The organism is Streptomyces sp. CA-146814 (assembly GCF_050942385.1).
In the GTDB taxonomy this organism is placed as follows: Bacteria; Actinomycetota; Actinomycetes; order Streptomycetales; family Streptomycetaceae; genus Streptomyces.
Genome location: NZ_CP192068.1, coordinates 458031 through 513003, shown reverse-complemented (window position 1 = coordinate 513003; position 54973 = coordinate 458031). Strand labels below are relative to the sequence as shown.

The window sequence follows — 54973 nt, the reverse complement described above, 5'->3', positions numbered from 1 at the left end:
CTGGCCGACAGCACCGCACCGGTACGTCTCCGCCTCCGCCTGCTGTGGTGCGCGCTGCGGCTGTGCCCGGCTCCGTGGACGGCCGACGAGGTGGCGGTCCTCGGGCGGTACGCGGGGACGGTGGCCGAGGCGCTCGAGGAGGCCGTGGGCGGCGAGGGGCCCGAGGAGTGCGCGGTGGAGCTGCTCGACGCGGTGGACGCGGTCGAGCCGGCGCTGTCCGCCGTGCAGCGCTTCACCGTAGTGGAGCAGCTGCGTGCGCTCTGGCGCGTGTCGCCCGTCTCTCCGGCCCTGACGCTCTCCCTGCTCCGCCGGTGCGGGGCGGTACTGGTCCGGGCCGACGTCGAGCGGGCGCTCGCCGCCGCCCATCTCGGCCCCGACCCCTGGCGGACCGCGCCGGACGTGCTGCGCGAGGCCTTCGGCGTACCGGAGGCGGCGGCCGGGGTGCCGGCCGACGGGCGCGAGGCGTTGCGGGAGGCCGTGCGGACGTCCGGTGCGCTGGCGGAGCTCCGGCGGAGCGGCGTCGACGGCGTTTTCCGGGGTGCCACCGGCCTGCCCCGCTCCCGGCAGTTGTTGCACGCGCTCATCGCGGCTTACCCGGCCGCCGGGCCCGACGTACGCGGTCCGGTCCTCGACTGGATGACCGCACTCCAGCCCCTCGGAGCGCCGCCGTGGACCGTCGCCGAGACCCATGCGGCCTCAACTCCTCTCGTACCGAAGGTTGTTCGGCTCGGCGATCCGGACCAGCCGCACTCGTCCGCCCGGCAGGAACGGCTTCTGGCCATGCTGGAGGCCGACGATCCGGACCGCCGGAACGCCGCCGCCCGGATCCTGGCCGGTCGGCCCGAGCCGGAGGTGGCGCTGGCCGTGGTCCGCGCGTACCTGCGCGGCCGCGTCGACGGGGTTCCCGACGCCGCTGTCGACCGCCTTGCTCGTACGCCGGCGGGCCTGGACGCGGTGGAACTGTGCGCCGAAGAGGTGCTGCCGGAGCGGGCGTTGCGGTGTGCGGGGCGGCTGCGGCCGTGGGACCTGCCGCCGCTCGTCCCGATGCTGCTGGACCGGTGGCAGCACGGTCCGCCCGCCGCGCACGCGGCCGCCCGTACGGTGCTGGACCGGGTGCCCGCCGACGCCTTGGCGCAGGTGCTCGGCCCGCGCGTCGAGGCGGGTGACCACGGCCTCCTGGACCTGCTGGCGGGCCGCCCTCTGCTGCGTACACCCGAACTCGACCGCGTACGACGGCGGTTGCGCGACGAGGGCCGTGACGCCCTGGCCGACCGCCTCGTCCTCGTGGCCGGACCCCTGCGCGGGCCGGACGCCGAGGCCGAGGACGCCGCCGCGCTGAACGCCCTGCGTGCCCCCGCTCCGGCCGTCCCGGCGGTCCACCGCCCGGCCCTGCCGGAGCTGCTCGACCTGGCCCGCACGGGCGCGCCCGAGCAGGTCCGCCGTGCGCTCGGCCGCCTCGTCGAGGAGCGCACACCGGCGCCCGGCGGCGCGTCGGACCCGGCGCTGCACGCGGTGATCGAGGAGCTGCTGCGCCACCCGCGAGCCGGCGTGCGCCTGCACGCCCACCGGGCCTCGCGCGTCCTCCTGGACCGGGCCGACCACGCCCGGTCGACGGTGATCCTGCTCTCCGACCCGCTCCCGGACGTGGTGCGCATGGCGGCGCGGACCCTTGGCCGCGCGGCGTGGGAGCCCGCGCTGCCGGAGTTGGTCCGGCTCCTCGGCCATCCGAAACCGGTGGTCCGCACCGCAGCGCGGGAGGCGGTCACCGGCTTCGGCCCGGCGGCTCTCCCCGCACTGCGCCGGGCCGCGTCGCACGCCCGTCCCGACCGGCGCCCGCTCTACACGGACCTCCTGGCCCAGCTGGCGGACCCCGATGCCAACCCGGGAGCGTAGACGGGAAAACGTACCGCTCGGTCCTCAGCTCCCGTCACCCCGTGCCGCCGCCACCGCCACCTGGTGCAGCGTCCGTCCCGTACGCGCCGATCTGGCGTGGTACGGATCCGGCGAGCCCGGCCGGTCGCGTACGGCGAGGCGGTCGTTGGCCTTGATCAGCAGCCACGCCTCCTGGCCGCCGCTCTCCGGCTCGTCGCCCACCCGGAAGCGGGTCAGCGCGAACTCGCCGTGCAGTTTGGACCCGTGGAGCCAGAACGTGGCATGGCCGAGAGCGAGCGACTCCGCGAAGGGGACCGCGTCCCCCTCTCCGTCGTGGCCGAGCGGCTCGTAGGTGCCCTGGTCCCAGACGATGACCGTGCCGCTGCCGGACTCGCCCCGCGGAATGACCCCTTCGAACTCGCGGTACTCCAGCGGGTGGTCCTCCGTCTCCACGGCGAGGCGGCGGTCGCTCGGATTCTCCGACGGGCCGCGTGGAACCGCCCAGGACTTGAGTACGCCGTCGACCTCCAGCCGGAAGTCGAAGTGCAGGCGTCGCGCGTCATGGATCTGCACGACGAAATGAGGCCGTGGCACGCCGTCGAAACGGGGTCCCGGTACGCCGTCGTTCCGCATGCCGTGCTCCCTCCGCCGGACCGCCCGGTTCCGCGGCGCTGTCCGGTGCGGCTCGGCCGCGCCGCCGGGTCGGTATCTCCACTCTGCCGCTGCCCGGAGGGAACCGCACGGCGGAGCCCGCCGCGTTCAGATGCATACGCCAGAGGCATGGTCCGTTCGCCCTCCGGTCTGGACCAGGATATTGACGGCTCCTGCGGCACTCCCTTAAATCAAGAAGTGAAATATGCGCCCGAGGTGTTCGCCCCAACCGTTCACCTCTCGGTGTCGATCTGTCATGCACATGTCCCCCCACGAAGCGATGTGATGATCTTGCGCCACCCGCACAAAGCCGTGCCCGCCCGCTCCCGGCGCCGCCGCACCGTCCTCTACGCGGCCTCCCTGCTCTGCTGCTCCGCCCTCCTCGCCACCCTGCCCGGCGGGGCCTCCGCGGCGCCCGGATCCGCCGCCGCGCCCGGCCCGGCCGCCGTCACCTTCGAGGACACCTTCGACGGGCCGGCCGGCTCGGCGGTCGACGGCTCGAAGTGGCAGCTGGAGACCGGCGACAACGTCAACAACCACGAGCGCCAGTACTACACCGGCGGCAACAGCAACGCCGCCCTCGACGGCCAGGGCAACCTGGTGATCACCGCCCGCAAGGAGAACCCCGGCAACTACCAGTGCTGGTACGGCACCTGCGAGTACACCTCCGCCCGGCTGAACACGGCCGGCAAGTTCGCCGCGGCCTACGGGCACGTCGAGGCCCGGGTCAAGGTCCCGCGCGGCCAGGGCATGTGGCCCGCGTTCTGGATGCTGGGCGACGACTTCGGCAATGTCGGCTGGCCGCAGAGCGGCGAGATCGACGTGATGGAGAACGTCGGCTTCGAACCCGGCACCGTCCACGGCACCCTGCACGGACCGGGCTACTCCGGCGCCGAGGGCATCGGCGCCGGCTACACGCTGCCGAACGGTGAGGCCTTCGCCGACGACTTCCACACCTTCGCCGTCGACTGGGCACCCGACTCCATCACCTGGTCCGTCGACGGCAACGTCTTCCAGCGGCGCACCCCCGCCGACCTCGGCGGCAAGGAGTGGGTGTTCAACAAGCCCTTCTTCCTCATCCTCAACCTCGCGGTCGGCGGCTTCTGGCCCGGTGACCCCGACGGCTCCACGCCCTTCCCGTCGCAGCTCGTCGTCGACCACGTCCGCGTGACCACCAGCGACTGACCGCGAGACGGCCGTCGGTGGCCCGCACGGACGAGGGGCGCGGCCCGCCGGCCGCGGTGAACCAGCAGCCCCGGTGCCTGTGCGCGGGGTCCTCCACGCACAGGCACCGGCCCCCACCCCGCTCGGCCTGATCCCCGGCCCGCCCGCCCGAGGGCGGCCCACGGACGGTGGACGGCGGCAGAGGTGCTCCTGCCGCCGCCCACCACTCTTCGCGGGAGAAGCGGAATAACATGATCCTCATGGAACAGCGCACACTCGGCAGGACCGGCCGTGACGTCTCGGTCGTCGGACAGGGCACCTGGCAGCTCGGAGGCGACTGGGGAGAGGTCCAGGAGAGCGACGCCTTCGACGTCCTCGACGCGGCCGTCGACTCCGGCGTCACCTTCTTCGACACCGCGGACGTGTACGGAGACGGCCGCAGCGAACAGCTCATCGGCCGCTACCTCAAGAACCGCCCGGACGCGGACGTCTTCGTCGCCACCAAGATGGGCCGACGCGCCGACCAGCTCCCGGAGAACTACGTCCTGGACAACTTCCTTACCTGGAACGACCGTTCCCGCGCCAACCTCGGCGTCGACACGCTCGACCTCGTACAACTGCACTGCCCGCCCACCGCCGTCTACTCCTCCGACGCCGTCTACGACGCCCTGGACACCCTGGTCGACGAGCAGCGGATCGCCGCCTACGCGGTGAGCGTGGAGACCTGCGCCGAGGCGCTGACCGCCATCGCCCGGCCGGGCGTCGCGAGCGTGCAGATCATCCTCAACCCGTTCCGCCTCAAGCCCCTGGACGAGGTCCTTCCGGCGGCCGCCGCCGCGGGCGTCGGCATCATCGCGCGGGTCCCGCTCGCCTCCGGACTGCTCTCCGGCAAGTACACCAAGGACACGGTCTTCGGCCCCGACGACCACCGCACGTACAACCGGCACGGCGAGGCGTTCGACCAGGGCGAGACGTTCTCCGGTGTCGATTACGCGACCGGGATCGCGGCCGCCGCCGAGTTCGCCGAACTGGCCCCCGAGGGCGCCACTCCGGCGCAGACCGCGCTGCGCTGGATCATCCAGCAGCCCGCCGTGACCAGCGTGATCCCCGGCGCACGCTCGGTGGAACAGGCCCGCGCCAATGCGGCGGCCGCCGCTCTGCCGCCGCTGCCGCAGACCACGCTGGACGCCGTACGGGAGCTGTACGACCGGTCGATCCGCCCGGCGGTCCACGACCGCTGGTGACCGAATGAGGGGCGGGCGGGACTCAGTCGTCCTGCTCGTCGTCCTCTTCCCGCTGCTGCCCCTGTTCCTGCCCCTGCCCCTGTTCCTGCCCCTGCTCCGGCTGCTGTCCGCCGTTCTGGACCTCCTGCGAGGCCGGTCCGGAGGGGGAGGGGCCGGGGGTGTCGGCCGAGCTGGATTCCGGCGAGAACAGGATCATCCCGAGGTAGACGGCCGCCAGGAACGTCGCCGTACCCGCGATGGCGCTCGCCACCCTCGGCCGCCGCCGGATCGCCTCCCGCGTACTGCGGCGACGGGCCGGCGCGGACCGGGAGGCGGCGGACCGGACCGTGGTGGAGCGGGACGTGGTGGAGCGTCTTCGGCCGGTGGGCTGCGGCAGCCGGTACGTCGACGGGCCCGCGGGCGCCGCCGGTGCGGACGGCGAAGGGGCGGCGGAGGGCGCGGCGCGGCGGGAGGCGGGCTTCGGCAGGACCTCCGGGCGGCCGCGCCAGGCGTCGGTACGGAACCAGTCGGAGACCTGCTGCGCGGTGGGCCGCTCCTCGGGCTTCTTGGCCAGCAGGCCGAGGAGGTACGCGTCGAAGGCGGCCGAGATGTCGACGCCGCGCTGCCGTAGCGGGACCGGCGGGGTGTCGACATGCTGGTACAACGTGGCGGTCGCGGTGTCCGACGTGAACGGCGGCTGTCCGAGCAGCAGTTGGTAGACGACGCAGCCCAGCGAGTACATGTCGGACGCGGAGTCCGCCGTACGTCCCAGAGCCCGCTCGGGCGCCAGATAGAGGCTGGTGCCGACGATGTGACCGGCCGTCGTCAGCGCGGTCGACGGGTCGTCGACGAACTGGGCGATGCCGAAGTCGCCGATCTTCACCGAACCGTCCGCGTCCAGCATCAGGTTGCCCGGCTTGATGTCCCGGTGGACGATGCCCTGGCGGTGCGCGGCGGCGAGACCGGCCGCCGCCTCACCGGCGATCCGCGCGACCTGCTCGGGGTGGACGCGCTCCTGGGCGGCGAGCAGATCACCGAGGCTCTGCCCCTCGACCAGCTCCATCACCAGGAAGAACCGGTCCTCCCAGGCCCCGAAGTCGAAGACGGCCACCAGGTGCGGGTGGCTGAGGCGGGCGGCGGTCTGGGCCTCCAGCCGGAACCGGGCGGTCGACGAGGCGTCCGCCTGGTCCCCCAGCAGCAGCTTCACGGCCACGGCGCGGCCCAGCACCTCGTCCGCGGCGCGCCATACCTCGCCCATGCCGCCACGGCCGATGGGGGATATCAACCGGTACCGACCAGCTACCAGCACCTGTTCACCTAACTCGAATCGTGGCCCGCTCCGACTGCCGGTCCATCGCGCGGCGGCCTGCCCCCGGAAGGGCGCTGCACGGCGGAGTGAACGACATGATCAGGATATCGGTCCGCGGAGCCGCCGGTGGCCGACGGCCCTGTGCCGAGGCCCGGCTGACGGCCCGGCACCTTCAGGTTCCGCTCCCCGGTCCGGCCCCGCCGAGCAGCCAGTCGTACGCGGCATCCGCCGTGAAAGCCGGCGGGCCCTCCGCGAAGAGCAGATCCGCTCCCTTGAACGCCGGGTCGGAGGCGGTGGCGGGCACATAGGGGATCGCGATGCACCGCATCCCGGCAGCGTGCGCGGCCGCGGCCCCGGGCGGAGCGTCCTCCAGCACCACGCACCGCGCCGGCTCCGCCCCCAGCCGCCGGGCCGCCTCCAGGAACACGTCCGGCTCCGGCTTCCCGTGCGCGACCTCCTCGGCGGAGACGTACAGCGGGACGTACGCCTCCAGCCCCGTGACCGCGAGCACCGCCGCGATCGCGGCCCTGGACGAGCCGGAGGCCACCGCCATCGGCACCCCGGCGGCGTGCAGGCGCTCCACGAGGACCCGCATCTGCCCGAACACCTCGGTGCCGGCCCCGGCCAGCTCCAGGTACAGCGCGTTCTTCCCGGTGAGCAGTTCGTCGACCGGGGCGTCGATCCCGTACTCGGAGCGCAGAGCGGTGAGGGTCTCGCGGGTGCCGATCCCGATGAAGCGGGTGTGGTCCTCCCAGCCGAAGTCGTGCACCCCGTACCGGGCGAGCAGCCGACGCCCCGCCTCGTAGTAGTTCGGTTCGCTGTCCACCAGCGTGCCGTCGAGGTCGAAGATCACATGGAGGCCGGATCGCGAGGTCATGGCCTCCAGCATGCCGCAGCCGACGCGGCGGGCCGCCTCACGCGCCGGTCCGGCCGCCCGCCGTCCGCCCCACGGATTCGACCAGCGGCAGCACCCGGTGCGCCACCCGCTCGCGCAGCGCCACGTCCGTCCGCGTCCGGACCACGCCCGGCAGCTGGATCAGCCGCTGGATCACGTCCTCCAGATGCCCGTTGTCCCGCGCCACCACCCGGGTCAGCAGATCCCCGCCGCCGGTGGTCGAGAACGCCTCGATGATCTCGGGCACGGCCGCCAGCGCGTCGCCGACCTCCACCAGGTGCCCCTGCGTGACCTCCAGGTGGACGAAGGCGAGGACGGGGTGGCCGAGGGCGGCGGGGGAGAGGGTCGGCCCGGTGCCGGTGATGACCCCGTCCCGCTCCAGCCGGTCGAGCCGGGCCTGCAGGGTGCCGCGGGCCACCCCGAGGATGCGCGCGTACTCCCGCACGCTGGTACGCGGCTGCTCGATCAGCAGGCGCAGGATCCGGGTGTCGAGAGCGTCCACGGCCATGGCCCGTCGGCCTCCTTCTGGTCCGAGTGGTCCGTTGGCCTCCCTGTGGCCCACTGATCCAGGGAAGAACTATGCCATTGGACCACTGCATTCGGCCTCGTTTGATCCATGGAACCTCAGGATGCTCTGATACTCATGTCGATGGCGCTGCGGACTTCCGCGGCGCCTTTTTCATGCCGAGCGCGCGGAACCCACCGGTACCCGGGGGACGCGGAAGGGGAGCAGTGTGCTGAAGCGGGTGTTCGTGGCGCCGGACCCGGGCCGGGTGCGGCTGCGGTTCGCGAGCCGGGCCGTCCTCGGGATCACGCTCGCGGTCGCGCTGTGCGGACTCGTCGGGCATTCGCTCGTCGCCGCCATCACCGGCGGCCTCGCCGCGCTGCTCGCCCTCTTCACGGTCACCGACGCCACGGTGCGGCAGCAGGCCGTCACCACCGCGCTGCTCCCCGTCGCCGGGCTCCCGGTCCTCGCCGTCGCCGCCGTCCTGCACGACCAGCCCGTCGCCCGCGACCTCGTTTTCCTCGCCGTCATGGGCGCGGGCGTCTTCGCGCGGCGCTGGGGCCCGCGGGGGCACTCGCTCGGTGTCTTCGCGTTCATGACCTTCTTCGCCGCCCAGTTCCTGCACACGGTGCCGCAGCAGCTGCCCGAGCTGTACGCCGCCGTCCTGCTGTCCGTCGCCGCCTCCTCCACCGTCCGCTTCGGCCTGTGGTGCTACGAGCGGCGGCTGCCCGCCGTGGCCGTGCCCACCGCCCCGGAGGGGCGGGGGCTGGCCCGCGTCACCACCCGGCAGGCGGTCCAGGCCACCGTGGGCGGCGCCTTCGCGCTGGGTCTCGGCCAGGTCCTCTCCGACCAGCGCTGGTACTGGGCGGTCGGCGCCACCTGGTGGGTGTTCGTCAACACCACCTCACGCGGCGAGACCCTCGTACGCGGCTTCCGCCGGGTGCTGGGGACCGTGATCGGTATCGCGGCCGGATTCTTCGTCGCCATCCCGTTGGAGGGTGCCGGGGCGCCGACCGCCGGCATCGTCGCGGTCTGCGTCTTCGGGATCTTCTACACGGCGGCGGTCTCGTACAGCTGGATGATGTTCTTCGTGACCGTCATGGTCGGCGTGCTCTACGGCGTCCTGGGCGTCCTGGACGCCTCCCTGCTCTGGCTGCGGGTGGCCGAGACGGCCGTCGGCGCGCTCGGTGCGGTGCTCGCGGTGCTGGTGATCCTGCCCGTGACGACCCACGCCGTCACCGACGCGTGGATCCGCAAGGCCCTGCGGTGCGTCCACGCCTGCGCGGCCGAGGCCGCCGAGCGCCTGGCCGGCTCGCTCACCGCCGACCCCGGACCCCGGGTCGCCGAGCTGGAGGTGCTGCTCGGCCGGGTCCGGCTCTCGCTCGCCCCGCTGGTGCACCCGCTGAGCCCGCTGAAGGCCCGTAAGACGCGGGCGCGCCAGGTGCTGGCCCTGCTCGACGACTGCGTACGGGAGGTGCGCGGCCTGGCCTCCATCGCCGCGGACCCGGCCGCCTCGCACGACGCCCGGCTCTCGGCCGCCTGCTCCCGGGTGGAGGAGGCGGTGGAGGAGCTGCTGCGCCAGGAGAGCCGGGAGGAGCGGGGAGCCGTGCGCGCGGGCGTACAGCCGGGGGCCGCCGTGGACCACCCGGCCCTGGCCCACCTGCACGGCCTGGAACGGGCGCTGGCCGACCTCGCCACACCGCTGCACAGCTCGCCCCGGGCCCCGATCGCCGCCTGAGTCCTCGGTGACCACCTTGCAGATTGGTCCAGACCTGAGGTGGGCTGCCTGCTACCGTCGGCCGGAAGATCACGGCGACGGTGAAGTGGGGTAGTGCGATGGGCGGCAGCAGCACCGGGCGGGCATTCATGGGGTCGTTCACCTCGGCGGGCGGCCTCGGCGTCACCGTCGCGGAGGTGGACCGGAACACCGGGGCGCTGACCGTGCTCGGTTCCTCCGACGCCGTGCCGGACCCCTCGTTCCTCGCGCTCGGACCGGGCGGAGAGGTCTTGTACGCGGTCGGCGAGTCCGCCCCGGGCTCCGCGGCCGCCTTCGACGTCAGCGGCGACGTACCGGCCCTTCTCGGCCCCGTACGGCCGGTCCGGGCGGACGGCCCCACCCACCTCGCGCTCGCCGCGGGCCACCTGCTCACCGCCAACTACGGATCCGGCAGCGTCACCGCCCTGCCCGTCCTCGCCGACGGAACGCTCGGCGAGGTCTCCTCGGTCGTCCGGCACGAGGGCGGCGGCCCCGACAGCGAACGCCAGGAGGGCCCGCACGCCCACCAGGTGCTGCCCGACCCCTCCGGCCGCTGGGTGGTCAGCGTGGACCTCGGCACCGACTCCGTACGCGTCAACGCCCTGGACCCCGCCACCGGTGCCCTGGAACCGCACGGCGAGACCGCCCTGCGCGTGGGCACCGGCCCGCGCCACCTGGCCTTCCACCCCTCGGGCCGCTACGCCTACGTGCTGAACGAGCTGGTACCGACCCTCACCGTCTGCCGGTGGGACGCGGAGGCGGGCCGGATGGAGCCGCTGGGGGAGGTTCCGGTGCTGCCCGAGGGTGATCCCGACGGCTCCGTGCGGGCCTACCCGTCCGAGGTGGTCGTCGCGCACGACGGGCGCTTCCTGTGGACCGCCACCCGGGGCCACGACAGCATCTCGGTCCTCACTCTCGACGAGACCGGCGAGAAGGCCGCTCTGGTGGCCACGGTCGGCTGCGGCGGCCGCTGGCCCCGCGACCTCACCCTCGACCCGAGCGGCCAGTGGCTGTACGCGGCCAACGAGCACTCCGGGAACGTCAGCTGGTTCGCCGTGGACGCCGGGACGGGCGTCCCGCAGCACGCGGGCTCGGTGGAGGTCCCGGCGGTCTCCTGCGTCGTCTTCGGCTGACGGGGAGCCGTGCCCGGAGACGCGCTGCCCGCAGACGCGCTGACCGGAGACGTATCGGGGGCCGTACCCGCAGACGCGCGGAGGCCGCGGCCCGGAACGGGGAATCCTCCGTTCCGGGCCGCGGCCTCCGTACGTCGCTGCCGCCTCCGTGGGCCCGCGTCAGTGCGCCTGGGCGCCCTGCGGGGTCGCGGGCGTGATGCCGAGCGCCGTGGCGTACAGCGACAGCACGAGCTTGCCGATCGCCGGGTAGGCGCCCAGCGGCTCGGCGGTCGCGCAGCCCGCCTCCTTGGCGGCGGCGTCCAGCAGACCGGGGTCGACCTCCGGGCCCACCAGGTACGGCGCCAGCGCGAGCTGCGCCGAGCCGGAGCCCTGGAGCTGCTGCGCGATCGAGGCGACCGAGCCGTCCACGTCCAGCGCGGCGGCCATCACCGGCACGGCGAGCCGGGCGGCCAGCAGCATGCCGGTGATCCCGGCGGCCTGCACGGCCTCCTCGCCGCCCACCGTGGCCAGCACGATGCCGTCGGCGGCGGTGGCGACGGTGAAGAGCCGGGCCCGGTCGGCGCGCGCCAGTCCGGCCTCCGACAGCCGTACGTGGAGGGCCTCGGCGAGCAGCGGATGCGGACCGAGCACGTCGGTCAGCTCCACCTGCGTACCGCTGTCCATCACGGCCTGCCGTATCCGCCGGATCAGCGAGGCGTCCGGGCCCGCGAGCAGCGGGACCACGACGGAGGCGGGACCGGTGGGCTCGGCAACCTCCCGGCCGACGGCGACGGCCTGCTCGTAGCGCTGGACGCGCTCGGCGGCGGAGTGGGTGAGAACGGTGGCCAGGGACGGGTACTCGGCGTCGTCCCCGTCGAGATAGCCGATCCGGGCGTTGAGGCCGGGCAGCTCGGAACGGGCGATGCTGATCACCTCTTCGGCCAGAGCGCGCGAGGCCGAGGAGGGGGTACCGGGAACGGCGAGAACGAGCGCGGCAGCGCCCTCAGGTGCGACCACGGGCTCCGGGCGGCGGTGCCGTCCGGACTGGCGAGGTCGCGGCATTCGTACAGGCAGGCCGGAAGCGGGCCCAGTGGGGGTGCTCATGGCGCCGCATGCTACTGGTTTTGGATGCCCCTCTGTTCGGGGAGGGTCCGGTCGAGCGTTAACTATCCGCTTATGTCCGATGAGTGGCGTACCGGTGAAGTGTCCCTGTCTGTCGGCCTGTCCGCCGCCCCGCTCGCCGTCCTGTCCGCCGGTACGGAGCCGGGTCCGGGCTCCCCGTCCCGTACCGCTGCTCCCAGGCTCCCGGAAGGCTCGCCTCCGGTCTCCACGAACAGCATCGTCGGGTGGTGCGGCAGCCGCAGACCGTCCCGGGCCAGAGCGCGCGCGATCCGGAGTGCGCCGGTCAGCGGATCGCCCGTCCCGGTGGTCACCCGCGCCGACGGAACCAGCCGCGCCAACTCCTCGCGCACCGGCCCGACCAGTGGCTCGCCCATCCGGAACAGCCCACCGGTGAGGGCCACTTCGCAACCGCCGTCGGCCTCGGCCCCGGCCGCCGGACAGACGGCCGCCGCCGCTTCGGCGATACGGATGCCCGCCTCCCGCAGAATGCCCGCCGCGACCTCGTCCGCTCCGGCGCACGCCGCCACCTCCGGGGCGAACGAGGCGAGCACGGCCGGGCGGTCGGAGCGCGGGTAGAGCAGTCCGGGCAGCCCCTCGGCGGGACCGAACACGGCGTGCAGCCGGGCCAGCAGAGCGGCGGAACCGCCGCGCCGACCGTCATGGGCGCGCATCGCCGCTTCGAGCCCCGCCCGGCCGATCCACGCGCCGCCGCCGCTGTCACCCAGAAGATGACCCCAGCCGTCGGCCCGCTGCCATGCCGTGAGGTCCGTACCGAGCGCGATCAGGCCCGTGCCACCCGCGACGACCGCCCCGGGACGCTGTCCCACCGCGCCCGCGTACGCCGTCACCGCGTCGGCGGCCAGCGCCATCCGGCGGACCCCCAGCGCCGCCGCGAGCGCGCCGGGCAGCTCCGCCCGCAACCGTCCGCCGAGCGTGGCCATTCCGGCGGCCCCGATCGCCAGCGAGCCGATCGCCGATGGGCCCTCGCCCGGTCGCTCACCACCGGCCCGCTCCAGCAACGCCGCCGCCGCGGGCAGCAGTTGCTCCAGCAGATGGGCCGCGTCGATCCCTCCGGCCCCCGTCCGCACCGGCTCGGCGCAGACGGCCGTGAACAGCGGCCCGTCCACGTCCACCCGGCCCAGCGCCACCCGCAGCCCCGACCCGCCGGAGTCGACCCCGAGGACGTACTCCTCGGAGGTGGTCGCCGGGGGCGGGCCGTCCGTCACGGCAGGCGCCAGTCGACCGGCTGCGCTCCCTGGCGCTCCAGCAGCTCGTTGACGCGGCTGAACGGCCGCGAGCCGAAGAACCCGCGGTCGGCCGACATCGGCGAGGGGTGCGAGGACTCGATTGCGGGGAAGTTGCCCAGCTGCGGTCGGAGATTGCGGGCGTCGCGCCCCCACAGGACCGACACCAGCGGCGTGCCCCGGGCCACCAGCGCCTTGATCGCCTGCTCGGTCACCTCTTCCCAGCCCTTGCCCCGGTGCGCGGCGGGCCGCCGGGGCGCGGTGGTCAGCGCCCTGTTCAGCAGCAGCACCCCCTGCTGGGTCCACGGCGTGAGGTCCCCGTTGGACGGGCGGGGCAGGCCGAGGTCCGCGTGCAGCTCCCGGAAGATGTTCTCCAGGCTGCCCGGCAGCGGCCGGACATCGGGCGCCACGGCGAAGCTCAGACCGATCGCGTGCCCGGGGGTCGGATACGGATCCTGGCCGACGACGAGGACCCGCACCTCCTCGAACGGCTGTTGGAACGCCCGCAGTACGTTGGCCCCGGAGGGCAGGTACGTACGTCCTGCGGCGATCTCCGCGCGGAGGAAGTCGCCCATAGCGGCGATGCGTTCAGCGACGGGTTCGAGGGCATCGGCCCACCCCGGGTCCATGATTTCTTTCAACGGTCGTGCTGCCACCCGCCGCACTCTACTGGTGATACGACCACTCCGATCAACTGCCGTCGGCCGAGAGCCGGAGCCCCTGCCCGGCCGCTCAGCCGAGGGCCACCGCCCTCACACAGAGCACGTCCGGCAGATGCGAGGCGAGCAGCTGCCAGCTGTCGCCGTCGTCCGCGCTCGCGTACAACTCGCCGTTGCGGTTGCCGAAATAGATCCCGGCCGGGTCCGCGTCGTCCGTACAGAGCGCGTCACGCAGCACCGTGCCGTAGTGCTCCCCGCCCGGCAGGCCCACGGTGAGCGGTTCCCAGGTGCGCCCCGCGTCGCGCGTCCGGAAGACCCGGCAGCGGTGCTCCGCCGGGACCCGGTCGGCGTCCGCGTTGATCGGGAAGACATAGGCCGTGTCGCCGCGGTGCGGGTGCGCCACGGCGGCGAAGCCGAAGTCGGACGGCAGGCCCGCGCCGATGTCGCTCCAGCTGTCGCCGCCGTCGTCGCTGCGGAAGACGCCCCAGTGGTTCTGGAGGTAGAGCCGGTCCGGGTCGGCCGCGTCCCGGGTGACCTTGTGGACGCACTGGCCGAACTCCGGGTCCGGATCCGGCAGGAAGACCGCCGAGACGCCCTTGTTCGCCGGCTCCCAGCTCTCCCCGCCGTCCTTCGTCCGGAACACGCCCGCCGTCGACACCGCGACCGTCACCGCACGCGGGTCCCGCCGGTCGGTGAGGACGGTGTGCAGCCCCTCCCCGCCGCCGCCCGGCTCCCACTTCGACCGCGTCGGGTGCTCCCAGAGCGGGCGGACCAGCTCGAAGGACTCGCCCCGGTCCTCGGAGCGGAACAGCGCGGCCGGCTCGGTGCCCGCGTAGACCACGTCCGGCGCCTCCGGCCCGGCCGGCTGCAACTGCCAGACGCGCTCCAGCGAGGCCCCGGTGAACTCGGGGAACTTCACCGCCGGCCGCTGCGGCTCGACCCAGCTCTCGCCCAGGTCGTCGGAGTGGAAGACGGACGGCCCCCAGTGCGCGCTGTCGCCGCCCGCCAGCAGCCGGGGCGTGGCCCCGCGGGTGTCGATGGCGACCGAATAGATCGCCTGCGCGTTGAAGTGCGGCCCCTCGATCTTCCAGTTCCCCTCGTGCCTGCGGCCGATGAAGAGACCCTTGCGGGTGCCCACGGTGAGGAGTACGTCGGTCATGGTCGAGACCTCCCGAAACGCCGTTGTGCCGGATGTGAGCCAGTCTGCACCCGACCACTGACAGTGGCTCGCGCACGCGCCCGGCGCGGCCGCCGACCGACCCGGAGAGCGTCCGGGCGCCGACAGCTCCCTTGACCGTCGTCCGGCGGCGGCTCTAGCGTTCACCTGCCGTAGAAAGCGCTTACGGTCTTCTGCCGCGCCCCGCGACCTTGGAGCACCCGTGGTGACCTTCGAAGGACTGCCCGGCGCCGTCGCCGTCTCCCACCTGACCGTCTACGACTGGCCCGCCGCCGACGGCCTGCGCGGCGGCACCCCGCACCTGCACCTCACCTGCTCCGAGGGGTACGTGGTGGTCGGCGGCAGCGGCTCCGTACAGACCCTCACCGCCACCGGCTTCCGGCAGACGCCGCTGGCGCCCGGAGCGCTCGTCTGGTTCACACCGGGCACCATCCACCGGCTGGTCAACGAGGACGGGCTGCGCGTCGTCGTCCTCATGCAGAACAGCGGGCTGCCGGAGGCCGGTGACGCCGTCCTCACGCTGCCGCCCGCCCTCCTAGCCGACCCGGACGCCTACCGCGCGGCCGCCGCGCTGCCACCGGACGGTACGGAGGCAGCGCGGGAGCGGGCGGCGCGCAGCCGGAGGGACCTCGCCGTCGAAGGGTTCCTCGGCCTGTGCGAGGCGGCGGAGGCGGGCGATCCGGAGCCCCTTGCCGCCTTCCACCGGGCCGCCGCCACGCTCGTCCGGCCCCAGGTCGCGGAGTGGCGCGCCCGCTGGGAGCGGGGAGCAGCCCTGGCCGCCGCCGCGACCGCCGCCCAGCTCGACGCGCTGGAGCGTGGCGAGTGGGACCAGCTGGCCGAGGCCCGGGTACGGGAGCAACGACCGGTGGAACGCGGGAGGTTCGGCATGTGCGGCCGGCTGGACGTCTACCGGGTCTGAGCGACGGGTGCCTGGACGTCTGCCGGGCCTGAGCGGCGGGCGCTTGGACGTCTACCGGGCCTGAGCGGCGGCGGGGACGGAGACGCGCGGGCAGGTCAGCAGCCGTGTGGTGCTGCCGTCGTCCTCCTGGATGTCCCGTACGTGGACGAAGCCGATCCGGCCCAGCACGGCCAGCGACGCGGCGTTCTCGGCGGCCACGGTCGCGTGCACCTCCGCCAGCCCGAGGGTGTCGAACCCGTGCGCGACGAGAGCGAGCGCCAGCTCCGTACCGAGGCCACGGCCCCAGGCGGAGGGGGCCAGCGCGTAGATGATCTCGTGGCCGCCGGAGGCCTCGGTCGGCTTGATCTCGGCATGGCCGACGAGCTCGCCGTCGGCCTTGACCGCCCAGACCTCGAAACGGTTCTCGGCGTAGACCTTGGTGAAGATCCGGCTGAAGAGCGCCCGGTCCTCCTCCTCCGTGGACGGCCCGTCGCCCATCCACCGGGAGACCGAGGTGTCCTGGAACAGGGCGACGAACTCCTCCTCGTCGGCGGGCGTGTACGGGGTGAGCAGAAGGCGGTCGGTACGCAGCAGAGGGTTCACAGGGGGTGACGCTACGGGCGGCCCGCCCGCCCGTACAACCGAATTTCCCTGGTCAGCGGTCTTCGGTGCAGCTGAGATGCTGGAGAAGCACACACCACAGCGGCACACACCACAGCAGCACGCACCACCGGATCGGGCACGAGGAGCAGGCGATGGGCAGCGGGATCACGGACGTCGACGGTCACGACGTGCCGGTGGCGGTGACCCCGGGCGGGGCCGGGCCCGACCCCCGTGTCTCCGTAACGCTGTCGCCTCCAGCGGGCGAGCTGCGCTGGTCGTGCACTCCGGCCGCCGCCCGGGAGCTGGCCGCCGCGCTGGTCCGGGCGGCCGAGGAGACGGAGAACGCACCCGGCGAGGAGCCCGTCACGGTGGCGGCGGGCGAGCTGCGCCGCGGGGACGTACGGGACGGGGCGAGGGCCATGACCGTGGACGGCGTACGGACCGACGGCTCCACGGCCCACATCACCTGGAAGGCCCCCACCGGCCGCACCTGGACCCAGAGTTACGACGTCAACGCCGCGATCACGCTCAGGCGCCGGCTGCCCGGCACCCGCTGACCCTCCGGACCTGCCGCGATGCCGTCGGGAGCGGCGACTCCGGTCCCGGCCCGTTCTCCGTCTCGCTAGGCTGGCCGCGATGTTCACCAACCAGGGCCCGACCCTCCGCGAACTGGCCGTCCAGGCGCTCTCGTCGACCGAGGGCGGCTACGACCTCCTCGCCCCGAAGTTCGACCACACGCCCTACCGGACCCCGGACCGCGTCCTCGACAGCGTCACCCGCGCGCTGGAGCCGCTGGGCCCCTTCGGCACCGGCCTCGACGTCTGCTGCGGGACCGGCGCGGGCGTGGGTGTGCTGCGGCAGGTGTGCCGGGAGCGGGTGGCCGGGGTCGACTTCAGCGCGGGCATGCTCGCCGAGGCCCGTGCGGCGCTCCCGCCGATGGACGGCGGACCGGCGGTCGACTGGGTACGGGCCGACGCCCTGGCCCTCCCGTTCGCTCCGGCCTTCGATCTGGCCCTGAGCATCGGCGCGTTCGGCCATTTCCTGCCCGCCGACCGCTTCGGGCTCTTCGCCGAGGTGTACGGGTCGCTCCGGCCGGGCGGCCGGTTCGTCTTCCCGATCGGGGCTCCGCCGGCCGTGGGGTCGCGCGCCTACTGGTCGTTCCTCGGCTTCGACGCGGCGATGCGGGTGCGGAACGCCCTGTGGCGGCCGAAGTTCATCATGTACTACCGCACGTTCCGGCTCTCCGACGTGCTCGACGACCTCACCGACGCCGGATTCACCGTGCGATTGATGGCCCTGACCGACCTGGGCCGGCGGCCCGACGGCGCCCCGCGCGCCCGCCTGGTGGTGGCGACCCGGGAGTGACCGGGCGGCTCACACCTCCGATCCGGGAGACCCCGGGCGGCTCACGCCTCCTGGTCCGGCATGACGCAGGAGGGTCTCACCCCTCCTCGTCCCGCGCCGCCGCCAGCAGCCCCTGCCAGTCCGGGATCTTCACCGGCCCCCGTCCCAGCGAACGCCCCAGGGCCGCCTCCGCGCGCTCGATCGACAGCCAGCCGTCCCACGTGACCGGCTGCTGCCCCCAGGCCCGCAGCACGGCCACCGGATCGTCGGCGGCGGGCCGCAGGGCGAGCAGCGGCGCGTCCTCGATCAGCGAGGCGACGGTCTCCTTGGCGCAGGACCGGTTCGAGCCGATCACCCCGGTCGGCCCGCGCTTGATCCACCCCGCCACGTACGCACCGGGCGAGGGCACCCCGTCCCGCAGGACCCGCCCCGCAGCGTGCGGCACCGTCCCGCGCACCGGGTCGAACGGCAGACCGGGCAGCTCCACACCCCGGTAGCCGACCGCCCGCAGCACGAGCTGGGCCTCGACGTCCTCGTACGCACCGGTGTCCCGCACACCCCCGGCACCGTCCGGAGCCGTACGCGCGAACCGCACCCCGGCGACCCGCCCGCCGCGCTCCAGCAGCTCGACCGGCCGCAGGAAGAACCGCAGCCGGATCCGGCGTACGAGATCGGCCACGCCGGATTCCCCAGGCACCGCCCCCGCAAGCTCCCCAGGCACCGGCCCCGCAGGTTCCCCACGCACCGCCCCCGCACACTCACCCCCCGCCGCCCAGCCGCGCAGCACGTCCAGGTTGCGCCGTACGACCGCGGGCAGGGGCAGCCCGTCCGGGGCCGCGTACGCCGGGTCCAGGGCCAGATCCGCCGGGTCGACGACGATCCGGGCGCCGGGCAGCGCTCCCAGTTCCCGCAGCTCCTTGGTGGTGAACCGGGCCTGGGAGGGGCCGCGCCGGCCCGCGATGAGCACCTCGCGCACTCGGCTGCCGGCGAGCGCCCCGAGCGCGGCCCTCGGCACATCGGTGGCGCGCAGTTCGTCGGCGCCGCGCGCCAGGATCCGGGCCACGTCGACCGCCACGTTGCCGACGCCGATCACCACGGCCGAACGGGCCTGGAGCGCGAAATCGTCGGGGGCGATGTCCGGATGGGCGCTGTACCAGGAGACGAACCGGGTGGCCGAGAAGCTCCCCGGAAGATCCTCGCCCGGCACCGCCAGCGGCCGGTCGGCGGCGGCTCCGACGCAGTAGACGACCGCGTGGTACAGCTCCGCCAGCCGGGCCGGAGGGACGCCGTCCGCCCCGCCGACCTGCACATGGCCGACGAAGGTGACCCGCTCGTCCTCCAGGACGGCCCGCAGGCTGTTCTGGAGCGACTTGATCTTCTCGTGGTCGGGGGCGACCCCGTACCGCACCAGGCCGTACGGGGTCGGCAGCCGGTCCAGGACATGGACGCGGACATCGGGCACGAGCGACTGGTTCAGCAGGGCCTGGGCGGTGTAGACCCCGCTCGGGCCGGAACCGACGACGGCGACTCGGAGCACGGCGCACCTCTTCCCGGAGGGTGCTTCCAGCATCGCACCGACGGCCGGAACACGGGCTGTCCGACGGCCATGCCCGGGATGCCGCGGTGCTCACGTCATCAGCGCCCGCATCCGGTTGATCTCCACGGTCTGCTGGGCGACGACATCGCTCGCCATCTCCTCGACGAACACGTCGTTCCCCTCGGCGAGCGCCTCCGTGGCCATGGTGATCGCTCCCTGGTGGTGGGTGATCATCAGCTCCAGGAAGAGCGTGTCGAAGGTCTTGCCCTTCGCCGCGCGCAGCTCCTTCAGCTGTGCCTCGGTCGCCATCCCGGGCATCCCGGCGTGGTCGTGGCCGTGGCGCTGTGCGCGATCCTCGCCGCCGTTCTTCTTCAACCAGCCTTCCATCGCGCCGATCTCCGGCTTCTGGCCCGCCGATATGCGCTCGGCGAGGTTCTTCACGGCCGTGGCCGAGGCGCGGTCCGGGGCCAGTTCGGTCATCACGAGGGCCTGGGCGTGGTGTTCGGTCATCATCTGCGCGTAGCGGAAGTCGGCGGAGTTCGCGGTGTCCCGGCTCACCTCCTTCGCCGCCTCCTCGGCGGTGAGCGTCCGGTTGGGCTCACCCGGTCTGCCCGGGGCCACCACGCCGGGACCGGTCTCCTTGCCCGCGGCCGGTTTCGTATCGCCGCCGTCGCCGTCGCAGCCGCCCAGGACGAGGACGGCGGCAACCACCGCCGCCGCGAGGACGGTTGCGCGCGGACGGGCGGACGGGCGGTGGATCAACACGGCGACCTCCTGTGTCACACGGTGGTGTTGCAGACCGTTCCTAGCACGCCCGCGAGGGGGCAAAGATCAAAAACTTCATTACGTCTCTGTTGCCATCTGTTGATGTGTACATGGGAGGGACGATACTGCCGGGGTCCGAGAACCGTTCGAACCACGAACGGATACAAGGGAGGACACAGTGATCTCGTTGCACACCACCCGCGTGCGGCGCAGACGCCTGGGCGTGGCGGCAGCCGCGGCCGGGCTCTTCGCCGCGCTGCTGACGGCCGCACCCGCGGCGGCGACGCCCGACCCGGGCGACGCTCCGGCCGAACGCGGCTCCGTGACCACCAGTCAGCAGGCCGAAGCCCGCGCCGCCATCCGCGGCGGAGAGATACCCGGCGTGGACGAGATCGTCCACAGCTCCAACATCAAGCACCTGACGAACGTCCCGAAGGGCGCCCTGAAGGGGCTCAACACGGACCTCGCGTTCCAGGGCAAGTACGCGTACGTCGGCAACTACGACGGTTTCGTCATCTACGACATCAGCAACCCGAAGAAGCCGAAGACGGTCTCCGAGGTCCTCTGCCCCGGCTCGCAGAACGACATCTCGGTCTCCGGGAACCTGCTGTTCCTGTCCACCGACTCCTCGCGCAGCGACGACTCCTGCTCCAGCACCACCCAGCCCGCCACGGAGAAGTCCTCCTGGGAGGGCATGAAGATCTTCGACATCAGCAACAAGCGCCACCCCCGGTACATCGCGGCCGTCGAGACCGCCTGCGGCTCGCACACCCACACCCTGGTGCCGGACGGCAAGAAGAACATCTACGTCTACGTCTCCTCGTACTCGCCCAACGAGACGTTCCCCGACTGCCAGCCGCCGCACGACGGCATCTCCATCATCAAGGTTCCGGTCAACAAGCCGCAGAAGGCCAAGATCGTGAACTTCCCGGTGCTCTTCCCGGACGGCGGCAACCCGGGAGCGCCCACCAACCCGGGCGTCACCAAGACATCGGGCTGCCACGACATCACGGTCCTGCCCTCCAAGGACCTGGCCGCCGGTGCCTGCATGGGTGACGGCATCCTGTTCTCCATCAAGGACCCGGAGCGCCCGAAGATCATCGACCGGGTCCAGGACAACGTGAACTTCGCGTTCTGGCACTCGGCCACCTTCAACCAGGGTGCGAACAAGGTCGTCTTCACCGACGAGCTCGGCGGCGGCGGCGCGGCCACCTGCAACGAGCAGATCGGGCCGAAGCGCGGTGCCGACGGCATCTACGACATCGTGGGCAAGGGCGACCAGCGCAAGCTGGTCTTCCGCAGCTACTTCAAGATCGACCGCCACCAGGCCGACGTCGAGGTCTGCGTCGCCCACAACGGCTCGATCATCCCGGTCAAGGGCAAGGACCTGATGGTCCAGGCCTGGTACCAGGGCGGCATCTCCGTCTGGGACTTCACCAACTCGGCCAAGCCGAAGGAGATCGCCTTCTTCGAGCGCGGCCCGGTCACGCTCGACCAGGTCACCACGGCCGGCCCCTGGTCGGCGTACTACTACAACGGTCACATCTACTCCAGCGACATCGCCAAGGGCTTCGACGTGCTGAAGCTGACGGACAAGCGCACCGACCCGGCGGCCAAGGTCAAGCTGGACAGGCTCAACGCGCAGACGCAGCCGGACTACTTCGCCCGCTGACCCGTCGGCAGGAGAGACTCTCGTCCCGCGCTCCCAGGGCCGGCGTCCGCCGGGCGGTACCTCCCGCCCGGCGGACGCCTGCCCTCGCGCGTCGCCCGTGCGGGTGCCGTGCGGGTGCGTATGCGTGTACGTGTGCGCCGGAGAATATTCATTGACCGATGAGCCGGGCCGGGACATGCTGTATGCCGCGCCTGGATCCGGCGACGCGGGGGATCGCCGGAGTCAGGCGCTTTTGCCTGGTACCGGCTTCAGGGCCCGGCCGGGACGGTGGGTCCTCGGCTCAGGCAGGGGTACGGGCGTTGCCGCCGGTCGCGGCGGCCCACTCCACCAGCAGGCGCTGGTACTCGGCCTCGTCCTGCGGGGACAGGTAGCCGCCCGAGCGCTGCCAGAGGCCGCGGATGTCCGCGTTGACCTCTGTGGCGGAGCGCGTGGAAACGGACGACGACGACATCGGGGACATGGATACAAGGCTACGGCCCCGATCCGATGATCCGACCCCTTGTGGGACGGGATATCCCTCACACAGCGGGGGTTCGGGGCGGGATATCGGTCACACTCCGGGCCCCGGCGCCCGGCGGGACACGCTCCGGGCGTAGCCGGCGACGGTGAACGCCACCACCGCCAGGCCCAGCAGCACCCCACCCACCACATCGGTCAGCCAGTGCACCCCGAGATACACCCGGGTCACCGCCACGCCGATCACCGAGACCACCGCCACGGCCACCGCACCGCCCCAGAGCACCGGACCCGCTCCGTACAGCCGCAGCAGCCACAGGAGCAGCCCGCAGCTCATCGCGGCCGTCATGGCGTGGCCGGAGGGGAAGGCCGCGAAGTGGGCGCTGTCCACCGGGTCCGGCCAGCGGGGGCGCTCACGGCCCAGGGCGGCCTTCACCCCTTGCGAGAGGAGGGAGCCCAGCAGACTGGCGGCGGCCACCCACAGGGCGAGGAGCCGTGCGCCGCGCCACCACAAGGTGATCACGGCCGCCGCGATCAGTGCCCGCATCGTCCACGGGTCCCAGAACCAGTCCGTCAGCACCCGGTTGACGTGGACCAGCCCCGGCTCGGCCACCGCGTGCCGGTGCAGGGAGTCGGCGACCGTACGGTCCAGAGCCATCAGGGGCGGCCACTGCGCCGCGACGAGGACGAGCACCAGGAGGAACAGGGCGATGCCCGCGCCTCCGGCGATCAGGGGGGCGGGCGAGGGGCGGGGGGTGTGGGGGGAGCGCATGGCCCGATACTCGCGGACACCCGCACCGCGTGGCCAACCTCCAGCGGCGAGTTCTTCTCGGTGCGGCTGGTCAGGAGTACGGAGTTCCCGGCCCGCGCGGCCGTCTCCGGGCGCCGAACTCCGGCCCGTGGCCGGGGCGTGTCCGGCGGACCAGGGCCGGATACCCCTAACCCAGAGCGCGGAGCCCCGGTACGAACGCCACCACCAGCGGGACCACCGGAACCAGCGCCGCCGCTGCCGTCAGGCGGAGGCGGCGGCCTGCCGTCAGGCGGTCGACCGGGGCCAGCAACCGGTTGACGCGGAGCGGGACTTGGGCGTCCGGGGTGGGGCAGGGGCCGAAGACGCCGCGGTCCTCGTTGAGCCCGACCAGAGCCAGCGCGGTCGTCAGCCGGCCGAAGCGGCGCGAGGCCACGTCGTCGGCGGCCAGCTCCACCAGCCGGTGCATCTCGTCCCGGAACGCGGCGAACACCGGGATCTGCGGGAAGCCGATGGCCAGCGCCGAGGAGCAGTGCAGCAGCCAGTCGTGCCGGGCCTGCGCGTGGCCCTGCTCATGGGCGAGCACGGCATCCAGCTGACGGCCCTTCAGCCGCCCGAGAGCGGCGGTGGTGATGACCAGTTGAGGCGCCGCGCCGGGCAGCCACCAGGCGTCCGGACGCTCACCCTCCAGCACCACGAGACGGTCGGCGCCGGGCTCCTCGCCCGGCAGCAGCGGAGAGCGGACCAGCAGCTCCGCCCGGCGCTGCTTGCGCCGCCGGCGCGCGCGCCGGATCTCCCGCAGCAGCATCGCGCCGCTCCACAGGCCGCCCAGCGCCAGCAGCACCGCGATCACCGCCGACCAGGGGCCGTACGCGGCCAGCGCGTACGCCTCGACCACGGCGTGCGGAGCGGGCGCGAAGACATGGCCGCGCACCGCCTGCCAGGCGGCGGCCGCGCTGAACGTCATGGAGAGCGCGAACGACATGAGCACCCCGGCCACCACGCACTGCCACACCCACAGCGCCACCACCGGCTCCCGCTCCGGCCACCGGGCCCGGGCCATCAGGCGAGGGGTCACCAGAGCGGTCAGTGCACCGAGCAGCAGCAGCGCGAGGGAGACCAGCATGGAGCCAGCCTATGAGGGGCGGGCGACTCACCGGTACGGCTGCGCCCGGCAAGTGACGTAGACCACGGTTTGGAGGCCCTCTGTCTCGCGATCTGTCTCACAGGGTGAGAAGCATGGCGAACATGGCGATGCCCATTGTGAGCCGGCAGGCCATCGTCAGCTCGGCCCCGCCGCCCGCCGCGCCGCTCACGACACCGCCTCCACCGCCGCGTACGACGCCTTCCGCACTGCCGCCCGCGAAGCTCGCGACGCCCGTCCCCGCCGGTATGAGGTGCCCGGCGGAGCGCAGCACGTACAGCGCGTAGTAGACGAGGAGCACCCCGGTCAGCAACGGAACGCCCCCGGCCCCTCCGGCCGCCGCCGCCCCGTGCCCAGCGTGCCCGCCCGCTCCCGCCGCCCCCGGAGCCATCGTCACCGCCATGTAGACCATCGCCAGCGAGCCGACCAGGTGGTGCAGGTGGTGGTGGGCGCCGCCCCGGGCCGCCCAGAGCGCCCGCAGCGCGGCGGCGCCGAACACCGCTCCGTACACCGCCCAGGACCACTCCGGGAGCGTCAGCACCGCGGCCGGCAGCGCCATCGCCGCCATGCCGAAGCCCATCAGCGCCTCGCCGCGCGCGGTCCGGCGCTCCTGCGGGGTGCCGGTACGGGTGCGCAGCAGGCAGTAGGCGCCGCTCACCGCGCACAACGCCATCAGCAGCCAGCCGGCCAGGGCCCCTCCGTGCACGGCGAACCTCCCCCTCGGACGTACGGCGCGATGTACGGCACCGCTGCGCGCGATGTACGGCACCGAAGTAGTCGATGCCCGGCACCGGGCCGCCGAACCCAGCGCGCGGGGGCGTGAAGGGGGTGCGCCTGGGCCCGGAAGGGGCGCTCCGGGTCGCGTTACTCTCGACCCGCACGTGTGCACAGCACACGCGGAGCAGCAGAGAACGGAGCGTTCCCCTATGGACACCGCCACGCCCGCCGGCTCGGCCCGCCTGACCTTCCGCGACGCGACCGCGGCGGACGCCCCGGCGCTGGTGGCGCTCATCGAGTCCGCCTACCGCGGCGACTCCAGCCGCACCGGCTGGACCACGGAGGCCGACCTCCTGGAAGGGCAGCGGACCGACGAGGAAGGCGTGCGCGCGGTCATCGACGCTCCCGCGGGCCGGCTGCTGGCGGTCGAGCGCGACGGCGAGCTGATCGCCTGCTGCCAGCTCGAACACCGCGGTGAGGCGGCGTACTTCGGGATGTTCGCGGTCCGCCCCGGCGCCCAGGGTGGCGGCCTCGGCAAGGTGATCATCGCCGAGGCCGAGCGGACGGCCCGGGAGAACTGGGGCGTACGCGAGATGCACATGACGGTGATCTCGCTGCGCGAGGAGCTGATCGCCTGGTACGAACGGCGCGGCTACCGGCGTACGGGACAGCTCACGCCGTTCCCGTACGGCGACGAGCGCTTCGGCGTCCCGCAGCGCGACGATCTGGCGTTCGAGCTCCTGGTGAAGAACATCGAAGCCCTCTAGGAAGCCCTCCAGGGCCGGCCTCAGGCGGTGAAGCGGCCTGTGCGGCGGATCTCGGGGAAGTCCGTGGTCGCGCCGTCCAGGTTCAGCGCCCGGGCCAGCCGCAGATGGTCCTGGGTGTTCACCACCCAGCCGAGCACCTTGACGTTCTCCGCGTGCGCCTGCTCCACGACCTCCAGCGTGAGCCGGCGGATGCTCAGCGCGAGTGTCGCCGCGCCCGCCGCCCTCGCCCGCTCCACGATGTCCCCGCTCCAGCGGCTGGCGATGAGGACCGTCCGTACCCCCGGCACCAGCCGGGCGATCTCGGTGACGGCCTCGTCGTGGAACGAGGAGACCTCCACCCGCCCCACCAGATCCCGGGCCAGCAGAACCTCCGCCAGCGCCCGGGCCGCCGCCACGTCCTTGATCTCGGCCTGGATCGGCGCCTTCACCGCGTCCAGGACCTCCTCGAAGACCGGGATCCGCTCACCCTGCCCGGCGTCCAGCTCCCGCAGCTCCGCCAGGGTCTTGCCGGCGATCGGCCCGGTCCCGTCGGTCGTACGGTCCACGTCCGCGTCGTGCATCACGGCGAGCGCGCCGTCCTTGCTGAGGTGGAGGTCCAGCTCGATGGCGTCCATCCCCGCCTCCTCCGCGCGGATGAAGGAGCGCAGGGTGTTCTCGGGCTCGACGCCCATCACACCGCGATGACCCAGGGTGAGAAATGACAAGGCGACCTCGTTTCCGTCGGCGGCTGCCCGCCAACTGCTCCTGCCCGCAGGGAGTTACGGCATGACGGCACGGGTGAGGGTAGCGGCCGGGGCCGCGGATGTCTGCCGCCGTGCGGGCCGCGTCGGCCGGACGGGGCAAGGACGGAGGTAACTGTGCGCCTACCCGGCATACGACAGGAAAAACAGCGGTGACTATGGGGGGTCGACAGGATAATTTTCAGGGCTTCACTTGTGCGAAGTGAGCCTGCGCGGCTACGGTGGCTCCACGCGAGGTTCTCCCGTGGAGGAAATGTTATGACGGAAATTCTTGTGCACGATGCCGCCGAAGGCGCGATAGCTGCTGCCCCCAGGGTGGTCGAGCACCCGGCGTGGCCCGCGCTCAGGGATGCCGTCGAGGAGATCCGCCCCTGGCAGTCCCAGGACGGTTCCATCGACTTCGAGGCCGAGGGCGCCCCGTCGCCCGCGACCGTCGAGCGCGTCGTCGAGCGGGTGATCGGCGCGGTGGAGGAGCTCTCCCCGCTGCTGCCGCACGACGCCGCCTACCACCGCGCGCTCGTCACCGACCTGCGCCGCTGGGCCGCCGACGGCTTCCGCGTACCGGACTTCCTGGACTCGCTGCTCGCCTTCCAGCCTGCGCGGAACCGGGTCGACGGCCTCCAGCACCTGGTCGTCTTCCCGATGTACACGCAGAACGGCAACCCGGACCGGAACTTCGAAGCCGTCGTGCTGAAGATGGTCTGGCCGGAGTGGCTCGCCGACCTGGAAGCCACGCGGTACGACAACCCGCTCTTCTGCGGGATCACCTTCGAGGACTTCACCGCCGGTTACGACACCAACTCCGCGGTCCTCTTCCCGGAGACCATCGCCGTGCGCGAGGCCCCCGAGCGCTTCAGCTGGGGCGGCATCTTCTGCGACCGCGAGGCCGCCCGCTTCCGCCGCGTCACCGAGGCCTCCGTCGAGCTGCTCGGCCTGGAGCTGCCCGAGGACATCCGCGAGATGATCGGCGACCAGACCCGGTGCGAGCAGGCGTTCGTCCTGTGGGACATGGTCCACGACCGCACCCACAGCCACGGCGACCTGCCGTTCGACCCGTTCATGATCAAGCAGCGCCAGCCGTTCTGGATGTACGGCCTGGAGGAGCTGCGCTGCGACCTCACCGCCTTCAAGGAGGCCGTGAAGCTGGAGGCCGAGGGCAACGCGCACGGCCGGGACGTGCAGTACGCCGTCCTCTTCGACCGGATGTTCCGCTTCCCGGTCACCGGCGACCGCGTCCGCAACTACGACGGCCTCGGCGGCCAGCTGCTCTTCGCCTACCTGCACAAGCACGACGTCGTCCGCTGGACCGACAACACGCTGAAGATCGACTGGGAGCGTGCCCCGCAGGTCACCAACCAGCTCTGCGCCGAGATCGAGAAGCTCTACCGCGACGGCATCGACCGGCCGAAGCTGGTCCACTGGTTCGCCGCCTACGACCTGGTCTCCACCTACCTCGCTCCGCACCCCGGATCCACCTGGGCCAAGGGTCCCGACGCCCTGGACCTCACTCAGCCCCCTCGCAAGCTCGTCGACGACGTGCTTCCGGACGAGTTTCCCCTGAGCATGTTCTATGAGGCGCTCGCCAAGAAGCTGAAGCACGTGATTGCCTCCGCCAAGGGCATTACCGCCGCGAGCGCCGAGCAGGCAGCCGCGTGAACGCATCTCCCGAGGAGGCGGTGGCCATGAACGGAACAGGCAAGGGCGAGGGGACAGGTGTGCTCGAAGGTGCTGTGATCGCGGTCGCCGGAGCGGCGGGGCCCGCGGGCCGCGCGACGCTGCTGCGGCTCGCGGAGGCCGGTGCGACCGTCGTCGGCTGCGACGCCAACCCGGAGCGGCTCGCCGAGGCGGTGGACGCCGCCCGCTACGCCCACGGCGGCGCGACCGTCACCGGCGAGACCGTCGACCTCTTCGACCTCGACGCGGCCCGGGACTGGGCCAAGCGGACCGAGGCCGAGTTCGGCCGGATCGACGGCCTGGTCCACCTCGTCGGCGGCTGGCGCGGCAGTCCCAGCTTCCAGGAGACCAGTCTCGCGGACTGGGACACCCTGGAGAAGCTGCTGATCCGCACCGTCCAGTCCACCTCGCTGGCCTTCCAGGAACCCCTCCAGCGCAGCGACAAGGGCCGCTACCTGCTGATCAGCGCCGCCGGCGCCGGCAAGCCCACCGCGGGCAACGCCGCCTACTCCGCCTCCAAGGCCGCGGCCGAGGCCTGGACCCTCGCGCTCGGGGACGCCTTCCGTAAGGCGGGGGGCGAGGACGGGCCCGCCGCCGCTGCTGCGATCCTGGTGGTCAAGGCACTGGTGAACGACGCCATGCGCGCCGAGCGCCCGAATGCGAAGTTCGCGGGCTTCACCGACGTCACGGAGCTGGCCGAGGCCATCGCCGGCGTCTGGGACAAGCCCGCCCCCGAAGTGAACGGAAAGCGCCTGTGGCTGACCCCGCAAACGTGAGGACCGACGCGCGCCGCCACCACGACCCGCAGGTACGCGGGTTCGCCAGCGACAACTACGCGGGCGCGCACCCCGAGGTCCTCGCGGCCATCGCCCTCGCCAACGGCGGCCACCAGGTCGCCTACGGCGAGGACGACTACACCGGCCACCTCCAGCGCGTCATGCACAGCCACTTCGGCCCCACCGCCGAGGCCTTCCCGGTCTTCAACGGCACAGGCGCCAACGTGGTGGCCCTCCAGGCGCTCACCGACCGCTGGGGCGCGGTCATCTGCGCCGATTCCGCGCACATCAACGTGGACGAGGGCGGCGCGCCCGAGCGGGTGGGCGGCCTCAAGCTCCTCACCGTCCCCACGCCGGACGGCAAGCTCACCCCCGAGCTCATCGACCAGCAGGCGTACGGCTGGGACGACGAGCACCGGGCCATGCCGCAGGTCGTCTCGATCACCCAGAACACCGAGCTCGGCACCGTCTACACCCCCGACGAGATCCGCGCCATCTGCGACCACGCCCACGAGCGCGGCATGAAGGTGCACCTCGACGGGGCCCGGATAGCCAACGCCGCCGCCTCCCTGGACGTCCCCATGCGGACGTTCACCAACACGGTCGGCGTCGACGTGCTCTCCTTCGGCGGTACGAAGAACGGCGCCCTCTTCGGCGAGGCCGTCGTCGTGCTCAACCCCGACGCGGTCCGGGCGATGAAGCACCTGCGCAAGCTCTCCATGCAGCTCGCCTCCAAGATGCGCTTCGTCTCGGTCCAGCTGGAGGCGCTGCTCGCCAAGGACCTGTGGCTCCGCAACGCCCGGCACGCCAACGCCATGGCCCAGCGGCTCGCCGAAGGCGTCCGCGCCGTCGACGGCGTGGAGATCCTCCACCCGGTCCAGGCCAACGCCGTCTTCGCCCGGCTGCCGCACGCCGTCAGCGAGCGGCTGCAGAAGCGCTTCCGCTTCTACTTCTGGGACGAGACCGCCGGTGACGTGCGCTGGATGTGCTCCTTCGACACCCGCGAGGACGATGTCGACGCCTTCCTCCAGGCGTTGAAGGAAGAGATGGCGCGGTAGTACACCTCTCGCGCTGTGCATGAGTATGCGGCCGACCGGAAATCAATTGATCTCCGGTCGGCCGCTTCGTACGCTCCGGCACCATGGAACTGATCCAGCAGTCCCCGGACATCGCCGCCTATCTGGCCGCCGACGAGGCCATCGACCACGACCATCCGGTCGTGAGGAAGACGGCGGCAGACCTGGCTCGCGAGGCCGACGACGCATACGCATACGCCCGTACCGCCTTCACGTACGTACGCGACACCATCCCGCACTCCGCCGACTCCGGCGACCCCCGCGTCACCTGGCGCGCCTCCGACGTGCTCGCCACCCGCAACGGCATCTGCTACGCCAAGTCCATCGCGCTCACCGCGCTGCTCCGGGCCCGCGCCATCCCGGCCGGGCTCTGCTACCAGCGGCTCACCGACGACGACGGGACGGACCCGGTCGTGCACGGCCTGATGGCGCTCCGGCTGCCTGGTCACGACCGCTGGGCGCGGGTTGACCCACGGGGCAACAAACCAGGCGTCGACGCGCAGTTCTCCCTCGGAGCCGAGCGGCTGGCCTGGGCGGTACGCGAGGAGATCGGCGAGGTGGACTATCCGGCGCTCCACGCCACGCCGCCCGCCGAGGTCCTCCACGCCCTGCGGAACGCCCGGGACCGTGCCGAGCTCTGGCGGAACCTCCCCACCCAGCTCTGAGCCCCCCGGCGGTGCGCGCCGGAGGGCTCAGGGGTGATTCAGGGGTGCTCGGAAGGAGAGCCGGTCAGCCGAGCTCGCGGACCTGCGCGGGCGTCGGAGCCGTACCGCCGAGGTGCGCCGGCACCCACCACGTGTCACTCGCGTCCTTCGGGCGCACCGGGTACGCCCGCTGGGCGGCCTCCAGCAGCTCCTGCACGCGCTCCCGCAGCCGCCGGGTGATGGCCCCCGCGTACTGGTCGGCGGGCGCCTCCACGGGCTCGCCGACCCGGATGGTGATCGGGATGTGGCTGCGCTTGAAGTTGCGCGGCCGCCCCTTGGTCCAGATCCGCTGCGTGCCCCACAGCGCCATCGGGATCAGCGGAACCCCGGCCTCCTGGGCGAGGCGTGCGGCACCCGACTTGAAGCTCTTCAGCGTGAACGACTGCGAGATGGTGGCCTCGGGGAAGACGCCGACGATCTCACCGGAGCGCAGCGACTCCAGCGCGTGCGCGTACGCGTGCTCGCCCTGGTTCCGGTCGACCGGGATGTGCTTCATCCCGCGCATCAGCGGACCGGAGACCTTGTGCCGGAAGACCGATTCCTTCGCCATGAAGCGGACGAGCCGCTTCTGCGGCAGAGCACCCAGGCCGGTGAAGATGAAGTCGAGGTAGCTGATGTGGTTGCTGACCAGCACCGCACCGCCGGTCTTCGGGATGTGCTCCGAACCCTGAGTGTCGATCTTCAGGTCGAGCGCCTTGAACATGGTGCGAGCGGCGCCGACGACCGGTCGATAGACGAGTTCTGCCATCTGGGGAAGACCCTTCTTCAGTGCCTGGGGAGGGTTCTCCCGGCGGAAGTTACGCAGCCGTAGGTATTCGGCATTGTGGCGATGGTGCCCCATGCGCGGGCCCGTGACCAGTCCCGGTGGGCCCGGACGGCGAGATTCTCGTCACGTGCGCCTCGCCTCCGAGCTGCGGGAATGTCCTGCGGCCAACCGGTGCTGACTCCTTGCGAAGGACTCTGGACCAGGAGGCGACAGTGGACGGCGGAACATTCGCGCAGCGGCTCGACGCGGCCCAACTCGGCGCGGAGCTGGGGGAACGGGCGACGCTCGTCCAGTTCTCCACCGCCTTCTGCCAGCCGTGCCGGGCCACCCGCCGCACGCTCGGCGAGGTGGCCGCCATGGTCGAAGGCGTCGCACACATCGAGATCGACGCCGAGGCGCATCTCACGCTCGTACGGCAGCTCGACATCACGAAGACACCGACCGTCCTCGTGCTCGACCGCGCGGGCCAGGTGGTCCGCCGGGCGTCCGGCCAGCCCCGCACCGCCGATGTCGTCGCGGCGCTGGGACGGGCCATATGACGGACCGTGACGCATCTCCCACATTCCGGAACGCCCTTGACTGCACCCACCACGCATCGTCAGTCTGACGCTATGCCGCCAGAACTCCTTCTCTACGGCCGGGTCCATGTGGACCTCGCACGCCACGCGAGTGCGCGCTGTCCGGGTGCCTGAGCAACCACGGCCCCGTACGCCCTCCTCGCAGAAGGACACCTCCATGACGGCCTCTCCCGAACTCGCCCCCGCTCCCGTCCTCAAGGCCTCGCCCGAGCTGCTGCGCTCCGTCTTCCGCCGCCACGCCGCGGGCGTCGCGGTGATCACCGCCGCCGGGGAGCGGCCGGCCGGATTCACCGCCACCTCGCTCAACTCTGTCGCGGCCGAGCCGCCGCTGGTCTCCTTCGGCATCGGGACCTCCTCCTCCAGCTGGCCGGTGCTGGCCGAGGCGGAGTATGTCGGCGTCCACATACTCGGCGAGCACCAGCAGGAGCTGGCCGCCACCTTCGCCCGCAGTGGCGCCGACCGCTTCGGCCCGTCCACCGAGTGGAGCAGCGGCCCCGAGGGCGTTCCGCTGCTGTCCGGCGTCTCCGCCTGGCTGGTCTGCCGGGTCGTGGCCCGCGTCCCGGCGGGCGACCACCGCATCGTGATCGCCGAGGCCGTGGCGGGCGACCCGTCGGGGGCCGGGCGTCCGCTGGTCTACCACCAGGGGCGGTTCACGGCTCTGCGAGAGTGAGGGCGGGCGAGCGGGGGCCCGGTGCGGGACCGTTTCCGCCGTAGGCAAGGTCACAGTGCGGACCGCTTGCCCAGGGGTAAGAGACTGGGTGTACTGGCGAGTAATATCGCTTGGGGCCCCGGTCGGCCCGACCGGAAACGGCCCCGTAAGGCGCCTATGCTGCGTGCAACAAGGCAGCCCAGAAATGACGATGCAGTAGGAGAGCCGGCGTGAGCTTGAGGATCGTTGTCTGTGTGAAGTACGTGCCCGACGCGACCGGTGACCGGCATTTCGCCGATGACCTGACGTTGGATCGTGAGGATGTCGACGGTCTGCTGTCGGAGCTGGACGAGTACGCGGTCGAGCAGGCGTTGCAGATCGCGGATGCGGCGGACGATGCGGAGATCACCGTGGTGACGGTGGGTCCGGAGGATGCCAAGGACGCGTTGCGCAAGGCGTTGTCGATGGGTGCGGACAAGGCGGTTCACGTCGAGGACGACGATCTGCACGGCACGGATGTGATGGGCACGTCGCTGGTGCTGGCGAAGGCTGTCGAGAAGACCGGCTTCGACCTGGTGATCTGCGGGATGGCTTCCACCGACGGTGTCATGGGGGTCCTGCCGGCCCTGCTGGCCGAGCGTCTGGGTGTGCCGCAGGTGACCCTCCTCTCCGAGGTGTCGGTGGAGGGTGGTGTGGTGACCGGGCGTCGTGACGGTGACACCGCATCCGAGCGGCTTGAGGCGTCGCTGCCGGCGGTGGTGTCGGTGACCGACCAGTCCGGTGAGGCCCGTTACCCCTCGTTCAAGGGGATCATGGCGGCGAAGAAGAAGCCGGTCGAGTCGCTGGATCTGGATGATCTGGGTCTGGACGCGGACGAGGTCGGTCTGGCGGGTGCGTGGACGGCGGTGGATTCGGCGACCGAGCGTCCGGCGCGGACGGCGGGCACGATCGTGAAGGACGAGGGTGAGGGCGGTCGGCAGCTCGCCGAGTTCCTCGCGGGCCAGAAGTTCATCTGATCCCGCACGCCCGTAGGTTCCTGTCTCTGTTTCTCTCGTCTGGAGTGCGTTGTCATGGCTGAAGTTCTTGTTCTGGTCGATCACGTGGACGGTGCGGTCCGTAAGCCCACCCTGGAGCTGCTGACGCTGGCCCGCCGGATCGGTGACCCGGTCGCTGTGGCGCTGGGTGCCGGCGCGGAGGCGACCGCGGGTGTGCTGGGTGAGCACGGTGCGGTGAAGGTCCTGACCGCCGATGCTGCCCAGTTCGCGGACTATCTGGTGGTGCCGAAGGTGGATGCGCTGCAGGCCGCCTTCGACGTGGTGAATCCGGTGGCGGTGCTGGTGGTGTCCTCGGCGGAGGGTAAGGAGGTCGCGGCCCGTCTGGCGCTGCGGGTCGGTTCGGGGATCATCACCGATGCCACCGATCTGGAGGCCGACGCCAAGGGCCCCGTCGCCACGCAGGCGGCGTTCGCCGCCTCCTACACCACCCGCTCCCGTGTTTCGCGGGGTGTCCCGGTCATCACGGTCAAGCCGAACTCCGCCCCGGTCGAACCGGCCGCTGCGGCCGGCACGGTCGAGGCCCTGTCGGTGTCGTTCAGTGAGGGGGCCACGGGGACGAAGGTGACGGGGCGGACGCCGCGTGAGTCGACCGGGCGCCCGGAGCTGACCGAGGCCGCGATCGTGGTCTCCGGCGGCCGTGGTGTCGGCGGTGGGGAGAACTTCCCGCTCATCGAGGCGCTGGCCGACAGTCTGGGCGCAGCCGTGGGTGCCTCGCGTGCCGCGGTCGACGCGGGCTGGTACCCGCACACCTCCCAGGTCGGCCAGACGGGTAAGTCCGTCTCGCCGCAGCTGTACATCGCCTCGGGTATCTCCGGTGCGATCCAGCACCGGGCCGGTATGCAGACCTCGAAGACGATCGTCGCGATCAACAAGGACGCCGAGGCCCCGATCTTCGACCTCGTCGACTACGGCGTCGTCGGCGACCTCTTCACCGTCGTGCCCCAGCTCACCGACGAGGTCAACGCCCGCAAGGCCTGACCACCCCGACACACCCCCGCTCCGGGCCGCACGGTGAACCCACCGCGCGGCCCGGAGCCGTTTCGGGCCACCATTGACGCAGGTCGAGCGGGCCTTATAACTTCACTATACGGATTGTTGATTCCGGGAAGCGGAAACGGCGAGAGCGTGGAGGGTACGGTCATGGGTCAGCAGGAGAAGGTGGCGACGAGCCTCGCGGGCACGGTCAGCGAGGAGATCAGCGCCTCCCTCACGGCGGTCGACGCGGAGCTCGCCCGCCGCTACCCCGGGGACCCCGGCACCCGCCAGCCCGTGCACACCGTCTACGTACCCGGTGACGTCTTCGAGCCGGGCACCCTCCGCTCCTGGGGCGACCAGGCGCTCGCCGCGCTCGATGAGCACGCGCCCGACGCCGCCTCCTTCGCCGCCGTCCTCGGCATCCCCGAGGAGCTGGCGGGCCCGGTCCACGACCGCGTACGCGCCAAGCTGGAGCGCGAGCCGGTCGAGGACCTGCGCATCGACTTCGAGGACGGCTACGGCCCCCGCCCGGACGCCGAGGAGGACGAGGCCGCCGCCCGCGCCGCGCGCCTGGTCTCCGAGGCGTACGCGAACGGCACGGCGGCCCCGTACATGGGCATCCGGATGAAGTGCATGGAGGCCGGCGTACGCGACCGCGGCATCCGCACCACCGACGTCTTCCTCACCGGCCTGATGGAGGCGGGCGGGCTGCCCGACGGGCTCGTGCTGACCCTGCCGAAGGTGACGTACCCCGAGCAGGTCACCGCCTTCGTCCAGCTCCTCGAAGCCTTCGAGAAGGCCCACGGCCTGGACGACGGACGCATCGGCTTCGAGATCCAGATCGAGACCAGCCAGTCCATCCTCGCCGCCGACGGCACCGCCGCTGTCGCCCGCATGATCGACGCGGCACAGGGCCGGGCGACCGGGCTGCACTACGGCACCTTCGACTACAGCGCCTGCGTCGGCGTCAGCGCCGCCTACCAGGCCAGCGACCACCCGGCCGCCGACCACGCCAAGGCCGTCATGCAGGTCGCCGCCGCCGGCACCGGCGTACGCGTCTCCGACGGCTCCACCAACGTCCTGCCCGTCGGCCCGACCGCCCAGGTCCACGAGGCCTGGCGGCTCCACCACGGCCTCACCCGCCGCGCTCTGGCCCGCGCGTACTACCAGGGCTGGGACATGCACCCCGGCCACCTCCCGACGCGTTACGCGGCCGTCTACGCCTTCTACCGCGAGGGCCTGGAGCCCGCCGCCGTCCGGCTCGCGGCGTACGTCGCCAAGGCCGGCGGTGACGTCATGGACGAGCCCGCCACCGCCAAGGCCCTCAGCGGCTACCTGCTGCGCGGCATCGACTGCGGCGCGCTCGACACCGCCGAGGTCGCCCGGCTGACCGGCCTGACCCGCGCCGACCTGGACGCGTTCGCCTCGCCGCGCCGGGGCGACCTGACGGTCACGACTCCGTAGAACGTCCTCCACGGAGGGCCGTCGGTAAGCGTCGCGCCCCGGCTGCGGTACGGCCGGCCCGGCCGGGGTGTGCAGGCCCGCCACGGGCAGCGTCGGCCGGCTCGGCCGCCGCGACCGTGGCCGACTCGCCGCCGCCGGGCGGCACGCGCAGCACGTCGTTGTCGGCGTAGTCGGAGACGTACAGAGGTGCCGCGCCGCGCACCGGCGGCTGCGTGTCTGCCGCCGAGGCGATCGGGCTGCGCAGAGCAGCATCACCGCCGCCATCGCCGCGGACCGCCACCGCGAACGTCTCCGGCCGGGCTCGACGGGTCCACGGGGCCGGGTCGCGGCTGTTGCCACAGGAGTCATGGGTACGCACCTGTTCTGGACGCCCTGCCCGCTGCCGTACCGGCCCGGGGGGGGGAAAGGGTGGCGCGACCGCGGGCCCGGGCGGAACGGGGGCGCCACGGTGGCGACGGTCCCTCGCGTCCGGACGGTTGGTCCGGCGCGTGAGCCGGAGCGTGCCGTACGGGCCCGGGGCTGTCAGCGGCCGACGTCAGGAACCGCCTCCGCCCGTCCGGTGGCACCCCGCCCCGCCGCGCCCAACGGCCCCGGGAACCCTAGGGCTTGGCGCCACCCGTACGGGCGCGGTAGGCGCGCATCTTGTGCCGCGCGCCGCACACGTCCATGTCGCACCACAGGCCGTTCGCGGACGGCGCCCGGTCGTAGAAGACCCAGCGGCACTCCGGCGCCGCGCAGGCCTTGAGCCGCGTCGCGTGACGCCCGGTCAGCCCGTCCCGCAGCAGGGCTTCGAGCACCGTTCGTACGATCTCCGCCACCGGCTCGTCGGAGGCCGGGCGCAGGGCGAGAGTGCCGTCGGGGCGGACCACCGGGGCGCCGGCCACGGAGTGGATCAGCCGGTTGAGGGCGTCGAGCGCCCCCGGCGAGGACCGCTCGACGAGGTAGGCCCGCACGGTCTCCCGGGCCTCGGTGAGCGCCGCCAGCCCGGCCGGTGAGAGCACTTCCGGGCAGCCGTGCGTACGCAGCCACGCGCCCGCCGTCTCCGGCCGTGCGAACTCGTCCTCGCCGTGGAGGAGGGTCGCCGTGTTGCAGAACGCCTCGACCGGTTCGAGCTCCGCGGGTGCCGGGTTCCGTCGCATGGCCCTTACTTTATCAACGTTACCGACAAGAGGCTTGCTCTGGTAACGTCGAGAGTCCGGCAGGGTTCTGCATCCGACATCAGGAGGCATGTCATGAACATCTATCCGGCCAGGACGTTCGAGACCCCGGGCGGCACGGTCCGCTGGGACGTGATGGGGGAGGGCGACCCGGTGGTCCTGCTCCACGGCACGCCGTTCTCGTCGTTCATCTGGCGCGACATCGCGCCGGCGCTCGCCCAGGACCACCAGGTCTTCTTCTTCGACCTGCTCGGCTACGGGCGCTCGGAGCAGCGCGAGGGCCAGGATCTCCGTCTGGAGGCCCAGACAAGGGTGTTCACCGGGCTCCTGGACCACTGGGGGCTGGAGAGCCCGCGGGTGATCGCCCACGACATCGGCGGGGCCGTGGCGCTGCGGGCGCTGCTGCTGGAGGGCGCGCGGTACGCCGATCTCACCCTGGTCGACGCGGTGGCCTGCGGTGACTGGGGGACGGGCCTCTTCCGCCTCGTACGGGAGAACGCGCGCGTCTTCGAACAGCTCCCCGTCTACGCCCACGAGGCCCTGGTCGAGAGCCACTTGCACTTCGCGAGCCACTCCGGCTACCGGCCCGACGTCCTGGCCGCGCACCTCGAACCGTGGCGCGGCGAGCAGGGCAGGGCGGCGTACTACCGGCAGTACGGGCAGCTGGAGCAGTCCGCCACCGACGAGTTCCAGCACCTGCTGGGTTCCGTGCCGGTGCCGGTCCGGATCATCTGGGGAGGCGAGGACGGCTTCCTGCCGCCGCCCTTCGCCGAGCAGCTCCACGCGCTGATCCCGCACGCGGAGCTGCACTGGGTGGAGGGGGCCGGACACGCCGTTCAGGAGGATGCGCCGGCGCGAGTGCTGGCTCTGCTCACAAGGGAGTTCGGGGCGGAGGGCTGAGAGGCCTCAGGCCGGCGGCAGCTCGCCCGAACCGCGCGGAATCAGCGTCGTCGGCAGCTCCACCCGGGCCGGAGCGTGGTCCGCGCCGTCGAGCCTGCGGAACAGGTGCTCGGCGGCGGTCCTGCCGACGGCCGCCGCGTCCTGCGAGATCACGGTGATGCCGAGCAGGTCCGCCAGCTCGATGTCGTCGAACCCGACCAGGGCCACCGGCCGTTCCCGCTCCGCGATGACCCGGACCGCCGTCACCGTCACCCGGTTGTTCCCCGCGAAGAGCGCGGTGACCGGCTCCGGCCCGCCGAGCATCGCCTCGGCGGCCGCCCGGACCCGGCCGGGATCGGTGGTGCCGAGCGAGACCCAGGAGTCCTCGACGGTGATCCCCGCGTCCGTCATCGCCGCGTGGTAGCCGCGCAGACGCTCGGTGGCGGTGTGGATCCGGGGCTGGTCGCCGATGAAACCGATCCGGCGGTGGCCGTGCGCGATCAGGTGGGCCACGCCCTCCCGGGAGCCGCCGAAGCTGTCGGAGAGCACCATGTCCGCCTCGACCCGGCCCGCCGGGCGGTCCACGAAGACGGTGGCGATGCCCGCCTTGATCTCCGGTTCCAGATAGCGGTGGTCGTCGCCCGCCGGGATCACGATCAGGCCGTCCACCCGGCGCGCGCACAGGGCGAGGACGAGCTCCTGCTCGCGCTCGGGGTCCTCGGCGCTGGAGCCGTTGATGAGCAGCGCCCCGTGCGCGCGGGCCACCTCCTCCACGGCGCGGCTGAGCGGGCCGTAGAAAGGGTCGGCCAGATCCTCCAGGACCAGGCCGATCGAGGCCGTACGCCCCTTGCGCAGGACGCGGGCGCTGTCGTTGCGGCGGAAACCCAGCGCGTCGATCGCCTCCTGCACGCGGCGCTCGGTGTCGGGTGTGACGCCGGGCTCGCTGTTCACCACCCGGGAGACCGTCTTGAGGCCCACTCCGGCGCGGGCCGCCACATCCTTCATGGTCGGCCGGTTGCCGTAACGGGTCTCGGAATGACGGGTGGTCCGGTCCACGGTGCGCTGTCCTGTCGTCGGATACGGGCGGGGTGAGGGCGGTGCGGCGGGTGGTGGAGCGAGGTGGCGGTCGGCGGTTCGGGCGTCATGCGGGCGTCATACGGGCACCTCCGGACGGTCCGCGGGGCCTGCTGCGGAGCCGAACGGAGGCTGTGGCGTCGAGCATAGGCCCTGGACAACGTTGTCAACGCAGTGAAGACTGTGCAGACTATTGACTGAACCCGCAGGTCCCGCCCTTCACTCATCCGGAGAAGCCACACCGATGCATACCGACCTCGTCGCCGCGCTCGACATCGGCGGCACCAAGATCGCCGGCGCGCTGGTCGATGGCGACGGAAACCTCCTCGTACGGGCGCAGCGGCCGACGCCCGCCCGGGAGGGTGCCGAGGCGGTGATGAGCGCCGTGGACGAGGTGCTCGGCGAGCTGACGGCCTCACCGCTGTGGGAGCGCACGGGCTCGGCCGGGATCGGCAGCGCGGGGCCGGTGGACGCGGCGGCGGGCACGGTGAGCCCGGTCAACGTGCCCGGCTGGCGCGACTTCCCGCTGGTGGAGCGGGTGCAGAAGACCATCGGCGGGCTGCCGGTCGCGCTGGTCGGCGACGGGGTCGCGATGACGGCGGCCGAGCACTGGCTCGGGGCGGCGCGCGGCTACGACAACGCGCTCTGCCTCGTCGTGTCGACCGGCGTCGGCGGCGGCCTCGTCCTCGGCGGCTCCCTCCACCCGGGCCCCTCCGGTAACGCCGGCCACATCGGCCACATCAGCGTCGACCTGGACGGCGACCTCTGCCCCTGCGGTGCGCGCGGCTGCGTCGAACGCATCGCCAGCGGCCCGAACATCGCCCGCCGGGCTCTGGAAGGCGGCTGGCTCCCGGGCCCGGACGGCGACACCACGGCCGCCGCGGTGGCCGCCGCCGCGCGCGCCGGGGACCCGGTCGCCATCGCCTCGTACGAGCGGTCGGCCCAGGCGCTCGCGGCCGGGATCGCCGCCACCGCCACGCTGGTCGAGATCGACATCGCGGTGATCGGCGGGGGAGTGGCGGGCGCGGGCGATGTGCTCTTCGCGCCGCTGCGCCGCAGCCTCGGCGACTACGCCACGCTCTCCTTCGTCCGGGGGCTCACGGTCGCACCGGCCGTGATGGGCACGGACGCGGGGCTGGTCGGCGCGGCGGCCGCGGCGATCGCACTGCGTTAGAGCCTGTCCACGGCCTTCGGCGGGTGCCCGGTTCGTCAGGCCGGGCACCCGCCGAAGGCCGTGACATCCCGTCAGCGGCCCGCGTCCGCCGTCCCTCAGCGCCCCGCGTCCGCCGTCTGCTGCGGGACGACCACGAGGAAGGCGTCCTGCTCCAAGCTCATCACGACCTCCGCCGCCAGGCCTTCGCCGCGGCGCGCGGCCGCGAACTCCTCGGCCGCCCAGCTGCCGCGAGGATCCCCTGCCGGAAACTGTTCGAGAATTGTCCGCCGCACGGCGCACCCCCAGTCGTCCTGTGCCACCGGCCCATGCCGTAGGCCTGGTTAATACCTGTTCAACGAGCATCACCCGTCATGGATACGGTTGCCCCGAACCCGGCTTCGTACCGCCGGCTCTGCCAAAACGTCCCGGATCTCCGCATCCCGGCAACGCCGTCGCCGCCGTGGGGTTTCCCCGGCAGGGTGTTGCGGGCAAGCCACAGGGGGCTACGAAGAGGGGGAACCGTGATCGTCTGGATCAACGGTGCGTTCGGCGCGGGCAAGACCAGCGTCGCGGGCGAACTGATCGATCTGATCCCGAACAGCACCTTGTACGACCCGGAGCTCACCGGAGCGGGGCTGCGCGGACTGCTGCCCCAGAAGAGGCTGGCCGAGGTGGGCGACTTCCAGGACCTGAGGATCTGGCGGCGGCTCGTGGTGGACACGGCGGCCGCGCTGCTCGCCGAGGTGCCCGGGGTGCTGGTGGTGCCGATGACGCTGCTGAGACAGGAGTACCGGGACGAGATATTCGGCGGCCTCGCCTCCCGGCGCATTCCGGTCCGCCATGTACTGCTCTCACCTGAGGAAACGATCCTGCGCAGCCGGATAGCGGGCCGGGTGGAGTATCCCGGCGACCGTGAGCAGAGCGAGCGGGTCAACCGGTGGGCGTACGACCACATCGGCCCCTACCGGGACGCGCTCGGCTGGATCACCGCCGACGCCCATGTGATCGACAACGGCGCCCTCACTCCGCGCGAGACCGCCGAACGGATCGCGGAGGCCGTCCGCAGCGGAGCCGCCGGGGCGTGCGAGATCGTGCAGAGCCCCGAGCCGACCGCCGCGACCGTCGCGGCCGGGGTGTTGCTCTTCGACGAGGAGGACCGCGTGCTCCTCGTCGATCCGACGTACAAGCCCGGCTGGGAGTTCCCCGGCGGGGTGGTGGAGGAGGGCGAGGCCCCGGCGCAGGCCGGCGTACGGGAGGTGGCCGAGGAGATAGGCCTCCACCTCGACCGGCTCCCCACCCTGCTCCTCGTCGACTGGGAACCGCCCTCCCCGCCCGGCTACGGCGGGCTGCGCTTCCTCTTCGACGGCGGGCTGCTCCGGTCCGAGGACGCCGGCCGGCTGCTGCTCCCCGGCTCCGAACTGCGGGGCTGGCGCTTCGCCACGGAGCAGGAGGCTGCCGGGATGCTGCCCCCCACCCGCTTCGAGCGACTGCGCTGGGCGCTGCGGGCCCGCGAACGGTCCACGGTGCTCAACCTGGAGGCGGGCGTCCCGGTGGGCTGAACGCGTCCCTTCAGGCCGCCGCTTCCGCCGCCGCCCGCATGACCTCCGACGCGTCCTCGGTGAGCGGGTCGCCGTGGCCGAAGCAGACCGTACGGGCCTCCAGCGCGGCCAGCCGCCGGAACGTCTCCAGCGCCCGCACCCGGTCCACGTTGAACACGCCGAGCATCACCTCCCCGGCACGCGCCACGCAGTCCCCGGTGAACAGGACGCCGTGGCGCGGCAGATGGAGGGCGATGGAGCCCGGCGTATGGCCGGGGGCGTGGACCACCCGGGCGCCGTCGCCGAACGGGAGCACCTCGCCGTCGGCCACCTCTCGGTCGACCCGGGTGGGCGGGGCCTCCGGGACCGTCAACCCGTGCTCGTACAGCCGGCGTTCCCAGTCGAGCAGGTCCGGTTCCGGTACGGGGGCCTCGCCGCGGATCACCGGCGCGTCCAGCGGGTGGGCGAGAATCTCGGCACCGTGGCGGTCCGCCAGCTCCTGGGCGGCGCCGTAGTGGTCGCGGTGGCCGTGGGTGAGGACGATGCGGCCGATCCGGGCGGGGTCCAGGCCCAGACCCCGTACCGCGTCCTCGATCGGTCGCGCCGCCGTGATGTCGCCCGCGTCGATCAGGGTCAACTCGGCCCCGTCGCGCCAGAGACAGGCCTGGCCGATCCGGAAACGGAACAGGTGCAGACGCCCGGGGAGTACGTCGATGAGATCCATGCCGCGAACGTACGCAGCCGACAACACCCGCCGTGCGGAACTACGCTTCCGGCGACTTCGCCGAGGGCGTAGCCGTGCCCCTGCCCGCAGTGGACAGGGGCACCGGCGAAGGTCAGGCCTTCTTCGACTCCGCGTAGTTGCGCAGGAACAGGGCCTCGGCCACCGACAGCCGCTCCAGCTCCTCCGGTGACACGCTCTCGTTCACCGCGTGGATCTGCGCCTCCGGCTCGCTCAGGCCGATCAGCAGGATCTCCGCCTGCGGGTAGAGCGAGGCGAGAGTGTTGCAGAGCGGGATCGAGCCGCCCATTCCCGCGGACTGCATCTCCTGGCCCGGGTAGGCGTCCCGCATCGCGTCCGCCATCGCCGCGTAGGCCGGGCTGGTCGTGTCGGCCTGGAACGCCTGGCCTTGGCCCACCTGTTCCACCGTGACCCGCGCGCCCCACGGCGTGTGCGCCTCCAGGTGGGCGGTGAGCAGCTTCGTCGCCTCGGCCGCGTCGCGGCCGGGCGGCACCCGCAGGCTGATCTGGGCGCGGGCGCTCGCCTGCACGGACGGGGTCGCGCCGACCACCGGCGGGCAGTCGATCCCGATGACGGTGACGGCGGGCCGCGCCCAGATCCGGTCCGCGACCGTGCCCGCACCGATCAGGCCGACGCCGTCCAGCACCTTGGCGTCCCGCCGGAAATCCTCCTCCGGGTACTGCAGCCCGTCCCAGTCGGCGTCACCGGTCAGCCCGTCGACCGTCGTCGTCCCGTTCTCGTCGCGCAGCGAGGCGAGCAGTTGGATCATCGCGGCCAGCGCGTCGGGCGCGGCACCGCCGAACTGACCCGAGTGCAGGTTCCCTTCGAGCGTGTCGAGCTTCACCCGCAGCATCGTCATCCCGCGCAGCGTCGCCGTGACCGTCGGCAGCCCGGCCCGGAAGTTCCCGGCGTCGCCGATGACGACCGTGTCGGCCACCAGCAGCTCCGGGTGCGCCTCCGCGTACCGCTCCAGACCGCCGGTGCCCTGCTCCTCGGACCCTTCCGCGATCACCTTCACCGAGACCGGTATGCCGCCGTTCGCCTTGAGGGCGCGCAGCGCGAGCAGGTGCATGATGAACCCGCCCTTGCAGTCCGCAGCACCGCGCCCGTACCAGCGGCCGTCGCGCTCGGTCAGCTCGAACGGCGGGGAGAGCCACGCCGACTCGTCCAGCGGCGGCTGCACGTCGTAGTGGGCGTAGAGCAGGACGGTCGGGGCGCCGGCCGGGCCGGGCAGGAAGCCGTAGACCGACTGGGTGCCGTCAGGGGTGTCGAGCAGGGCGATGTCGGTGAAGTCCTCGGCGCGCAGGGCGTCCGCGACCCAGTTCGCCGCGGCCTCGCACTCGCTCTTCGGGAACACCGCCGGGTCGGCCACCGACTGGAACGCGACCAGCTCGGCGAGCTCCTCCCGCGCACGGGGCATCAGCGAGGCGACGGTGTCGGAAATCGGGCGGGCGGTCATGGGCACGCTCCTCGTGGCTGCGACGTTATGGGTAGGGCACGCTGTGTACGCGCCCCGCCACGGCACCGTGGGTGTGGTGCCGTGCGGCAGGACAGAATCATGGCCGATCCTCCCACAGAGGGGCTCGGCCGGGACGCGCCGTAGGATGCCGTGAGCAGCTTGGGGCCACTGGTCGGATCGGGAGCAGAAGCACATCGTGAGCAGCGAGAACGCAGACGCCGGGCGGGAAATCGAAGAGTCGTCGTCGGTCTGGGACGTGGTCGTCGTCGGCGCCGGACCGGCCGGCGCATCGGCGGCGTACGCGGCAGCCGTGGCGGGCCGGCGGGTCCTGCTGCTGGAGAAGGCGGAACTGCCGCGCTACAAGACCTGCGGCGGCGGCATCATCGGGTTCTCCCGGGACGCCCTGCCACCGGGGTTCGAACTGCCCCTGAAGGACCGCATCCACGCGGTCACCTTCTCTCTCAACGGGAAGCTCGCCCGCACCCGCCGCTCCCGGCGCATGCTCTTCGGGCTCATCAACCGCCCGGAGTTCGACGCCGGGCTGGTGGAGGAGGCGCAGAAGGCCGGCGCCGAACTGCGCACCGGCGCCTCGGTGGTGCGGGTCGAGCAGCACGGCCCCGCCGTGCCCGACCGGCGTACGGTCGCGGTGGTGCTGGCCGGCGGTGAGACGGTGCTGGCACGCGCGGTCGTCGGCGCGGACGGCAGCGCGGGCCGGATAGGAGCACATGTCGGGGTCAAGCTCGACCAGGTGGACCTCGGCCTGGAAGTGGAGATCCCGGTTCCGGCGACGGTGGCGGAGGACTGGGCGGGCCGGGTCCTCATCGACTGGGGCCCGATGCCCGGGAGTTACGGCTGGGTCTTCCCCAAGGGCGACACGCTGACCGTCGGGGTGATCTCGGCGCGCGGCGACGGCGCCGGCACCAAGCGGTATCTGGAGGACTTCATCGCCCGCCTCGGCCTCGCCGGGTTCGAGCCGTCGATCTCCTCGGGCCATCTGACCCGCTGCCGCAGCGACGACTCGCCGCTCTCGCGCGGCCGGGTCGTGGTCTGCGGTGACGCGGCGGGCCTCCTTGAGCCGTGGACCCGGGAGGGCATCTCCTTCGCGCTGCGCTCCGGCCGGCTCGCGGGCGAATGGGCCGTCAGGATCGCTGAGGCGCACGACGCGGTGGACGCCCGCCGCCAGGCCCTCAACTACGCCTTTGCCATCAAGGCCGGTCTCGGCGTGGAGATGGGCGTGGGCCGGCGCATGCTCAAGCTGTTCGAGCGCCGACCGGGCGTGCTGCACGCGGTGCTGACCGGCTTCCGCCCGGCCTGGAAGGCGTTCGCCGGGATCACCCGGGGCACGACGTCGCTCGCCGAGCTGGTCCGTACGCATCCGCTGGCCCAGCGGGCGTTGAGCGCGATGGACCGCTGAACGCGGCACCGAAGGACGTGGGTGGAGGACCCGTGGCCGTGCTCGTCCACGGCCTCTACCACTGCCCGGAGCACTCCGGACCCCTTCGACGTACGTCGTCTGCGCCGGGGACCGGGCTCATGGTGGATCCGGTGCGGGAGCTGCTCGGCGTGGTCAGTCCGCGAACGTGATGCGGAAGACCGGGTGGTCCGGGCAGGCGGCCAGGAGTTCGGCGTCCGTCGACTTCGCGGTGACGCCCCGGAAGTACTGGTTGACCTCCCATCCCCACCGCTCCAGGTAGCTGCGGAGGATCCCCGCCCTCCGCTCGTCGTCGGCGATCTCCACGGCGGTGAAGGTGCGGGTTCTGCGTCCCACCCGCAGTTCGCCGCCGCCCGCGGCGCGCATGTTGCGCACCCACTGGGAGTGGCCCCGGGCCGAGACGAGGTACTGGACGCCCTCATGCGTGTGCGGGTTGACGGGGATGCGCTGCGTCCGGCCGCTCGTGCGTCCGCGTACCGACAGCTCGGCGGAGCCCATGAGACTGATGCCGTGCCGGGCCAGCCAGCCGACGGCCTTGTTGAGGCGCTGGGCGGAAGCGCTCGCCCGGAGGTAGTACGTCTGCGACATGGTGACTCCCGTGGTGTGTGTGCGTGCGGGCGTGCGTGCTGTGTCGGGGTGCCTCGGCGCCGGGGCTCCGTTGCGGGCTGCGAGAGCAGTGCTCTCGCTTGAGAGCAGTGTGCGCGAGACTGCTGCTCAAAAGCAAGAGCACTGCTCTCGTTTCTGGTCGGTGCTCTGGTCGCGTGGCAGACTGATCACCATGACCGCCATCCGAGGAGCCCGGGAACGCGCCCGCGTCGAACTGACCGCCGCCATCAAGGACGAGGCCAGAAAGCAGCTGGCGGCAGAGGGCGCGGCCAAGCTCTCCCTGCGCGCCGTCGCCCGCGAACTCGGCATGGCCTCCTCCGCGCTCTACCGCTACTTCCCGAGCCGCGACGACCTGCTCACCGCGTTGATCATCGACGCGTACGACGCCGTCGGCGAGGTGGCCGAGTCCGCCCGCGCCACCGCCGACCGGGCCCGGCCCCGCCCCGCCCCGTACGCCGAACGCTGGGTCGCCGTGGCCGCTGCCGTACGCGAATGGGCTCTCGTGCATCCTCACGAGTACGCGCTGATCTACGGCTCACCCGTCCCCGGCTACAGCGCCCCGATGGACACGGTGGGCCCGGCGTCCCGGGTCGGGATGGTCTTCATCGGCCTCGTCCGCGACGCGTTCCGGGCCGACGGTCTCGCCGTACCGCCTCTCACACCGGAGCTGCGCGCCGAGGCCGAGCGGCTCACCGCCGAGATCGCCCCGGACCTCCCGCCCGCCGCCATGCTCGCCCTCATCGCCGCCTGGGCGCAGCTCTTCGGCCTGATCTCGTTCGAGCTCTTCGGGCAGTTCAACCGGATGATCGAGGCGCGCGAGGCGGTCTTCCGGCAGGCGGCGGGGGAGCTGGCCCGCTCGGCGGGTCTGCGCGGGAGGCCGGCCGGCCGCTGAGGTGAGGGGCGCGCGGTTCTACGGAGACGGGTCGGAGCGGCCGGATCGGGGCAGGCCGGCCGGGTCCGGGGCGCCGTCCAGCCGGTGGCCCTCCGGCCTCGTCGGGAAGCGCCACAGGACGTGGACGACCCGTGTGACGAAGGCCAGGACGGCGATGGTGGCGGCGACGGTGAGAACCACCGTCCGCGCGGTGCGGCCGAGATCGAGGAGGAGCAGCGCGGGTGCGGCGACCGCGGCGAAGGTGAGCCCGGCCAGCACGGCGGCGCTGACCAGGGCGTAGCCCATCTCGATCGTCATGGCGTCCCGCTCCGCCTGTGTCCGCCGCCCCATGGCCGCAGTCTCACAGGCGTGGCGCGCTCCCGGCAAGCGCGCCCCGCCGCATACGGCCGGGCCGTCCGCCCCCGTACCGCTCCACCTCACCAGGTGATCGCGGAGTTGTCCGTCCAGAGCCGGGCCACCGCGCGGTCGCCGCGCAGGGTCACGGCGGCGAGCGGCAGGCGGTTCCAGAGGGTGAGGTAGAGGCCCTCCGCCGTTCCGCTCAGCTCGCAGTCCACCCGGTCGCCCTCGCGGTCCGGCCCGGCGGCAGACGTACGTACGGTCTGCGGCGGCTCCTCCGAGATCCGTACGGTCCACACCGCGTCCATGTCCACGGCCCGCACCCGCAGCGTGCGCGGTACGGAGGAGCGCACCCGGCTCTTGGGGCGGGCGTGGAAGCCGGTGAGGAGTTCGTCGATGCCGTCGGCCGCCCGGTCGGCGTCCACCGTCGTCAGCGCCCCGCCGAGCGCCGACTCCGCGTCGACCCGGTGCACGGTCGTCTCGTTCAGCTGGCGGCGGGACCAGAACGCCAGCGGGGAAGGGGCCGGCAGGAAGGTCCAGCAGTCCAGGTCGGCGGGAGCGGCCTCCAGCGAGCGGACCAGGTGGCGGTGGCCCTCCCGGAACCAGTCGAGGAGTTCCTCGCCGTCGAGATCCGGCTCCCCGCCGTCGGGCTGGGGCGTGGTGTGCCCCTCGGTGATGAGTTCGGCCGCCCAGCGGTGCACCATGCCGGTGTGGCGCAGCAGATGGCGTATCTGCCAGCCGGGACAGGTCGGGACCGAGGCCCCGGGACCCGCCTGTTCGGCCGCCGCCGCGAGGAGCCGGCCTTCCTCGGACAGGGACGCGATGTACTCGGTGATCTCCATGGCCGGATTGTGCCAGGGGTCGAAATCCGGCGGCTCAGGCGTGCGTCGCGTTGCGGGCCCCGTACCCGAGGGCGGCGGCCGCCGCGGCCAGCAGGGCCACGGTCGTCAGCGCCAACGGCAGCGAGAACCAGTCGGCCAGGAAGCCGATCGCGGGCGGGCCCAGCAGCATGCCGCCGTAGCCGAGCGTCGAGGCCGCGGCCACTCCGCTCGGTCCGGCCAGTTCACCGGCCCGGCCGACGGCTACGGGGAAGATGTTGGCCAGGCCCAGGCCGGTGACCGCGAATCCGGCCAGCGCGAGCCAGACGGTCGGCGCCAGCGCGCCCAGCAGCATGCCGCTCGCCGCGACCGCGCCGCCGAGGACCAGCGTGCGGGTCTGGCCGAGGCGTTCCAGGAGCATCGTGCCGGTGAGCCTGCCGATGGTCATGGTCAGCGCGAACAGCGCGTATCCGGCGGCGGCGAGGCCCGGGTGGGCGTCCAGGTCCTGCTCCAGGTGGAGCGCGCCCCAGTCGGCCAGCGCCCCTTCCCCGTACGCCGTGCACAGGGCGATCACGCCGAACAGCACGACGATCCGGCGGGCCCGCGGGTCGAGCTTCCGCTGGGGCCGCTGCTGGGGTTCGTGCGGCTCGGGAGCCGTACGGTCCGGGCGGTGACGGAGCAGCGCCGGCCCCGCGAACGCGGTGACGAGCAGGCCGATTCCGGCCAGCAGGAACAGGTGCGTCGAGGCGGAGAGGCCGCCCGCCACCAGCCCGCCGAGCCCGGCACCGACCATGCCGCCGAGGCTGAACGCCGCGTGGAAGCTCGGCATCACCGGCCGGCGCAGCTCGGCCACCAGGTCGACGGCCGCGCTGTTCATCGCCACGTTCATCCCGCCGTACGCCGCTCCGAAGACCAGCAGGACGAGGCCGAGCGCGAGCGCCGAATGGGTCTGCGCGGGCAGGGCGATGCTCAGCGGGAGCAGGACTCCGCAGGCCACGGTCACGGCATGGCTGCCGTAGCGGCGGCAGAGCCGGCCGGTGAGCATCATCGTGATGACGGCACCGGCCGAGACGCCGAGCAGGGCGAGGCCGAGGGTGGAGGCGGAGGCGCCGGTCTGCTGCTTGATGGCCGGGATACGGACCACCCAGCCGGCGAAGAGGAAACCATCGAGGGCGAAGAACACGGTCAGCGCGGTACGGAGGCGGGCCGACGAGGGTGGGGCGGTGTCTCCGCCAGGTCCCCCCGGTAGGGCCGTCCGCAATTTGTTTAGTTGCGGCACAAACTCAGCATAGGGGCGGGTGGAGCGCGGGCGCAACATGGTTGACGGAGACGCCTGCCACCCGTCCACCGGTGTGCGCGCCACCCCTCCACCGGTGTGCGCGCCACCCGTCCGCAGGCGTGTGCGTCACCCGTCCCCAAGGGGCTCCCTGCGCGTCCTGGGCGCCTCCGGATCATGGGAGACTCGCCCTCATGAACGGCAAGGCGACCACCACCCGGACGAAGCTGGAGAGGGGCCGCAGCGCGCTCGGGCCCGCACTGGAACTGGTCCACACCGGCCGCGCCCCCACGCGCGCCGTCCTCACCTCCGAGCTCGGCGTGACCCGGGCCACCGCCGGGGCGGTCGCCGCGGAGCTGGAGGCGCTCGGGCTGATCCGGGTCGACTCCAGCCCCGGTTCCGCGGCCGGTTCGCAGGGCCGCCCCTCGCACCGGCTCTCCGTCCTGGAGGCCGGTCCCGTCGTCCTCGCCGCCCAGGTCCACGCCGACGGCTTCCGGGCCGCCCTCGTCGGGCTCGGCGGCCGGATCGTCGCCACATCGCCGGGCTGCGTCACGGTGATGGCCGACCCCGCGCAGGTGCTCGGCGAGGTCGTGGCCGCCGGGGCCGAGCTGCTGCGTGCGAGCGGGCTGCGCTGCGTCGGCGCCGGACTCGCCGTGCCGTCGGCGGTCGCCGAACCCGAGGGCACCGCGCTCAACCCGCTCCACCTCGCCTGGCCCGCGGGCTCGCCGGTCCGCGACATCTTCGCCGCCTGCGTACGCGACGCGGGCATCGCCGGCCCCGCCTTCACCGGAAACGACGTCAACCTCACCGCGCTGGCGGAGCACCGCCACGGCGCCGGACGTGGCGCGCACCACCTTCTCTGCGTCGCCACCGGCCACCGGGGCGTCGGCGGGGCCCTGGTGCTCGACGGCCGCCTGCACAGCGGGAGTTCGGGGCTCGCGCTGGAGGTGGGCCACCTCACCGTGAACCCCGAGGGGCGGCCCTGCCACTGCGGCGGCCGCGGCTGCCTCGACGTGGAGACCGACCCGCTCGCCTTCCTCACCACCGCGCGCCGCGACCCGGGCCCGGAGGAGTCACTCCTCAAGCAGGCCGGTGACCTGCTGCGTACGGAGTACGAGGACGCGGACGTACGGAACGCCGCCGAGGCGCTGATCGACCGTCTGGGCCTGGGCCTGGCCGGGCTCGTGAACATCCTCAACCCGGACCGGATCATCCTCGGCGGGCTCCACCGCGACCTGCTGGAGGCGGACCCGGAGCGGCTGCGGGCCGTCGTCGCCGACCGCAGCCTCTGGGGCCGCAGCGGCAGCGTGCCGATCCTGCCCTGCACCCTGGCCCACAACAGCCTCGTCGGCGCGGCCGAACTGGCCTGGCAGCCCGTGCTCGACGACCCGCTCGCCGTCCTGACCTGAGCCTTCGGTCCGATGGGGCCGGAATCTGGGCTGGGGTCGGGACGGCGAGCGGGTCGGGCAGCTTTTCCCGTCAGCCGACGACGGCCGACCGGGCGGGGGCCGCCGCGACGGCCTCCGGGCTGATGGGGACGGACCCGAACGGCCCGTCGGTGATCGACCCGTAGACCGCGAGCGGTGGCAGGGTCGAAGTGGCGCAGACCGCCGGCAAGGTGAACCAGACGGCCTTTCCGGCCGCGCCGCTCGGCCGTACACCCCAGCTCTCGCTGACGGCGGCGATCAGGGCCAGGCCCCGGCCCGAGGTGGCGAAGGAATCCGCCTCGTTCACCGTGGGGACACGGGGGTCGTGGTCGTGGACGGAGACCGTCAACCGGTCGAGCAGCAGCTCGATGTCGACGGTGCATGACTTGTCCGGCTGTGCGTGCCGGTGGACGTTGGTCAGGAGTTCGGTGACGCCGAGGGCTGCCTGGTCGATCAGAGGATCGAGATGCCAGTAGCGCAGTTGCGCCGAGATGATTCTGCGGACCTGACCGATCCGCGACGGCAGGGCTTGGAGCTCCACCGTGCAGTGCCTGCTTGGCTCGCTGATCACGGCTGCGACTCCCCGAAATAGGTCCGGAAGAAAGAAGACGGACGAACGGAGCCGGCGGACGACTGGACTGACTGCCGAATCCGCTCTGCTCTTGTCGTGTCTGCTCGTGTCGCGCGATCCGGCCCCGCGGTCTCCCGTGGGAGCGAATCGCTCTGTCACCGATGGTGCACCTTCAGTGACGTGGATCCAGCGTGGCCCAGCCCCGCCGCCTCCGCAACTCGCGGAGCCGCGTAACGCCCTCAACCCTCAACCCCGGCGGCCGCCCGCGTTCCGCAGCGCCTCCAGGAACCGGCGCAGGGCACCCGCCCCGTCGCGTCTGCGGTTGCGCTGTCCCATCGTCAACCGGTAGCGCACGCCGTTCACCCGCGCGATGGCCGAATCCGCCGCGAAGAACCACCGCTTCCCCGCGCTCACCGTCCCCACCGGAGCGCTGTCGATCTCCCGCCCGTTGCTCGTCAGCAGCGATAGCCGGCCGTCCTTGACGACCACCTGCCCGGCCCTGGTCAGCGACCGGGTGAACCGCTCGATCCTGACCCCCGACGCACTGAACTCGGCGTCCGCCATCGCGGCTTCGCCCCCCTTCGTCACCACTTCTCCTGTTGCAGTGTGCCCGGCCGCGCCCCCGACCGCCAGAGGGCACGGAAGCCCGCCGCGCGCTGCTCGTACCGCCTGCCCCAACTGCCCCCGCGGGCAGGGTCAAAGGCAGGGCTATGGACCATCAAAGTCAACGTTTGTGCAGGTCGGGGGCATATCGTGGAAGCAGGAGCACCGGGCGGAAGAACAGCGAAGCACAGCGGCGAACAGGAGCACGGCGATGGACACCCACGAGCTGGGACAGGACCGCGGAGCCACGGGGACGGTCATGGAGACGGTGGACGTCGACCGCAGCGACGCGGAGTACCGGGCCTGGCTGAAGGAGGCCGTCCGCAAGGTCCAGGCCGACGCCAACCGCTCGGCCGACACCCACCTCCTCCGCTTCCCGCTGCCCGAGGAGTGGGGCATCGACCTCTACCTCAAGGACGAGTCGACGCACCCCACCGGCAGCCTCAAGCACCGGCTCGCCCGCTCGCTCTTCCTCTACGGGCTCTGCAACGGCTGGATCCGGCCCGGCAAGCCGGTCATCGAGGCGTCCAGCGGCTCGACCGCCGTCTCGGAGGCGTACTTCGCCAAGCTGATCGGCGTGCCGTTCATCGCCGTGATGCCGCGCACCACCAGCCCCGAGAAGTGCCGGCTCATCGAATTCCACGGCGGGCAGTGCCACTTCGTCGACGACTCCCGCAAGATGTACGAGGAGTCCGCGTCCCTCGCCGCCGAGACCGGCGGCCACTACATGGACCAGTTCACCTACGCCGAGCGCGCCACCGACTGGCGCGGCAACAACAACATCGCCGAGTCGATCTACCAGCAGCTCCGGCTGGAGCGGTATCCGGAACCCACCTGGATCGTCGCCACCGCCGGGACCGGCGGCACCTCGGCCACCATCGCCCGCTACGTCCACTACCTCCAGCACGACACCCGGGTCTGTGTCCCCGACCCGGAGAACTCCTGTTTCTTCGACGGCTGGACCCGCAACGACCCGCACGCGAGCAGCGACTGCGGCTCCCGGATCGAGGGCATCGGCCGCCCCCGTATGGAGCCCAGCTTCGTGCCCGGCGCCATCGACCGGATGATGAAGGTCCCGGACGCGGCGAGCGTCGCCGCCGTACGCGCGCTGGAGCGGGCCATCGGCCGGAAGGCGGGCGGCTCGACCGGCACCGGGCTGTGGAGCGCCTTCAAGCTGATCGCCGAGATGGTGGAGCAGGGCGAGCGGGGGAGTGTCGTCACGCTGCTGTGCGACCCGGGCGACCGCTACCTGGACAAGTACTACTCCGACTCCTGGCTGGAGGAGCAGGGCCTGGACATCGCCCCGTACAGCGCGGCGATCGCCACCTTCCTCACCGCCGGCACCCTGACCGGCTGAGGCCCCAGGAGCTCAAGCCGCCGGTGCCGTCAGCCGTCCGTCCAGCCGCCGCACCGCGTCCCGGAAGGACCGGCCCATCCCCAGCCGCGCGACCCCCAGCACCGAGCGGAACGGGCCCGTGCCGTCGGCGGCGAAGGTCCACTGCACCCGCGTCCCGGCCCCGTCCGCGGTGAGCCGCCACTCCTCCACCAGGGCCCGCAGGCCCGGCGCGTTCGTCTCGTCGACCCGGTAGGCGTACCGCTCGCCCGGCTCGGCCGCCACGATCGTCTCGCGGAACCGGATCCCGCCGCGCAGCCGCACCTCCCGGCCCGCGCCCCCGTCGGTGGGCGTGGCCCGGGTGACGGCGGTGAACCACGAGGGCCAGGAGGCGACGTCCTCCGCGAGCGCCCGGTAGACCACGTCCGGGGGCGCGGACACCTCGGCGGCGAACACCAGGCGTATCGGCGCGGAGTCGGTGAACTCCATTCCTACGGTACGGAGTCGGCGTGCCATCGCCTGCACCTCCCGGCGGTCTGCGCGTATGGGGAGGCACACCCTAGCGGCCGGGACGTCAGTTGTCTGTACCACTGCCGGCCACCGGTTGCCGGTCCTCACCACCGCCGGCCACCGGCTCCCGGCCCTCCTTCCGCGCTTGGGCCGCGGTCCTCGCGGCCTCCGCGATGTTGCGGGCCATCCCGCCGAACACCACCGAGTGGAACGGCGACACGCCCCACCAGTACGCGTGGCCGAGCAGACCCTGCGGGTGGTACAGCGCGCGCTGGCGGTAGAGCGTGCGCCCCTGGTCGTCGGAGGCCACCGACAGCTCCAGCCAGGCCAGGCCCGGCAGCCGCATCTCCGCGCGCAGCCGCAGCAGTTCGCCCGGCTTGATCTCCTCCACCCGCCAGAAGTCCAGCGAGTCCCCGACTCGCAGCCGGTGCGCGTCCCGCCGCCCGCGCCGCAGCCCGACCCCGCCGACGATCCGGTCGATCCAGCCGCGCACCGCCCAGGCGAGCGGGAAGGAGTACCAGCCGTTCTCGCCGCCGATGCCCTCGATCACCCGCCACAGGTCCGCCCGGTCCACCGGCACGGCCAGCTCCCGCTCGTCCCGGTAGAGGCTGCCGCCCGCCCAGTCCGGGTCGGTGGGCAGCGGATCGCTCGGCGCGCCCGGCAGCGAGGCGGAGGACCAGCGGGTGTCGACCCGGGCCTCCTTGATCCGCTGGAGCGCCAGGCCCAGCGCCCGGTCGAAGCCGATCGGCCCCTCCGGCGGATCGGGGACGTACCCGACGATGTCGTGCTCCCGGCAGACCACCTCGTGGCGCAGCGACTCCGCGAGCGGCCGGGCGATCGAGCGCGGGACCGGGGTGACCAGCCCGATCCAGTGGCTGGAGAGCGTCGGCGTGAGCACCGGGACCGGCACGATCACCCGCCGCGGGAGCCCCGCCACCCGCGCGTACCCCTGCATCATGTCCCGGTACGTCATGATGTCCGGGCCGCCGATGTCGAAGGACCGGTTCACCTCGGACGGCAGGGTCGCGCTGCCCACCAGGTACCGGATCACATCCCGTACGGCGATGGGCTGGATCCGGGTCGAGACCCAGCTCGGGGTCACCATCACCGGCAGCCGCTCGGTCAGATAGCGCAGCATCTCGAACGAGGCCGACCCCGAACCGATCACGATCGCCGCCCGCAGCACCGCCGCCGGCACCCCGGAGTCCAGCAGGGTCCGCCCGACCTCGGCGCGCGACCGCAGATGCGGCGACAGCTCCTTCTCCGGCACCCCTTCCGGGGTCAGCCCGCCCAGGTAGACGATCCGCCGCACCCCGGCCGCGCGCGCCTGCTCGCCGAAGTTCCGGGCGGCCCGGCGGTCGGTCTCCTCG

57 protein-coding genes (2 of these 57 only partly in view) are annotated in these 54973 nt (G+C 72.7%); 26 read left to right on the top strand and 31 right to left on the bottom strand.

Annotated features, from left to right (window positions below; genetic code table 11):
* On the top strand, positions 1-1893 hold the 3' portion of the coding sequence (locus ACQP09_RS02105) for a HEAT repeat domain-containing protein (protein ID WP_433395492.1). It extends 2853 nt beyond the left edge of the window; the window shows 1893 of its 4746 coding nt (coding positions 2854-4746); its start codon lies off the left edge, out of view; the stop codon is at positions 1891-1893.
* A 24-nt stretch (positions 1894-1917) separates the two neighbouring features.
* On the opposite strand, the gene ACQP09_RS02100 is transcribed toward ACQP09_RS02105, so the two are convergent.
* The gene (locus ACQP09_RS02100; protein ID WP_432152460.1) at positions 1918-2505 is read right to left on the bottom strand and encodes a DNA polymerase ligase N-terminal domain-containing protein; all 588 of its coding nucleotides are present in this window, start codon (positions 2503-2505) and stop codon (positions 1918-1920) included.
* Positions 2506-2808: 303 nt separating this feature from the next.
* Here ACQP09_RS02100 and ACQP09_RS02095 point away from each other — a divergent pair, with 303 nt between their 5' ends.
* Complete coding sequence (locus tag ACQP09_RS02095; RefSeq protein WP_433395490.1) at positions 2809-3708, top strand: glycoside hydrolase family 16 protein; 900 nt, start codon at positions 2809-2811, stop codon at positions 3706-3708.
* Positions 3709-3938: 230 nt separating this feature from the next.
* Positions 3939-4931: an aldo/keto reductase gene (locus ACQP09_RS02090; RefSeq protein WP_433395488.1), complete on the top strand. Its 993-nt coding sequence runs from the start codon at positions 3939-3941 to the stop codon at positions 4929-4931.
* 22 nt (positions 4932-4953) lie between these two features.
* Here the strand turns inward: ACQP09_RS02090 and ACQP09_RS02085 are convergent, their stop codons facing one another.
* From ACQP09_RS02085 to ACQP09_RS02075, 3 genes are all read right to left on the bottom strand, one after another.
* Positions 4954-6168, bottom strand: a complete 1215-nt coding sequence (locus ACQP09_RS02085) for a serine/threonine-protein kinase (protein WP_433395486.1) — start codon at positions 6166-6168, stop codon at positions 4954-4956.
* 223 nt (positions 6169-6391) lie between these two features.
* Positions 6392-7108 (bottom strand): HAD family hydrolase, encoded by a 717-nt coding sequence (locus ACQP09_RS02080; RefSeq protein WP_433395484.1) that lies wholly within the window; start codon positions 7106-7108, stop codon positions 6392-6394.
* Positions 7109-7133: 25 nt separating this feature from the next.
* A complete protein-coding gene (locus tag ACQP09_RS02075; RefSeq protein WP_433395482.1) occupies positions 7134-7622 on the bottom strand; it encodes an Lrp/AsnC family transcriptional regulator in 489 nt (162 codons plus the stop codon).
* 226 nt (positions 7623-7848) lie between these two features.
* On the opposite strand from ACQP09_RS02075, the gene ACQP09_RS02070 reads away from it, so the two are divergent.
* Together ACQP09_RS02070 and ACQP09_RS02065 are read left to right on the top strand one after the other, a co-directional pair.
* The gene (locus ACQP09_RS02070) at positions 7849-9357 is read left to right on the top strand and encodes an FUSC family protein (protein WP_433395480.1); all 1509 of its coding nucleotides are present in this window, start codon (positions 7849-7851) and stop codon (positions 9355-9357) included.
* 98 nt (positions 9358-9455) lie between these two features.
* A complete protein-coding gene (locus tag ACQP09_RS02065) occupies positions 9456-10508 on the top strand; it encodes a lactonase family protein (protein WP_433395478.1) in 1053 nt (350 codons plus the stop codon).
* Positions 10509-10667: 159 nt separating this feature from the next.
* Here the strand turns inward: ACQP09_RS02065 and ACQP09_RS02060 are convergent, their stop codons facing one another.
* From ACQP09_RS02060 to ACQP09_RS02045, 4 genes are all read right to left on the bottom strand, one after another.
* Positions 10668-11591 (bottom strand): sirohydrochlorin chelatase, encoded by a 924-nt coding sequence (locus ACQP09_RS02060; protein ID WP_432152453.1) that lies wholly within the window; start codon positions 11589-11591, stop codon positions 10668-10670.
* Positions 11592-11653: 62 nt separating this feature from the next.
* The gene (locus ACQP09_RS02055; protein ID WP_433395476.1) at positions 11654-12835 is read right to left on the bottom strand and encodes an N-acetylglucosamine kinase; all 1182 of its coding nucleotides are present in this window, start codon (positions 12833-12835) and stop codon (positions 11654-11656) included.
* Entirely contained in the window at positions 12832-13509 is a 678-nt protein-coding gene (locus ACQP09_RS02050) for a uracil-DNA glycosylase (RefSeq protein WP_433395474.1), read from the bottom strand. Before ACQP09_RS02050 ends, ACQP09_RS02055 begins: the two co-directional genes overlap by 4 nt.
* Before the next feature lie 76 nt (positions 13510-13585).
* A complete protein-coding gene (locus tag ACQP09_RS02045; RefSeq protein ID WP_433395472.1) occupies positions 13586-14671 on the bottom strand; it encodes a WD40/YVTN/BNR-like repeat-containing protein in 1086 nt (361 codons plus the stop codon).
* Positions 14672-14891: 220 nt separating this feature from the next.
* On the opposite strand from ACQP09_RS02045, the gene ACQP09_RS02040 reads away from it, so the two are divergent.
* On the top strand, positions 14892-15608 hold the full coding sequence (locus ACQP09_RS02040; RefSeq protein WP_433395471.1) for a cupin domain-containing protein: 717 nt from the start codon (positions 14892-14894) through the stop codon (positions 15606-15608).
* A gap of 51 nt (positions 15609-15659) precedes the next feature.
* Here the strand turns inward: ACQP09_RS02040 and ACQP09_RS02035 are convergent, their stop codons facing one another.
* A complete protein-coding gene (locus ACQP09_RS02035; protein ID WP_433395469.1) occupies positions 15660-16190 on the bottom strand; it encodes a GNAT family N-acetyltransferase in 531 nt (176 codons plus the stop codon).
* Positions 16191-16342: 152 nt separating this feature from the next.
* On the opposite strand from ACQP09_RS02035, the gene ACQP09_RS02030 reads away from it, so the two are divergent.
* Positions 16343-16747 (top strand): hypothetical protein, encoded by a 405-nt coding sequence (locus ACQP09_RS02030; protein WP_433395467.1) that lies wholly within the window; start codon positions 16343-16345, stop codon positions 16745-16747.
* 79 nt (positions 16748-16826) lie between these two features.
* Positions 16827-17555, top strand: coding sequence for a class I SAM-dependent methyltransferase (locus ACQP09_RS02025; RefSeq protein WP_433395465.1), 729 nt, complete (start codon positions 16827-16829; stop codon positions 17553-17555).
* Between the two features lie 76 nt (positions 17556-17631).
* Here ACQP09_RS02025 and ACQP09_RS02020 read toward each other — a convergent pair whose 3' ends face one another.
* Entirely contained in the window at positions 17632-19071 is a 1440-nt protein-coding gene (locus ACQP09_RS02020; RefSeq protein ID WP_433395463.1) for an FAD-dependent oxidoreductase, read from the bottom strand.
* A gap of 90 nt (positions 19072-19161) precedes the next feature.
* Positions 19162-19854, bottom strand: a complete 693-nt coding sequence (locus ACQP09_RS02015; protein ID WP_433395461.1) for a DUF305 domain-containing protein — start codon at positions 19852-19854, stop codon at positions 19162-19164.
* A 160-nt stretch (positions 19855-20014) separates the two neighbouring features.
* Between ACQP09_RS02015 and ACQP09_RS02010 the strand changes: the two genes are divergently transcribed.
* Positions 20015-21508 carry an LVIVD repeat-containing protein gene (locus ACQP09_RS02010; protein WP_433395460.1) on the top strand — a complete coding sequence of 498 codons (1494 nt, stop codon included), beginning with the start codon at positions 20015-20017 and terminating at the stop codon, positions 21506-21508.
* Between the two features lie 280 nt (positions 21509-21788).
* Here ACQP09_RS02010 and ACQP09_RS02005 read toward each other — a convergent pair whose 3' ends face one another.
* The 4 genes from ACQP09_RS02005 to ACQP09_RS01990 form a co-directional block, all read right to left on the bottom strand.
* The gene (locus ACQP09_RS02005; RefSeq protein ID WP_404071246.1) at positions 21789-21968 is read right to left on the bottom strand and encodes a hypothetical protein; all 180 of its coding nucleotides are present in this window, start codon (positions 21966-21968) and stop codon (positions 21789-21791) included.
* A gap of 90 nt (positions 21969-22058) precedes the next feature.
* A complete protein-coding gene (locus ACQP09_RS02000) occupies positions 22059-22736 on the bottom strand; it encodes a phosphatase PAP2 family protein (protein WP_433395458.1) in 678 nt (225 codons plus the stop codon).
* Between the two features lie 166 nt (positions 22737-22902).
* Positions 22903-23838 (bottom strand): M56 family metallopeptidase, encoded by a 936-nt coding sequence (locus ACQP09_RS01995; protein ID WP_433395456.1) that lies wholly within the window; start codon positions 23836-23838, stop codon positions 22903-22905.
* A gap of 97 nt (positions 23839-23935) precedes the next feature.
* The gene (locus ACQP09_RS01990) at positions 23936-24562 is read right to left on the bottom strand and encodes a DUF5134 domain-containing protein (RefSeq protein WP_433395454.1); all 627 of its coding nucleotides are present in this window, start codon (positions 24560-24562) and stop codon (positions 23936-23938) included.
* 220 nt (positions 24563-24782) lie between these two features.
* Here ACQP09_RS01990 and ACQP09_RS01985 point away from each other — a divergent pair, with 220 nt between their 5' ends.
* A complete protein-coding gene (locus ACQP09_RS01985; RefSeq protein ID WP_433395452.1) occupies positions 24783-25340 on the top strand; it encodes a GNAT family N-acetyltransferase in 558 nt (185 codons plus the stop codon).
* 20 nt (positions 25341-25360) lie between these two features.
* On the opposite strand, the gene ACQP09_RS01980 is transcribed toward ACQP09_RS01985, so the two are convergent.
* Positions 25361-26044: a glycerophosphodiester phosphodiesterase gene (locus tag ACQP09_RS01980; protein ID WP_433395450.1), complete on the bottom strand. Its 684-nt coding sequence runs from the start codon at positions 26042-26044 to the stop codon at positions 25361-25363.
* Between the two features lie 294 nt (positions 26045-26338).
* Between ACQP09_RS01980 and ACQP09_RS01975 the strand changes: the two genes are divergently transcribed.
* The 4 genes from ACQP09_RS01975 to ACQP09_RS01960 all read left to right on the top strand — a co-directional run bounded on the left by ACQP09_RS01975 (position 26339) and on the right by ACQP09_RS01960 (position 30271).
* Positions 26339-27736 carry a DUF6421 family protein gene (locus ACQP09_RS01975; RefSeq protein WP_433395448.1) on the top strand — a complete coding sequence of 466 codons (1398 nt, stop codon included), beginning with the start codon at positions 26339-26341 and terminating at the stop codon, positions 27734-27736.
* A 26-nt stretch (positions 27737-27762) separates the two neighbouring features.
* Positions 27763-28530 carry an SDR family oxidoreductase gene (locus ACQP09_RS01970; protein WP_356756958.1) on the top strand — a complete coding sequence of 256 codons (768 nt, stop codon included), beginning with the start codon at positions 27763-27765 and terminating at the stop codon, positions 28528-28530.
* On the top strand, positions 28527-29588 hold the full coding sequence (locus tag ACQP09_RS01965) for a threonine aldolase family protein (protein WP_433406467.1): 1062 nt from the start codon (positions 28527-28529) through the stop codon (positions 29586-29588). Before ACQP09_RS01970 ends, ACQP09_RS01965 begins: the two co-directional genes overlap by 4 nt.
* An 83-nt stretch (positions 29589-29671) precedes the next feature.
* Positions 29672-30271, top strand: a complete 600-nt coding sequence (locus tag ACQP09_RS01960; protein WP_433395446.1) for a transglutaminase-like domain-containing protein — start codon at positions 29672-29674, stop codon at positions 30269-30271.
* A 64-nt stretch (positions 30272-30335) separates the two neighbouring features.
* Here the strand turns inward: ACQP09_RS01960 and ACQP09_RS01955 are convergent, their stop codons facing one another.
* Positions 30336-31058 carry a lysophospholipid acyltransferase family protein gene (locus ACQP09_RS01955; protein ID WP_356077069.1) on the bottom strand — a complete coding sequence of 241 codons (723 nt, stop codon included), beginning with the start codon at positions 31056-31058 and terminating at the stop codon, positions 30336-30338.
* A gap of 230 nt (positions 31059-31288) precedes the next feature.
* On the opposite strand from ACQP09_RS01955, the gene ACQP09_RS01950 reads away from it, so the two are divergent.
* The 5 genes from ACQP09_RS01950 (at position 31289) to ACQP09_RS01930 (ending at position 35797) form a co-directional block, all read left to right on the top strand.
* Positions 31289-31615 (top strand): TlpA family protein disulfide reductase, encoded by a 327-nt coding sequence (locus ACQP09_RS01950; protein ID WP_433395444.1) that lies wholly within the window; start codon positions 31289-31291, stop codon positions 31613-31615.
* 196 nt (positions 31616-31811) lie between these two features.
* A complete protein-coding gene (locus ACQP09_RS01945; RefSeq protein ID WP_433395442.1) occupies positions 31812-32324 on the top strand; it encodes a flavin reductase family protein in 513 nt (170 codons plus the stop codon).
* A 209-nt stretch (positions 32325-32533) separates the two neighbouring features.
* Complete coding sequence (locus ACQP09_RS01940) at positions 32534-33319, top strand: electron transfer flavoprotein subunit beta/FixA family protein (RefSeq protein ID WP_433395440.1); 786 nt, start codon at positions 32534-32536, stop codon at positions 33317-33319.
* Between the two features lie 54 nt (positions 33320-33373).
* Positions 33374-34336, top strand: coding sequence for an electron transfer flavoprotein subunit alpha/FixB family protein (locus ACQP09_RS01935; RefSeq protein ID WP_433395438.1), 963 nt, complete (start codon positions 33374-33376; stop codon positions 34334-34336).
* Between the two features lie 162 nt (positions 34337-34498).
* A complete protein-coding gene (locus tag ACQP09_RS01930; RefSeq protein WP_433395436.1) occupies positions 34499-35797 on the top strand; it encodes a DUF6986 family protein in 1299 nt (432 codons plus the stop codon).
* On the opposite strand, the gene ACQP09_RS01925 is transcribed toward ACQP09_RS01930, so the two are convergent.
* Entirely contained in the window at positions 35784-36155 is a 372-nt protein-coding gene (locus tag ACQP09_RS01925) for a hypothetical protein (protein WP_433395434.1), read from the bottom strand. The two genes, ACQP09_RS01930 and ACQP09_RS01925, sit on opposite strands and share 14 nt — an antisense overlap.
* 241 nt (positions 36156-36396) lie before the next feature.
* Positions 36397-36936, bottom strand: a complete 540-nt coding sequence (locus ACQP09_RS01920) for a CGNR zinc finger domain-containing protein (protein WP_433395432.1) — start codon at positions 36934-36936, stop codon at positions 36397-36399.
* A 93-nt stretch (positions 36937-37029) separates the two neighbouring features.
* Between ACQP09_RS01920 and ACQP09_RS01915 the strand changes: the two genes are divergently transcribed.
* On the top strand, positions 37030-37854 hold the full coding sequence (locus ACQP09_RS01915) for an alpha/beta fold hydrolase (RefSeq protein WP_433395430.1): 825 nt from the start codon (positions 37030-37032) through the stop codon (positions 37852-37854).
* Between the two features lie 6 nt (positions 37855-37860).
* Here the strand turns inward: ACQP09_RS01915 and ACQP09_RS01910 are convergent, their stop codons facing one another.
* A complete protein-coding gene (locus ACQP09_RS01910; protein ID WP_432150193.1) occupies positions 37861-38889 on the bottom strand; it encodes a LacI family DNA-binding transcriptional regulator in 1029 nt (342 codons plus the stop codon).
* A 262-nt stretch (positions 38890-39151) separates the two neighbouring features.
* Between ACQP09_RS01910 and ACQP09_RS01905 the strand changes: the two genes are divergently transcribed.
* Positions 39152-40081 carry an ROK family protein gene (locus ACQP09_RS01905; RefSeq protein ID WP_433395428.1) on the top strand — a complete coding sequence of 310 codons (930 nt, stop codon included), beginning with the start codon at positions 39152-39154 and terminating at the stop codon, positions 40079-40081.
* Positions 40082-40176: 95 nt separating this feature from the next.
* Here ACQP09_RS01905 and ACQP09_RS01900 read toward each other — a convergent pair whose 3' ends face one another.
* The gene (locus ACQP09_RS01900) at positions 40177-40380 is read right to left on the bottom strand and encodes a hypothetical protein (RefSeq protein WP_018514796.1); all 204 of its coding nucleotides are present in this window, start codon (positions 40378-40380) and stop codon (positions 40177-40179) included.
* A 201-nt stretch (positions 40381-40581) separates the two neighbouring features.
* Between ACQP09_RS01900 and ACQP09_RS01895 the strand changes: the two genes are divergently transcribed.
* A complete protein-coding gene (locus ACQP09_RS01895; RefSeq protein ID WP_433395426.1) occupies positions 40582-41619 on the top strand; it encodes an NUDIX domain-containing protein in 1038 nt (345 codons plus the stop codon).
* 10 nt (positions 41620-41629) lie between these two features.
* Here the strand turns inward: ACQP09_RS01895 and ACQP09_RS01890 are convergent, their stop codons facing one another.
* Entirely contained in the window at positions 41630-42322 is a 693-nt protein-coding gene (locus ACQP09_RS01890; RefSeq protein ID WP_433395424.1) for an MBL fold metallo-hydrolase, read from the bottom strand.
* Positions 42323-42434: 112 nt separating this feature from the next.
* Positions 42435-43799, bottom strand: coding sequence for a dipeptidase (locus ACQP09_RS01885; protein ID WP_433395422.1), 1365 nt, complete (start codon positions 43797-43799; stop codon positions 42435-42437).
* 196 nt (positions 43800-43995) lie between these two features.
* Between ACQP09_RS01885 and ACQP09_RS01880 the strand changes: the two genes are divergently transcribed.
* On the top strand, positions 43996-45213 hold the full coding sequence (locus tag ACQP09_RS01880; RefSeq protein WP_356756202.1) for a geranylgeranyl reductase family protein: 1218 nt from the start codon (positions 43996-43998) through the stop codon (positions 45211-45213).
* A gap of 153 nt (positions 45214-45366) precedes the next feature.
* Here the strand turns inward: ACQP09_RS01880 and ACQP09_RS01875 are convergent, their stop codons facing one another.
* The gene (locus tag ACQP09_RS01875) at positions 45367-45819 is read right to left on the bottom strand and encodes a nitroreductase/quinone reductase family protein (protein WP_433395420.1); all 453 of its coding nucleotides are present in this window, start codon (positions 45817-45819) and stop codon (positions 45367-45369) included.
* 190 nt (positions 45820-46009) lie between these two features.
* Here ACQP09_RS01875 and ACQP09_RS01870 point away from each other — a divergent pair, with 190 nt between their 5' ends.
* Positions 46010-46729 (top strand): TetR/AcrR family transcriptional regulator, encoded by a 720-nt coding sequence (locus ACQP09_RS01870; protein WP_433395418.1) that lies wholly within the window; start codon positions 46010-46012, stop codon positions 46727-46729.
* Positions 46730-46747: 18 nt separating this feature from the next.
* Here the strand turns inward: ACQP09_RS01870 and ACQP09_RS01865 are convergent, their stop codons facing one another.
* The 3 genes from ACQP09_RS01865 to ACQP09_RS01855 form a co-directional block, all read right to left on the bottom strand.
* Positions 46748-47059, bottom strand: coding sequence for a DUF6332 family protein (locus ACQP09_RS01865; protein ID WP_433395416.1), 312 nt, complete (start codon positions 47057-47059; stop codon positions 46748-46750).
* An 86-nt stretch (positions 47060-47145) separates the two neighbouring features.
* Complete coding sequence (locus ACQP09_RS01860; protein WP_433395414.1) at positions 47146-47907, bottom strand: maleylpyruvate isomerase family mycothiol-dependent enzyme; 762 nt, start codon at positions 47905-47907, stop codon at positions 47146-47148.
* A 34-nt stretch (positions 47908-47941) separates the two neighbouring features.
* Entirely contained in the window at positions 47942-49066 is a 1125-nt protein-coding gene (locus ACQP09_RS01855) for an MFS transporter (RefSeq protein ID WP_433395412.1), read from the bottom strand.
* 287 nt (positions 49067-49353) lie between these two features.
* Between ACQP09_RS01855 and ACQP09_RS01850 the strand changes: the two genes are divergently transcribed.
* A complete protein-coding gene (locus ACQP09_RS01850) occupies positions 49354-50568 on the top strand; it encodes an ROK family protein (RefSeq protein WP_433395410.1) in 1215 nt (404 codons plus the stop codon).
* 70 nt (positions 50569-50638) lie between these two features.
* On the opposite strand, the gene ACQP09_RS01845 is transcribed toward ACQP09_RS01850, so the two are convergent.
* Entirely contained in the window at positions 50639-51157 is a 519-nt protein-coding gene (locus ACQP09_RS01845) for an ATP-binding protein (protein ID WP_030574989.1), read from the bottom strand.
* Between the two features lie 246 nt (positions 51158-51403).
* On the bottom strand, positions 51404-51721 hold the full coding sequence (locus ACQP09_RS01840) for a hypothetical protein (protein ID WP_433406466.1): 318 nt from the start codon (positions 51719-51721) through the stop codon (positions 51404-51406).
* Positions 51722-51971: 250 nt separating this feature from the next.
* Here ACQP09_RS01840 and ACQP09_RS01835 point away from each other — a divergent pair, with 250 nt between their 5' ends.
* A complete protein-coding gene (locus ACQP09_RS01835; protein ID WP_433395408.1) occupies positions 51972-53117 on the top strand; it encodes a PLP-dependent cysteine synthase family protein in 1146 nt (381 codons plus the stop codon).
* Between the two features lie 12 nt (positions 53118-53129).
* Here the strand turns inward: ACQP09_RS01835 and ACQP09_RS01830 are convergent, their stop codons facing one another.
* Positions 53130-53609, bottom strand: a complete 480-nt coding sequence (locus ACQP09_RS01830; protein ID WP_433395406.1) for an SRPBCC family protein — start codon at positions 53607-53609, stop codon at positions 53130-53132.
* A 58-nt stretch (positions 53610-53667) separates the two neighbouring features.
* Positions 53668-54973, bottom strand: the 3' portion of a protein-coding gene (locus ACQP09_RS01825) for an SDR family oxidoreductase (protein ID WP_433395404.1). 299 nt of this gene lie beyond the right edge of the window; only the last 1306 of its 1605 coding nucleotides appear in the window; its start codon lies beyond the right edge, outside the window — the gene reads right to left on this strand; its stop codon occupies positions 53668-53670.

Coding starts and splice junctions, on each gene's coding strand:
- ACQP09_RS01905 (WP_433395428.1), top strand. CDS start 39,152: ATGCATACCGACCTCGTCGCCGCGCTCGACATCGGCGGCACCAAGATC.
- ACQP09_RS02005 (WP_404071246.1), bottom strand. CDS start 21,968: ATGTCCCCGATGTCGTCGTCGTCCGTTTCCACGCGCTCCGCCACAGAG.
- ACQP09_RS02030 (WP_433395467.1), top strand. CDS start 16,343: ATGGGCAGCGGGATCACGGACGTCGACGGTCACGACGTGCCGGTGGCG.
- ACQP09_RS01840 (WP_433406466.1), bottom strand. CDS start 51,721: ATGGCGGACGCCGAGTTCAGTGCGTCGGGGGTCAGGATCGAGCGGTTC.
- ACQP09_RS02065 (WP_433395478.1), top strand. CDS start 9,456: ATGGGCGGCAGCAGCACCGGGCGGGCATTCATGGGGTCGTTCACCTCG.
- ACQP09_RS02075 (WP_433395482.1), bottom strand. CDS start 7,622: ATGGCCGTGGACGCTCTCGACACCCGGATCCTGCGCCTGCTGATCGAG.
- ACQP09_RS01915 (WP_433395430.1), top strand. CDS start 37,030: ATGAACATCTATCCGGCCAGGACGTTCGAGACCCCGGGCGGCACGGTC.
- ACQP09_RS01870 (WP_433395418.1), top strand. CDS start 46,010: ATGACCGCCATCCGAGGAGCCCGGGAACGCGCCCGCGTCGAACTGACC.
- ACQP09_RS01920 (WP_433395432.1), bottom strand. CDS start 36,936: ATGCGACGGAACCCGGCACCCGCGGAGCTCGAACCGGTCGAGGCGTTC.
- ACQP09_RS01960 (WP_433395446.1), top strand. CDS start 29,672: ATGGAACTGATCCAGCAGTCCCCGGACATCGCCGCCTATCTGGCCGCC.
- ACQP09_RS01935 (WP_433395438.1), top strand. CDS start 33,374: ATGGCTGAAGTTCTTGTTCTGGTCGATCACGTGGACGGTGCGGTCCGT.
- ACQP09_RS02025 (WP_433395465.1), top strand. CDS start 16,827: ATGTTCACCAACCAGGGCCCGACCCTCCGCGAACTGGCCGTCCAGGCG.
- ACQP09_RS02085 (WP_433395486.1), bottom strand. CDS start 6,168: ATGGGCGAGGTATGGCGCGCCGCGGACGAGGTGCTGGGCCGCGCCGTG.
- ACQP09_RS01865 (WP_433395416.1), bottom strand. CDS start 47,059: ATGGGGCGGCGGACACAGGCGGAGCGGGACGCCATGACGATCGAGATG.
- ACQP09_RS01835 (WP_433395408.1), top strand. CDS start 51,972: ATGGACACCCACGAGCTGGGACAGGACCGCGGAGCCACGGGGACGGTC.
- ACQP09_RS01885 (WP_433395422.1), bottom strand. CDS start 43,799: ATGACCGCCCGCCCGATTTCCGACACCGTCGCCTCGCTGATGCCCCGT.
- ACQP09_RS01830 (WP_433395406.1), bottom strand. CDS start 53,609: ATGGCACGCCGACTCCGTACCGTAGGAATGGAGTTCACCGACTCCGCG.
- ACQP09_RS02045 (WP_433395472.1), bottom strand. CDS start 14,671: ATGACCGACGTACTCCTCACCGTGGGCACCCGCAAGGGTCTCTTCATC.
- ACQP09_RS02095 (WP_433395490.1), top strand. CDS start 2,809: ATGATCTTGCGCCACCCGCACAAAGCCGTGCCCGCCCGCTCCCGGCGC.
- ACQP09_RS02080 (WP_433395484.1), bottom strand. CDS start 7,108: ATGCTGGAGGCCATGACCTCGCGATCCGGCCTCCATGTGATCTTCGAC.
- ACQP09_RS01945 (WP_433395442.1), top strand. CDS start 31,812: ATGACGGCCTCTCCCGAACTCGCCCCCGCTCCCGTCCTCAAGGCCTCG.
- ACQP09_RS01970 (WP_356756958.1), top strand. CDS start 27,763: ATGAACGGAACAGGCAAGGGCGAGGGGACAGGTGTGCTCGAAGGTGCT.
- ACQP09_RS02090 (WP_433395488.1), top strand. CDS start 3,939: ATGATCCTCATGGAACAGCGCACACTCGGCAGGACCGGCCGTGACGTC.
- ACQP09_RS01860 (WP_433395414.1), bottom strand. CDS start 47,907: ATGGAGATCACCGAGTACATCGCGTCCCTGTCCGAGGAAGGCCGGCTC.
- ACQP09_RS02000 (WP_433395458.1), bottom strand. CDS start 22,736: ATGCGCTCCCCCCACACCCCCCGCCCCTCGCCCGCCCCCCTGATCGCC.
- ACQP09_RS01850 (WP_433395410.1), top strand. CDS start 49,354: ATGAACGGCAAGGCGACCACCACCCGGACGAAGCTGGAGAGGGGCCGC.
- ACQP09_RS01955 (WP_356077069.1), bottom strand. CDS start 31,058: ATGGCAGAACTCGTCTATCGACCGGTCGTCGGCGCCGCTCGCACCATG.
- ACQP09_RS01985 (WP_433395452.1), top strand. CDS start 24,783: ATGGACACCGCCACGCCCGCCGGCTCGGCCCGCCTGACCTTCCGCGAC.
- ACQP09_RS02100 (WP_432152460.1), bottom strand. CDS start 2,505: ATGCGGAACGACGGCGTACCGGGACCCCGTTTCGACGGCGTGCCACGG.
- ACQP09_RS01875 (WP_433395420.1), bottom strand. CDS start 45,819: ATGTCGCAGACGTACTACCTCCGGGCGAGCGCTTCCGCCCAGCGCCTC.
- ACQP09_RS01975 (WP_433395448.1), top strand. CDS start 26,339: ATGACGGAAATTCTTGTGCACGATGCCGCCGAAGGCGCGATAGCTGCT.
- ACQP09_RS01995 (WP_433395456.1), bottom strand. CDS start 23,838: ATGCTGGTCTCCCTCGCGCTGCTGCTGCTCGGTGCACTGACCGCTCTG.
- ACQP09_RS02060 (WP_432152453.1), bottom strand. CDS start 11,591: ATGAGCACCCCCACTGGGCCCGCTTCCGGCCTGCCTGTACGAATGCCG.
- ACQP09_RS01890 (WP_433395424.1), bottom strand. CDS start 42,322: ATGGATCTCATCGACGTACTCCCCGGGCGTCTGCACCTGTTCCGTTTC.
- ACQP09_RS01930 (WP_433395436.1), top strand. CDS start 34,499: ATGGGTCAGCAGGAGAAGGTGGCGACGAGCCTCGCGGGCACGGTCAGC.